Source organism: Streptomyces sp. NPDC045695, assembly GCF_056432025.1.
Window position 1 is genome coordinate 1 of sequence record NZ_JBWKJU010000014.1, and the last position, 55,621, is coordinate 55,621.

Below are 55,621 nucleotides of genomic sequence, written 5' to 3' on the forward strand. Positions count from 1 at the left end.
TTGGTGTTGTTGTGCTGTGAGGGGACGCTCGCGGGGTTTCTCCACCCCTTCTTCGGGGGGGGGGGGGGGGGGGTGGGGGGGGGGGGGAGGGGGGAGGGGGGGGGGGGGGGGGGGGGGGGGGGGGGGGCCCCCCCCCCCCCCCCGCCGCGCTACCCGGTGCTCAGACCGTGAGCAGCAGCTTGCCCACGTGGGCGCTCGACTCCAGGAGCCGGTGGGCCTCGGCCGCCTCGGCCATGGGGAACCTCCCGTGCACCACCGGGCGGACGCGGCCCGCGGCGATCAGGGGCCACACGTGCTCCCGTACGGCCGCGACGATGGCCGCCTTCTCCTCCAGGGGGCGGCCCCGCAGGGAGGTGGCCGTGATCGCCGCACGCTTGGCCAGCAGCGCGCCCAGGTTCAGTTCGGCCTTCACCCCGCCCTGGAGGCCGATCACCGCGAGCCGGCCGTTGACGGCCAGCGCCGCCACGTTCCGGGCCAGGTACTTCGCGCCGATGATGTCCAGGATCACGTCCGCCCCGGCGCCGCCCGTCGCCTCGCGCAGCTCCGCCACGAAGTCCTGCTCGCGGTAGTCGATCAGGATGTCGGCGCCCAGTTCCCTGCAGCGCTCCAGCTTCTCCGGGCCGCCGGCCGTCACCGCGACCCGCGCGCCGACCGCCTTCCCCAGCTGGATCGCCATCGTCCCGACGCCGCTGGACCCGCCGTGCACCAGCAGGGTTTCGCCCGGCCGCAGCCCCGCCACCATGAACACGTTGGACCACACCGTCGCGACGGCCTCGGGCAGCGCCGCCGCCGTCACCAGGTCCAGGCCCGCCGGGACCGGGAGCAGCTGGCCCGCCGGGACGGCCACCCGCTGCGCGTAGCCGCCGCCGGCCAGCAGCGCGCACACCTCGTCGCCCACCGACCAGCCGGACACCCCCGGCCCGATCGCGGCGATCCGCCCCGAGCACTCCAGCCCCGGATGGCGCGAGGCGCCGGGCGGCGGATCGTAGAACCCCTGCCGCTGGAGTACGTCGGCGCGGTTCACGGCGCTCGCCGCTACCTCGACGAGGACCTCGCCCTCGCCCGCCACCGGGTCGGGTACGTCGGTCCAGACGAGGGCCTCGGGGCCGCCGGGCTGCTCGATGGTGATCGCATGCATGGGCCGGAGGCTACGCCAACCCGCCCTTACTCGGCAGGACCCAGTGTCACCAGCGGCGCATGGGGCGGCGCCGCCCGCACGATGGTGATGAGACGGTCCGTCAACTGGATCGGGCTCGCGTGCGGGTCGTCGTACGCGAGCAGCCGGTGGCCGCGCAGCACGCTCACCACCAGGTCGCCGGTGTCCCGCACGCTCTTGCCGACCTCGGACTTGAGGGCGGGCCGTTCGATGATGTCGAGGCCGCTGCCCTGCTGGATCAGGTCCTCCATCACGGTGCCCGCGCTCGGGCTCAGCACGGAGAGGCCCAGCAGCCGGCCGGCCGCGCTCGCGCTCGTGATGACCGCGTCGGCGCCGGACTGGCGCAACAGCGGCGCGTTCTCCTCCTCGCGCACCGCCGCGACGATCTTCGCGCCGCGGTTGAGCTGCCGGGCCGTCAGCGTGACCAGGACCGCCGTGTCGTCCCGCTGGGTGGCGATGATGATCTGACGGGCCTTCTGCAGCTCCGCGCGGAGCAGGACGTCGGAGCGGGTGGCATCGCCGACCACGCCCGTGAACCCCTCCGCGTTGGCGGTGTCGATCACCTTGGCACTGGGGTCGACGATGACGACCTGCTCCTTGGAGAGGCCGGTGGCCAGCAGCGTCTGCAGCGCCGAGCGGCCCTTGGTGCCGAAGCCGACGACGACCGTGTGCTCACGCAAGTTCTTCCTCCAGCGGCTCAGCCGCCACTCTTCCCGGGTGCGCTCCGTCAGGACTTCCAGGGTGGTGCCGACCAGGATGATCAGGAACAGCACGCGCAACGGGGTGATCAGCAGGACGTTGACCAGACGCGCGCTGTCGCTGTGCGGGACGACGTCGCCGTAGCCGGTCGTCGACAGCGTCACGGTCGCGTAGTAGACGCAGTCGAGGAAATCGACCTTGCCGTTGGCGTTGTCGTGGTAGCCCGCGCGGTCCACCCAGACGATCAGCACCGTCAGGCTGAGGACGAACAGGGCCATCAGCAGACGCCGGGTGACCTGCCTCAGCGGCTGCTCGACGACGCGCGTGGGCAGCTTGATGCGCCGCGAGACGAGTTTCTCGTCGGCCTCGCGGGCCATGGAGTCCTGACCGTGAAGTTTCACGTGAAACATCCTCCCGAGGTCCACGGCAGATCGAGGATCTCCAGGTCCTGCCCGGACCGCGCGCCCTTGGGCGGTACGACGGCCAGCGCGTCGGCGGCCGCCACGCCGCGCAGCATCGCGGGGCCGTGGTAGCGCAGCGGCACCGCGTGCTCGCCGCTCAGCACCACCGGCACCAGCCGGGTGTCGTACGGGTGGCCCGGTACGTCGCTGTGGACCGGAGCCGTGTACCGGGGGCGCATGCGGCGGCCCGCGAGGGCGCGCAGCAGGGGCTCGGCGAGGGTCAGCAGCCCGGAGACGGCGGCCAGGGGGTTCCCGGGCAGCCCGACCAGGTGCCGTCCGTCGGCGCGGTCACCGATGCGGGCCAGCAGCATCGGGTGGCCGGGGCGCACCGCCACCCCGTCGACCAGCAGCTCGGCGCCGGCCTGGCGCAGCACGGGATGGACGTGGTCGACGGGGCCGGAGGCGGTGCCGCCTGTGGTGATCAGGACATCGGCGGTGGAGGTGGTGACGGCTTCCAGCAGGGCCGCGGCCCCCGCCGGGTCGTCGCCGAGCCTGCGCGTGGCGACGACCTCGGCGCCGAGGCGGGCGAGCCAGGGGCCGAGCATGGGGCTGAGGGCGTCGCGGATCAGCCCGTCGTGCGGGCGGCCCTCCGTGAGCAGCTCGTCGCCGAGCACCAGGACCTCCACGCGGGGGCGGGATCTGGTGGTCAGCTCGTCGTACCCGGCGGCCGCGGCGAGCCCCAGGGCGGCCGGGGTGACCAGGGATCCGGCGGGCAGCAGCAGGTCACCGGAGCGGCACTCCTGGCCGCGGGGGCGGATGTCCTGGCCGGTGGGCACGGGCCGGTCGGCGAAGAGCTGGGCGCCGGCCTCCCGGCAGTGCTCGCTGCGGATGACGGCGGTGGCGTCGGCGGGGATCCGGGCGCCGGTGGCGATCCGTACGGCCTCGCCGTCCGCGAGGGGCCCGGGCAGCCCGGAGCCGGCCAGGACCTCGCCGCCGGGGCGGACGGTCCACGGGCCCGGGCCGGCGACGGCCCAGCCGTCCATGGCGGAGGTGTCGAAGGACGGCAGGTCGGTCAGCGCGTCCAGGGGCTCGGCCAGCACCTCGCCCAGGGCCTGGGCGAGGGGGACGCGGTGCGTACGGGCCCGCACGCCCGCCCCGGCGTGGAAGGCGGTCTCCCGGGCCCTCGGCCAGGGCGCGGCGCGGTGGCCGCCGCCGCCCGTACCGGGGCCGGGGTCACGGCTGACCAGGGCCAGCGCCTGCTCCAGGGCCTGTTCGGCGTCGGTGGGGGTCATCCGGAGCCGTTCCGTTCGGCGTTCTCGTCGGCGGCCTTGCCGGTCGTCTCGCCGGCGTCCTCCTCGGCCGCCCAGCGCAGCGCCAGGTCAGCGGCCTTGCGGGAGGCTTCGGCGACGGCCCGGGCGGGGTCGGCGCCGGTGGCGGCGGCCTGGGCGGCCGCGTAGCCGACGAGGAAGGTGGTCAGGGGGGCGGCGGGCCGGGCGACGCCGTGGGCGGCGTCACGGGCGAGGTCGAGCAGGGTGGCGGTGTCGACGGCGACGTCGACGCCCAGCTCGGTCTTGACGGCGGTGATCCATTGGTCCAGCACGGTTCCATGCTCCCTGATGCGGGCTCGGGCGGCGGCGAGATCGTCCCAGGTGTCGCAGTCGAAGGAAGCGAGCGGCCGGGCCGTGACGGGGGTGAGGTCGAGTTCGGCGGTGAGCGCGCGCAGCGGGAGGCCGGTGAGGCTGCCGTGTTCGGTGGCGAGCAGGGCGATCTCCCGGCGCAGCGGTTCGGCGCGGTACACGGCGACCAGTGGCTGGTCACGGCCGTCGGCGTCGCGCAGCATCGCCCCGTCCGGCCCGGCCGCGAGCAGCAGGGCCCGTACGGTGTCGCGGTCCAGGAAGGGCAGGTCCGCGGAGAGTACGAGGACCAGCCCGGCGGTGGTCCGGCGCAGTCCGGCGTCCAGCGCGGCCACGGGACCGCCGCCGGGCGGATCCTCCAGGGTCCAGCGGACCGGGCGCGCGGTGGGGCGGCGGCCGCCGACCACGACGGTGGTCAGGGCGTCCGGGCAGGCGTCGAGCACGCGGTCGAGGAGGGCGCGGCCGCCGACGCTCAGCGCGGGCTTGTCCGCCCCGCCGAGTCGCCGCGCGGCGCCGCCGGCCAGCACGATCGCGTCGTAGCTCATGCCTCAGAGTATGCGGGGCCGGTTGTCCGGCCCCGCATGGCCCGGCATCCCTACAGGTAGGGGCCCGAGCGGATCGCGCCGTGGCCGCCGTCCTCGTCGTCGTGGGGAGCACCCGGCGGCAGGGCGCGGCGCATCTGTTCCAGCTGGGCCCGCGCGGCCATCTGCTGCGCGAACAGGGCGGTCTGGATGCCGTGGAAGAGGCCCTCCAGCCAGCCCACCAACTGAGCCTGCGCGATGCGCAGTTCCGCCTCGGAGGGAATGGCCTCCTCCGTGAACGGGAGGGACAGGCGCTCCAGTTCCTCCACGAGCTCAGGGGCCAGACCGTCCTCCAGCTCCTTCACCGAGGCGGCGTGGATGTCCTTGAGCCGGACCCGGCTCGCCTCGTCGAGAGGCGCGGCGCGTACCTCTTCCAGGAGTTGCTTGATCATGCTGCCGATGCGCATGACCTTGGCGGGCTGTTCGACCATCTCCGTCACGGGGACCTCGCGCGACTCGTCATCGGCGTCGCCGACCGTCATCCCGTCCTGTCCGACGATCAGGACGTGCGGGGGACTGTCCTGCGACCGTTCACTCCTCGGCATCTCCATGCCGTCATTCTCTCGCACACCTCCCGTCCTCCCACGGTGTGCCCCCGTACAGTCGTGATCCACCCTGTACGGGGGCACCGGATCAGTGCTTTCTCACCCGGCCGCCCGGCGGGCCAGCGCGCCGGTGGAACGAGTGACCAGGGCGGCCAGCAGGGCCGCGCCCAGCGGGACCACGACGAGCAGCCCGCCGAGGGTCTCCCACGGCACGGAGATCGGCACGTACGGCAGGGGGTCCACGGACGAGGTGTAGCCGTGGTCCAGGCCGTACGTGTAGAGGCGTTCCAGCTCCCGCCGCTGGGTCAGGCGCAGCCCGACCGCGGGCAGGATTCCGGCCGCCGAGCCCAGGGCGACGCCCATCAGGGCGACCACCCCGCACTGGAAGCCGCTCAGCGTCCGCCGCACCCGCGGCGGTGCGCCCACCGCGGCGAGGGTCTTCAGGTCGGCCTCGGCGTCGGCCTGGGCGAGCCCGGTGGCGATGCCGGCCGCGCCGATGGTGACCAGCCCCGCGAAGACCGTGAGGGCGAGCAGGCCCAGGCTGTCCTTGCCCTGGTAACCCTCCTCGATGCGCAAGGAGGCGTCCACGCCCATCCGGTCGATGTCCCCGGCCAGCTTTTGCCGTTGCTCGGTGCGCAGGCCTCCGTCGAGGGTGAAGTACGAGCCGTACGGCACCGTCGCCAGGCCCGCCGCCTTCGCCGCCGCGGGCGGCAGGATCAGCTCGACGCCCCAGCTGTCGGCGGTGTCGGGGGCCTGGTGGACGGTCAGGACCTTGTCCTCGCCGGGCAGTTCCCCGTCGTGTTCGCGCGAGGACTCGGCCGCGTGCGGGTCGGTCACCAGCCGCAGGGTGAGCTTGCCGTCCTTGACGTTGCGCTTGTCGAAGGAGACGGCCCGGCCCTCCTTCAGGGCGGAGACGGAGCCGGGGTCGGTGACCGCCAGCGCGGTCAGCAGCTTCTCGTCCGCGACGACGACGGGGTGCTGGGTGCCGTGCCTCATGCTCCGGCAGCGCCAGTCCTGGCGCAGCTCCTTCATCTGCTCCTCGGTGAAGGAGGCCCGGGCGCCGGCGTCGCCGTCGAGCGGGCAGCGCTGGTCCTTGGGCGTGATGATCTCCGCCCGGCCGCAGCCCGGTTCCTTGGAGTAGGTGTCACAGCTCGGATCGCCGACGGCCAGCCGCTCCACGTCCACCCGCAGCGACACCGGGAGGTGCTTGGTGAGGGCCTCGCGCAGGGCGGGCACGTCCTTGTACGCGTCGCTCTCCTGGGCCTCCAGCACCCCCGTGCCGTACGGCAGGTCGGCGACGTACTCGTGCCGGCTCTGGATGTCCCTGCTGTGCTCGTAGGTGGCCACCGCGACCGTGCCGGCGACGGCGGCCAGTACGGCGGCCACGGCGGGCGCCGTACGCCCCCGGTTGCGCACGGCGTCGCGCAGGGCGAGCCGCGGCGACAGCGGCAGCCACCGTCCGAGCCGCCCGAACAGGCCGACCAGGACGGGGGTCAGGGCCACGACGCCCAGCTCGGCCAGGGCGCTGCCGCCCGCCACGACGGTGGCGCCCATGCCGGAGGCGGTGCCGTACAGGGCGATCGCGGCGCCGCCGGCGACGGCGAGCAGTCCGATGACCGGCAGCACCCGGTTGGCGCGGCGCACCCCGCGGCGGCCGGTCAGGGAGGCCAGCACGGTCTGGCGGGACGCGGTGACCGCCGGGACGATCGCGGACAGCAGCCCGGTCACGACGGCGAGCAGGGCGATGGCGCCCAGTTCCAGCGGGCGGAAGTCGAAGCCCCCGAAGCGGTTGCCGATCTGTTCCTCCAGCACGGGGCGGAGCCCGACGGTGAGGGCCACGCCCACCACGGTGCCGGTGACGGCGGCGACGGCGCCGATCACGAGGCCGCCGGAGAGCACGATGGAGCGGATGTGGCGCCGGTCGCCGCCATTGGCGCCGACCAGGCCGAGCTGGCGGCGCGAGCGGCGGGCGCCGACCGCGAAGGCCGGCCCGGCGAGCAGGCAGATCTCCAGCATGGCCAGGCCCACGACGGTGGCCAGGATCGCCGCCTCCGTGGTGCTGGTCTCGCCGTGCTGGAAGGTCTCCTTGGGCTGCTGCCGGTAGAGGGGCACCTCGGAGTCGGCGGGCGGGTCGAGGATGACGGCGCGCGAGACGACGATCAGGCCCTTGGTGTTGGCCGCCTGGACCATGTTCCACGTGAAACCATCGCCGCCCACCTTGACCAGGTAGGCGACCCGGCCCCGGAGCTCGCGCGCGCCGGAGGCCTTCAGATCCCGTCCGAGCGGCTCGAGCAGGGTCCCGGGCGGGGCGATGATCTCGTCCCGGCCGAGCGCGGACGGCACCTCGTACGCGCCGACGATCACGTACGGGGAGGTGGCGCCGCGCGGGGTGACCGAGGAGCCGACGTGGTGACCGGAGCTCTTCAGGAAGGCCTTCGTGGCGATGACCTCGCCCGCGCGCTCGGGCAGCCGGCCGCGGTCGAGCGTGATCAGACCGGTCACCAGCGGGCTGTGCGTGTCCAGTTCGCGCAGTTCGGTGTCGAGCAGCCCGTGGGTCGTACGGACCTTGGCGTAGCTGCTGGAGTCCTTGAGGACCTGGGCGCCGGCCGGGAGCGCGGACGCGACCGAGGGCGGCTCCCCGCTGGGCCGCGACGAGCCGTTGTAGTCCTTGTAGCCGCCCACGGGGGCGTAGTTCGTGCCGTCGGGCGACTGGTAGACCGCCGTGTCCATGAACGAGGACGTCACGCGGGCGTCCGCGCCCCCCACCACGCGGGCGACGGACTGCTCGGGGGAGAGCTCGGCGCTGCGCAGGGTGAGGTCGGCGGCGCTCACCCCGACGATGGGCAGGGCGATCATGGCGAGGACGAGGGAGCTGCGGCCCTTGGCGCGCCAGGCGTCGCGGCGGGCTATGCGCAGGGCCGCGACCCAGGAGTGGTACCAGCCTCGGAGCGAGAAGGTCACAGGCCGGCCGCCTGCCCGGAGAGCAGGGAGTCGGCCCGGCTGCGCACGGTCTCGTCGACCACGCTGCCGTCGCGCAGGAAGACCACGCGGTCGGCCCAGGCCGCGAAGCGCGGCTCGTGCGTGACGAGGATCCCGGCCGCGCCCGCGTCGCAGCGCGAGCGCAGCAGGGCGAGGACGCTCTCGCCGGTCTCGGAGTCCAGGGCGCCGGTGGGTTCGTCGGCGAGGACCAGGCGGCGGTCGCCCACGAGGGCGCGGGCGATGGCCACGCGCTGCTGCTGGCCGCCGGACATCTCGTCGGGGAAGCGGTCGGCGAGCTGGCTCAGGCCGATCTCCTCCAGCGCCGCGAGGGCGCTGACCCTGGCTCTGCGGGCAGAGGTCCCGTCGAGCTCCAGGGGCAGGGCCACGTTCTCGGCGGCGGTGAGGGCGGGGATCAGGTTGTAGTCCTGGAAGACGTACCCGATGCTGCGGCGGCGCAGCGCGGCCAGCCGCTTGCGGCTCGCGGTGGTGATGTCGGTGCCCTCGACGAGCACATGGCCGCTGGTCGGGGTGTCGAGTCCGCCCGCGAGGGTGAGCAGCGTGGACTTGCCGGAGCCGGAGGGCCCCATGACGGCGACGAGTTCGCCGGGGAAGACGGACAGGTCGATGCCGCGCAGGGCGTGCACCTCGGTGGCGCCGCTGCCGTGGGTGCGTACGAGCCGGTCCAGTTGCAGGACGGGTCGTTCGGGCTGGTGCGGATGCTGGTCAGGCATGAAGGGTCCCCCCTGGAACGGTGGTTCAGCCACGCCGCGTGCGGGCGGTGCGGGGCCGGGTGGTCGGGGCCGGGGCTTGGGCTTGCGCTTGGGCCGGGGCTTGGGTGCCGGTGTCGGATCCGGCTGGGGCGGCCTGAGGCGGTTCGGGCGTGGTGGCTCTCCGGTCGGCCGGCAGGGAGAGCCGGACGAGCCGGGCTTCGCAGTGGTCGAGCCAGCGGGCCTCGGCCTCGGTCTGGAAGATCAGTTGCTCCAGGACGAGCAGCCAGGCCACGTCGTCGCGTTCGCGGGACCGGCCGCCCTCGATCGCGGCGAGCGCGGTGGCCTTGAGCCGGGTGTAGTCCTGCATCGCCTTGATCGTGGCGTGCCGTTGGGCCTGGATGACGGCGCGGATGTCCACGCCGGGGGCGCCCACGGCCATGGCGAGCTTGATGGACAGCTCGTCGCGCGGCGGGTGGGCGCGGTCCACGGGGCGTTCGTACCACTCGTGCAGTTCGGCGCGTCCGGTGTCGGTGATGGCGTAGAGGGTGTGGCCGGCGGCGTCTTCGCCGCCGGGGGCGACGAGGCCGTCGCGTTCGAGGCGGGCGAGCGTGGTGTACACCTGCCCGACGTTGAGCGGCCAGGTGGAGCCGGTGCGGGATTCGAACTCGGTGCGCAGCTGGGAGCCGTACCGAGGACCCCGTTCCAGCAGGGCGAGAAGGCCGTGACGGATCGACATACTGAGTATGTATACCGAGTATGTCCACGCAGGGCAACCATCTCGGGTCGTACGCCGTAGGGAGGAGGGCGGGGAAGTCAGCGGAGGGGGGATGGGTTCAAAGGCCCCGTCGCAGCCGCATGCCGAGGTAGCCCAAGCCCAGCCCCATCAGGGCGAATCCGGTCCCCAGGGGCAGTATGTGCGCGGCCAGGTCGGCGGCTCGGTCGTTCGGTTCGGTGCCGAGCGCGCGGGTCGCCTCATGCGGCGTCGGGCTCGGGGGCGGGGCGACGGGCGGCGGGCTCGCGCGCTCGGGGCGCGGGCGCACCGGCAGCGGGCGGGCGGCGACCATCATCTCGGGGTTCGGGGGCTCGCCCGCAGGTCGTCCGGGCCGCTCCCGCCCGGCGCCGGCGGCGCTGCCGGCCAGTTCCCCGTGCGGTTCGTCGGTCGCGGCGGCGGGCGCGGCGGGCAGGAGCGCGAGGGCGACCAGTGCGGCGCAGGCGAGCCAGCGCGGCGGGCGGAAGCCTTGGATCACGGGGAGCCCCTCCCGTCCCTGGGGTCCCCCCGGGCGAAGTCTGGGGGAGACCGAGTGTCCCGCCAGATTTGCATAATGGGGCAAAAGCGGCATCCCGGGTGCCCCATCGGGGTGCCCGGGATGCCGGTGTGTCGTGCTGCCGCCGCTCAGGCGGGCGCCGGTCCGCTACTCCGGATTGCCCGTGGACACGGTCAGCGTGTACTCCGTGCCCTCCTTGGCGATCTTCTCGCCGGCGGCCGGCGACTGGATCAGCACGGTGTCCTTGCCGTACACGGCCTCGTCCTTGTCGATGATCTTGTATTTGCCGCCCGAGGCCTGGATGCACTCCTTCACGGACAGCAGGTTCTTGTACGTGAAGTCCGGCGCCGAGTACTTGCCGGCCTCGCTGTAGTGCTTCACCGGCTCCGTGCACTTCTTCGGGTCGATCGTGCGCGTGACGTCGGGCCCCTTGAACCCGGCCTTGGCGGACGCGGACGCGGAAGTGGAGCTTCCCGGGCGCGCGGTGTCCTTCTTGTCCTTGTCGTCGCCGCCCATCGAGATCGCCGCGATCAGACCGCCGACGGCCAGCAGGGCCACCGCGACCGCGCCCACCACCAGCGGCGTGTTCCGCTTCCCGGACCCGCCCCCGGCGGACGGGGACGCCGTGGACGCCGGGGAGATCGTGTACGGCGGCGGGGTGTGCGGCGCGTACTGCTGCGGCGCGGGCGTGTGGGGGTAGGCGTAGCCGCCCTGCGCGTGCGACTGCGGGGCGGGCGTCGGCGCGTACGGGGCCGGCGTGGGGGTGTGCGGCGCCTGGTACGGCTGCTGCACCGACTGCGGCGGCGCCTGGAAACCGGAGTCCACCGGCGGGAACACGGCCGAGGCCACCCCCGCACCGCTGCTCAGGGGTCCGTGGCCCTGGACGATGACCGGCGCCCCGGTGTGCCCGGAGGACAACACCCGCGCGACCTCGTCCCCCATGGCCGCGGCCGTGGGGAAACGCTCGTTCGGGTTCTTCTTCAGGGCCCGCGCCACCAGCGCGTCCATCGCCGGGGTCAGCGTCCGGTTGATGCTGGACGGAGCGACCGGCTCCTCCTGGACGTGGGCGTACGCGATGGCCAGCGGCGAGTCCGCGTCGAACGGGATCCGCCCCGTCAACAGCTGGAAGAGCATGATGCCGACGGAGTACAGGTCGGAACGGGCGTCGACCCCGCGCCCCAGCGCCTGCTCGGGCGAGAGGTACTGCGGCGTGCCGACGACCATGCCGGTCTGCGTCATCGAGGTGACCCCCGACTGCATGGCGCGGGCGATGCCGAAGTCCATGACCTTGACCACGCCGCGCTTGTTCACCATGACGTTGCCGGGCTTGATGTCGCGGTGGACGAGCCCCATCTCGTGGCTGGTCTCCAGGGCGGCCAGCACGTCGGCCGTCACCTTCAGCGCCTTGTCCGCCGGCATGGCGCCGTACTGGCGGATGTCCGCCTCCAGCACCGAGCCGAGCGGCTGGCCCTCCACGTACTCCATGACGATGTACGGCATCACCGCGCCGTCGCCCGCCCCGGAGCCGCCGAACGTCACTTCGCCCTCACCGGTATCGAACACCGAGACGATGTTCGTGTGCGACAGTTTGGCTACAGCCTGCGCTTCGCGGCGGAACCGCTCGCGGAAGGACTGCTCCCGGCCCAGGTCGCTGTGCAGGGTCTTGATGGCGACCTGCCGGTCGAGGGCGGTGTCGTAGGCCAGGTACACGGAGGCCATGCCGCCCGCCCCCAGCAAGTCCCTTAGCTGGTAACGGCCACCGGCCAGAGAGCCGCCCGCGTACTGGCCCTGAGTGCCGTCCTGGCTCATGACTGTTGCTTCCCCTCGGGATGTGTCCCCACGCCGCTGGCTGGGCGCATGTGGCGCCCAGTCTGCCGGAGGGCAAGCACACGTCAAGCCAGGTGCCCGTTCCGTGACCACACGCGTACAGGGTGGCCTTCTCCGAACGGTGACCGGTTGCGAGGCTGTAGCGTTCGTCGGAGTACCGAGAAGAGGACTACCGCTGAGCGGCGGCCGAGACATACGACGGCGAGGACTGATGGCACCCGAACCCGAGGGAAACGGCGCCGGGATGACCGATGGTCCTGAGCACTGGGGCGCCGGCGGCCTGGTGGGAGACGGCCGTTACCGGCTGACGCACCGGCTGGGCCGCGGCGGCATGGCCGAGGTCTTCGCCGCCGAGGACGTGCGCCTGGGCCGCACCGTCGCCGTGAAGCTGCTGCGCGCCGACCTGGCCGAGGACCCGGTGTCCAAGGCCCGCTTCACCCGTGAGGCACAGTCGGTCGCCGGGCTCAACCACCACGCCGTCGTCGCCGTGTACGACTCGGGCGAGGACCGGATCGGCCCGACCACCGTCCCGTACATCGTGATGGAGCTCGTCGAGGGCCGCACCATCCGTGAACTGCTGCTCAGCGCCGAGGCCCCCGGCCCCGAGCAGGCGCTCATCATCACCTCGGGCGTGCTCGAAGCGCTCGCGTACTCGCACCAGCACGGCATCGTGCACCGCGACATCAAGCCCGCGAACGTCATCATCACCGAGACGGGCGCGGTGAAGGTGATGGACTTCGGCATCGCCCGCGCCCTGCACGGCGCGCAGTCCACGATGACGCAGACCGGCATGGTCATGGGCACCCCGCAGTACCTGTCGCCCGAGCAGGCCCTCGGCAAGGCCGTCGACCACCGCTCCGACCTGTACGCGACCGGCTGCCTGCTCTACGAACTCCTCGCCCTGCGGCCCCCCTTCACCGGCGAGACCCCGCTGTCGGTGGTCTACCAGCACGTCCAGGACGCGCCCGTGCCGCCCTCGCAGCTGCCGGAGGGCCACCACATCCCGCAGGAGCTCGACGGCCTGGTGATGCGCGCCCTGGCGAAGGACCCGGACGACCGGTTCCAGAGCGCCGAGGAGATGCGCGGGCTGGTCCAGTACGCGCTGCAGATGCTGCACGACCAGGGGCCGAACACCGGTACCTGGAACACCGGCCCGGTCGCCATGGCCCTGCCGCACGGCCGGGGCGGCGGCGCGACCACGGCCATGCCCGTGAGCGGGACCGGCGGTCAGCAGCCGTACCCCTCGAACGCCATGACCTCGCAGTTCCAGCAGCCCATGGTGCCCGCGCTGAACCCGGACGACGGCACGGCCTTCCCCGGCGGCCACGGCGGGCCGGGCGGCCACGGCGGCGGCTACGACGGCTACGACGACCGCGGCGGCAGCGGCAGCCGGTGGAAGATGTGGCTGTTCGCGGTGCTCGCGATCATCGCGATCGCCGGCGGCGTCGCCTACGCGGTCAGCACCGTGGGCAAGGACCACAAGAAGACGCCGGAGACCACGCAGACCACTCCGGGCGGGCAGCAGAGCACGTCCGCCTCCCCGGACGCCTCGCCGTCGCAGCACTCCCAGGACAACTCGCCCAGCTACAGCGACAACACGGCCACGGCGACCCGCAGCAGGACGGCGAGCAGCAGCGCGTCGGCGTCCGCGTCCGCTTCGCAGTCCGCGACCGCGTCCGCCTCCGCCTCGGCCTCGTCCGCGACGAAGTCCCCGACGGCCACGGCGACGAAGCCGCCGACGCCTCCGACGACCAAGCCGGTGGAGACGGGCGGCGGCGCCCAGGCCGAGGACTGAGGCACGCTCACAGACGCGTACAGGTGTACGGGAACGGGCCCGGCGGAATCAATTTCTGCCGGGCCCGTTCCCGTACAGCCGTTCCCGTTTCCAGCCGCCCAAACACCGTTTCGGTGACCGTGACCGACAGAGCCGGAAATCACCGGAAAGGGGAGCTCGGCTATCGCCGCTCCGCCTGCAGGCGGGCCACGTAGGCCGCGGCCTGGGAGCGCCGCTCCATGCCCAGCTTGGAAAGCAGGCTGGAGACGTAGTTCTTGATCGTCTTTTCGGCGAGGTGGAGCCGCTCGCCGATGACGCGGTTGGTCAGTCCCTCGCCGATCAGGTCGAGGATCTTGCGCTCCTGCTCGGTGAGGTGCGAGAGGCGGTCGTCCCCCCTGCCGTTCGTGCCGTCGCGCAGCCGCTCCAGGACCCGGGCGGTCGCGACGGGGTCGAGCAGCGACCTGCCCGCCGCGACGTCGCGTACGGCGCTCAGCAGCTCATTGCCGCGGATCGCCTTCAGCACGTACCCCGAGGCGCCCGCCATGATCGCGTCGAACAGCGCCTCGTCGTCGGCGAACGAGGTCAGCATGAGGCACTTGATGTCCTCGTTCTGGGAGCGCACCTCGCGGCAGACCTCCACGCCGCTGCCGTCCGGCAGGCGGACATCGAGGACGGCCACGTCAGGACGGGTGGCGGGAATCCGGACCAAGGCGTCCGTCGCGGTACCGGCCTCGCCGACGATCTCGATGTCCTCTTCGACCGACAAGAGCTCGTGAACACCGCGACGTACCACTTCGTGGTCGTCCAGGAGGAATACCTTGATTTTTCCGTCTTCGCGCACGAAGTCAGTTTCACACACTCACCCCTTCCCTGCCGGAGTTACCCGGGATAACGTGCCGTTGTTCCCGGCCCCTGCAAGGCTGTGACCAGTGGTTGTTCCCGCTTCAGTCGATTTACTTGGAAATCCAAGCAAAATCGCAGGTCAAACGGGGTTTCGCAGTTATGCGGCGCACTGGGTAACGTGCATTGCGCAGGGCACTCGCCGGGGCACCTGTCACGCCTGAATCCCTACGCGACGCACCCACCCCGTGCGCGCGTCCGGGATCCAGGTGAGCCGCACTGGACCCCGGAGAACCCGGGTGCCGGACCGACGGAGGAGCACACGTGACCGTGGAGAGCACTGCCGCGCGCAAGCCGCGACGCAGCAGCGGCACCAAGCGGGCGGCAGGCGCGGCCAACGCCGCCAAGCCCACCGCTGCCACCGCGCAGACGCAGAACGCCGAACCTCAGCTCGTACAGCTGCTGACGCCCGAAGGGGAACGGGTCGACAACGCGGAAAACGCGGAGTTCGCCCCCTTCGTCGCCGACATCACCACCGAGGACCTGCGCGGGCTCTACCGCGACATGGTCCTGACCCGCCGTTTCGACGGCGAGGCGACCGCCCTGCAGCGCCAGGGGGAGCTGGGCCTGTGGGCCTCGCTCCTGGGCCAGGAGGCCGCGCAGATCGGCTCCGGCCGCGCGCTGAACGACGACGACTACGTCTTCCCGACCTACCGTGAGCACGGTGTGGCCTGGTGCCGTGGCGTCGACCCGACCAACCTGCTCGGCATGTTCCGCGGCGTGAACCACGGCGGCTGGGACCCGAACACCAACAACTTCCACCTCTACACGATCGTCATCGGCTCGCAGACGCTCCACGCGACCGGTTACGCGATGGGTGTGGCCAAGGACGGCGCGGACTCCGCGGTCATCGCCTACTTCGGCGACGGCGCGTCCAGCCAGGGCGACGTCGCCGAGGCGTTCACGTTCTCGGCCGTCTACAACTCCCCCGTGGTGTTCTTCTGCCAGAACAACCAGTGGGCGATCTCCGAGCCGACCGAGCGCCAGATGCGCGTGCCGCTCTACCAGCGCGCCCAGGGCTTCGGCTTCCCGGGCGTCCGCGTCGACGGCAACGACGTCCTGGCCTGCCTGGCCGTGACCCGCTGGGCCCTGGACCGGGCGCGCCGCGGCGAGGGCCCGACCCTGGTCGAGGCGTTCACGTACCGGATGGGTGCGCACACCACCTCCGACGACCCGACGAAGTACCGGCGGGACGAGGAGACGGCGGCCTGGGAGGCGAAGGACCCGATCCTGCGCCTGAAGGCCCACCTGCTGGCCGGCGGCGGCGCCGACGAGGCGTTCTTCGCGGAGCTGGAGGCGGAGAGCGAGACCCTGGGCAAGCGCGTGCGCGAGGCCGTGCGCGCCATGCCCGACCCCGACACCATGGCGATCTTCGAGAACGTCTACGCGGACGGGCACGCGCTCGTCGACGAGGAGCGCGCCCAGTTCGCCGCCTACCTCGCGTCCTTCGAGGAGGGTCACTGATGGCTGTCGAGAAGATGTCGATCGCGAAGGCGCTCAACGAGTCGCTGCGCAAGGCCCTGGACACGGACCCCAAGGTCCTGATCATGGGCGAGGACGTCGGCAAGCTGGGCGGTGTCTTCCGGATCACCGACGGCCTGCAGAAGGACTTCGGCGAGGAGCGGGTCATCGACACCCCGCTCGCCGAGTCGGGCATCGTCGGCACCGCCATCGGCCTGGCCCTGCGCGGGTACCGGCCGGTCGTGGAGATCCAGTTCGACGGTTTCGTGTTCCCGGCGTACGACCAGATCGTCACGCAGCTCGCGAAGATGCACGCCCGTGCGCTGGGCAAGATCAAGCTGCCGGTGGTCGTGCGCATCCCGTACGCGGGCGGCATCGGCGCGGTCGAGCACCACAGCGAGTCCCCCGAGGCGCTGTTCGCCCACGTGCCGGGTCTCAAGGTGGTCTCCCCGTCGAACGCGAGCGACGCGTACTGGATGCTCCAGCAGGCGATCCTCAGCGACGACCCGGTGATCTTCTTCGAGCCGAAGCGGCGTTACTGGGACAAGGGCGAGGTCGACGTCGACGCGATCCCCTACCCGCTGCACACGGCGCGCGTGACCCGCGAGGGCTCCGACGTCACCCTGGCCGCCTACGGCCCGATGGTGAAGGTCTGCCTGGAGGCGGCGGCCGCGGCGGCCGAGGAGGGCAAGTCGGTCGAGGTCGTCGACCTGCGCTCGATGTCCCCGGTCGACTTCGACGGGATCCAGGCGTCGGTGGAGAAGACCCGCCGGCTCGTGGTCGTCCACGAGGCCCCGGTGTTCCTCGGCGTGGGCGCGGAGATCGCCGCCCGCATCACGGAGCGGTGCTTCTACCACCTGGAGGCGCCGGTCCTGCGCGTGGGCGGTTTCCACGCCCCGTACCCGCCGGCCCGCCTGGAGGACGAGTACCTGCCGGGCCTGGACAGGGTGCTCGACGCCGTCGACCGCTCGCTGGCGTACTGAGGAGCACGTTCATGACCATCCGCGAATTCAAGATGCCCGACGTGGGCGAGGGCCTCACCGAGGCCGAGATCCTCAAGTGGTACGTCCAGCCCGGTGACACGGTCACCGACGGCCAGGTCGTCTGCGAGGTCGAGACGGCCAAGGCCGCCGTGGAACTGCCGATCCCGTTCGACGGTGTCGTGCACGCGCTCCTCTTCGAGGAGGGCACCACGGTCGACGTCGGCCAGGTCATCATCTCCGTGCAGACGGAGGGCGGCGCCGCCGAGGCTCCGGCCCAGGAGGCGGCGTCCCCGGTCGCCGCGGCCGAACCGGCCCCGGCGGCCCGCCAGCCGGTCCTCGTGGGCTACGGCGTCTCCGAGGCCTCCACCAAGCGCCGGCCGCGCAAGGCGGGCCCGGCGGCCGCGGTGGCCGCGCAGAACGGCACGGCCACCGCCGCCCCGGAGGCTCCGGCCGCTGCGGCCGCGCCCGTGCTCCCCGGCGTCCCGGCCCAGCCGGCCGGCGAGCGTCCGCTCGCCAAGCCTCCGGTCCGCAAGCTCGCCAAGGACCTCGGTATCGACCTGGCCGCGGTGGTCCCCACCGGCGACGGCGGGGTCGTGACCCGGGAGGACGTCCACGCGGCGGCCGCCGCGGCGATCACCCCGCAGGCCGCGCCCGCCCCGGCCGCCGCTCCGGCCCCGGTGTCGGCCGCGGCCCCCCAGGCCGCGCCGGCCGAGCCGTCCGCGCGGGAGACCCGTATCCCGGTCAAGGGCGTCCGCAAGGTCACCGCCCAGGCCATGGTCGGCTCGGCCTTCACCGCGCCGCACGTCACCGAGTTCATCACGCTCGACGTGACGCGCACGATGAAGCTGGTCCAGGAGCTCAAGGACGACCCGGACCTCGCCGGTCTGCGGATCAACCCGCTGCTGCTGATCGCCAAGGCCGTCCTGGTGGCCATCCGCCGCAACCCGGACGTCAACGCGTCCTGGGACGAGGCGGCCCAGGAGATCGTGCTCAAGCACTACGTCAACCTGGGCATCGCGGCGGCCACCCCGCGCGGCCTGATCGTCCCGAACATCAAGGACGCCCACGCCAAGACGCTCGGCGAGCTGTCGACGGCCCTGTCCGAGCTGGTCGCCACGGCCCGCGACGGCAAGACCTCCCCGGCCGACATGCAGAACGGCACCATCACCATCACCAACGTCGGCGTCTTCGGCGTCGACACCGGTACGCCCATCCTGAACCCCGGCGAGTCCGCGATCCTCGCGGTCGGTGCGATCAAGCTCCAGCCGTGGGTCCACAAGGGCAAGGTGAAGCCGCGTCAGGTCACCACCCTGGCCCTGTCGTTCGACCACCGTCTCATCGACGGCGAGCTCGGCTCCCGCTTCCTGGCCGACATCGCGGCGGTCCTGGAACACCCCCGCCGCCTGATCACCTGGTCGTAGCGGCACCACGCGTACGAAGCGCCGATGGCCGGTCTCCCCCGTGGAGGCCGGCCATCGGCTTTGGTGGAACCATCCGAAGCCCTCCGCGCCTCTGAGTAACGTATGCGAATCGGGGGCTGCCGATGGTCCTCGGGAACGGGGGCACGCGGTGGGACTGGTCGAGGAAATCTCCGCCATGCGCGGGGGAACGGGGCATCCGGGTCGTTTGCTCGGTGAATTCCGCCGCACCGCGCTGCTCGTACCGCTGTCCACGGATGACGAGGGCGGTTTGATGTCGGGGTGGCAGGGCGGCGTTCGCTGGATCTACGCCTTCACGGACGAGGAGGCGCTGGCCCGTTTCGCGGACGCGCGCGGTGCCGGTGCCAAAAGTCGTGAGTGGGAGTACCTGTCCATCCTGGGTGCCCGTCTCCTCGATGCGGTGATCCCCGCGGTCGACGGTCCGACGGGGGTGGCGGTCGACGTCGCGGACGAGGACGGTTCGATGCTGTTCCCGCCGGTCGTGGGCATCGTCCCGGACGCCTGCGCCGTAGACGCAGAGCCCGACGTCGCGGAAGCCGTCTGATGGCCGGCGACGGGGACCTCGAGGTCTCGCCGGCAGCGGTCAAGAACATCCAAGACGGTCTGCGTAAGGCGATTGCCGAGCTGCGCGAGTCCGGGGACGCGGCCGGTGCCTCGATGGGTGCGGGGTTCAGCGATCTGTCGATGACGGGGATGGAGGCCGGGCACATGGGTCTGGCCACCGACTTCGAGGACTTCTGCGAGCGCTGGGAGTGGGGCGTGCGCAGCCTCGTGCAGAACGCCAGCCGCCTCGCCGGCAACCTCGGCATCGCGGCGGGCACGGTGTGGGAGGAGGACCAGTACATGCAGGGCTCCTTCAAGGTCATCGCGAACGCCGCCTACGGCAATCCGCACGCGAGCGAGGACGAGATCGAGCAGAAGAGCTGGGACGACATCTGGCGGGCGGACGTCTACAAGCCGGACTACAGCGCGGAGTCCTTCGACAAGAGCCAAGAGGACATCAAGAAGACCTGGTCGGACACGGGCGACAAGCTGACTTCCAGCGGGAAGATCGGCTCGCTGAAGGATCTGCTGGACCAGGCCGGCGGGGGTGATCACTGATGGGCTGGAGGGACTTCGTACCCGACGTCGTCGAGGACGTCGTCGAGGACGGCGCCGAGAAGGTCGGCGACGCGATCGAGTGGACCGGCGACAAGGTCGCCGACGTGGCGGAGGAAGTCGGCCTCGACGACGCGGGCGACTGGATCCGCGACAAGAGCCGCTCCGCGGCCAACCAGCTCGGCGCGGACGTCGCCGAGATGGAGCTGGGGCAGACCGAGGACCCGAAGAAGCTGGTCTACGGCAGCGTGTCGAAGATCCGTGCGCAGGTCTCGCACCTGAACGACTTCAAGTCCTCCTTCACGATGGTCGGCAACGGCCTGAAGGGGCTGGAGGGCGACGGGCTGAAGGGCGCGTCGGCGAACGCGTTCCGGGAAGCGGTGGCGAAGGAGCCGCCGCGCTGGTTCAAGGCCGCCGAGGCCTTCGGCAAGGCCGCCGACGCGATGGGCCGCTTCGCGGAGACCGTCGAGTGGGCACAGGGCCAGGCCAAGGAGGCCCTGGAGGAGTACAACAAGGCCAAGAAGGTCTCGCAGGACGCGCGCACCGCCTACAACAAGTCGATCACCGACTACAAAGCCGCGGTCGAGGCGAAGAAGGACACGCTGCCGCCGCGCCCTTCGGACGACTTCACCGACCCCGGCGGCCCGCTGATCGAGGCCGCTCAGGACAAGCTCGACCGGGCCCGCATCCAGCGCAACGAGGTCGCGGAGACGACCCGTACGGCCGTGCGCGCGGCCCGCGACGCGGCCCCGCCCAAGCCCTCGTACGCCGAGCAGCTCAAAGACGGCATGGACTACCTGGACCTCGCGCAGACCCACCTGGCGGGCGGCGTCATCAAGGGAACGGCGGGTCTCGTCAACTTCGTCCGCTCGGTCAACCCGACGGACCCCTACAACCTGACCCACCCCGCCGAGTACCTGACCAGCCTGAATTCGACGGTCGCGGGCCTGACCGTGGCGGCCAACGACCCCATGGGCGCGGGCAAGCAGATGCTCGACGAGTTCATGAAGGACCCCTCCGAGGGCATCGGCAAGCTGCTGCCCGAACTGGTCGGCACCAAGGGTCTGGGCGCGCTGAAAAAAGGCGCCACGATCGCGAAGCACGCCGACGACCTCAAGGGGCCCGGTCGCACCCACCTGGACAAGGACGGCCCCGACGGCCCCTCGCGCACCGCCCACGACAAGACGTGCGTCGACGACCCGGTCGACGTCGCGACCGGGCGGATGGTTCTGCCCCAGACGGACCTCGTCCTGCCGGGCTCGCTGCCGCTGCTCTTCACCCGCACCTTCGAGTCCTCCTACCGGGCGGGCCGCTGGTTCGGCCCGAGCTGGGCGAGCACCATCGACCAGCGCCTGGAGATCGACGCTGCCGGTGTCGTCCTGCTGGGCGAGGACGGCAGCGTCCTCGCCTATCCGCACCCCGCGCCGGGGCTGCCGGTGCTGCCCACACACGGCCGACGGTGGCCCCTGTCCGCCACACCGGACGGCGGGTTCACGGTGTGCGACCCGGAATCGGGCCGCGTCTGGCACTTCACCGCCGAGGGCACGCTCGTCCAGCTGGACGACCGCAACGGGGGCTGGATCGCCTACGAGTACGACGCCGACGGAGCCCCGACGGGCATCAGCCACAGCGGCGGCTACCGGGTGCGACTCACCACCGCCGACGGCCGGATCACCTCGCTCTCCCTCGCGGACGGAGCCAAGGTCCTCGACTACGGCTACACCGAAGGGAACCTGACCGAGGTCGTCAACTCCTCGGGGAAGCCCCTGCGGTTCGGCTATGACGAGCGCGCCCGGATCGTCTCGTGGACCGACACCAACGGCCGCCACTTCGACTACGCGTACGACGACCGCGACCGCTGCGTCGCCCAGTCCGGCACGAACGGACACGTGGACTCGCGCTTCACGTACGAGGACGGCCTCACCACGGTCACCGGCGCCCTCGGGCACCAGCGCCGCTACGCCATCGACGAGAAGGCCCGAGTCGTCGCCGAGACCGACGCGAACGGCTCCACGACCCACTTCGCGTGGGATCCCTTCAACCGGCTGCTGAACCGCACCGATCCGCTGGGACTGACGACGCGGATCGCCTACGACGACAACGGGTTCGTCACCTCCGTCGAACGCACCGACGGCCGCCGCACGGCCATCGAGTACAACGCCCTCGGCCTTCCCGAACGGGTCACCCGCCCGGACGGCACCTCTGTGCGCCGGACCTACGACGAACGCGGCAACCCCCTCTCCGTACGGGACACCTCCGGTGCGAAGTCCCAGTTCACGTACGACGAACGGGGCCACCTCTCCTCGGTGACGAACGCGCGGGGCGAGACCACCTCGTTCCGGTGCAACGCGGCGGGCCTCGTCGTCGAATCGACCGACCCGCTGGGCGCGGTCACCCGGTACACGTACGACGCCTTCGGCCGCGCGGCCACGGTCACCGACCCACTCGGCGGGGTCACCCGCCTGACCTGGAGCGTGGAGGGCCGGCTGCTGCGCCGGGTGGAGCCCGACGGCAGCGAGCAGTCGTGGCTGTACGACGGCGAGGGGAACTGCCTCAGCCACACCGACGCGGCGGGCGGCCGGTCGGTCTACGAGTACGGCGACTTCGACTCCCTGGTCGCGCGCACCGGTCCCGACGGAGCACGCTACTCGTTCGCGCACGACCTGGAACTGCGGCTGACGGAGGTCACCGGCCCCCAGGGGCTGACCTGGACGTACGACTACGACCCGGCGGGCCGGCTGACCGCCGAGACGGACTTCGACGGCCGGACGCTGAGCTACGCGTACGACGCGGCGGGCCGGCTGACCGCCCGGACCAACGCGCTCGGGGAGACGGTCCGGTACGAGTACAACGACCTCGGCCAGACCGTTCGCAAGAACGCGGCCGGTGCGGTCACCGCGTACGAGTACGACTACGCGGACCAGCTCGCACAGGCCGTCGGCCCCGACGTGACCCTGAGCCGGATCCGCAACCGCGAGGGCCTGCTGCACTCCGAGACGGTCAACGGCCGTACGCTCAGCTACGCGTACGACGAGCTGGGGCGCACGACGCGGCGCACCACGCCGACCGGTGCGGTCAGCGAGTGGTCGTACGACGCCGCCGGTCGCCGCGCGAGTCTGACGACCTCCGGCCGGACCCTGGCCTTCGAGCACGACGCGACGGGCCGCGAGACGGTCCGCCGGCTCGGCGGGGGCGTCACGCTGACGCACGGCTTCGACGAGGTCGGCCGCCTCACCGAGCAGCACCTCACGGGCCGCGACGGCCGCACCCTCCAGCGCCGCGGTTACACCTACCGGGCCGACGGACATCTGACCGCGGTGGACGACGCGCTGGGCGGCCCCCGCTCCTTCACCCTGGACGCCGCCGCCCGCGTCACCGCGGTGGAGGCGGGGTCGTGGTCCGAGCGCTACGCCTACGACGAGGCCGGCAACCAGACTTCCGCGTCCTGGCCCGCCACCCATCCGGACGCCGATGTGGCGACCGGGCCGCGCGACTACAGGGGCAACCGCATCACGGGCGCGGGAGGTGTGCGCTACGCGTACGACGCGCAAGGGCGTGTCGTGCTACGCCGCAAGACCCGTCTCTCGCGCAAGCCGGACACCTGGCACTACGCGTGGGACGCGGAGGACCGCCTGGTGGGGGTCACGACCCCGGACGGCACGGTCTGGCGCTACCTGTACGACCCGCTGGGCCGGCGAGCCGCCAAGCAGCGGCTGTCGGCGGCCGGTGAGGTCGTGGAGGAGATCCTCTTCACCTGGGAGGGCGCGACCCTCTGCGAGCAGGTCACGCGGTCCCCCGAGCTTCCCCACCCGGTCGCCCTGACCTGGGAGCACCGCGGACTCCACCCGCTGACGCAGACGGAACGTATCCTCGTGGCGTCCCGGGAGGAGATCGACAGCCGTTTCTTCTCGATCGTCACGGACCTGGTGGGCACGCCCACGGAACTCGTGGACGAGCAGGGCGAGATCGCCTGGCACACCCGGTCCGCCCTGTGGGGAGCGACGACCTGGAACCGCGGCGCGTCCACGTACACGCCACTGCGTTTCCCGGGGCAGTACTTCGACCCCGAATCGGGTCTGCACTACAACGTCTTCCGCACGTACGACCCGGAGACGGCGCGCTACCTCAGCCCGGACCCCCTGGGACTCGCCCCGGCGTCCAACCCGTCGACGTACGTCCCCAACCCCCACACCTGGTCGGATCACCTCGGGCTGGCTCCGGACGAGTGCACGGTCACCGTCTACCGCAAGCAGACCGACCATCCGCTCAGCAAACGGGTGCACATCGACGAGAACGGCAACGTCACGATCGACGGCAACAATCACCTGTACGTGAACATGAGCGGCGATTTGCGGCACACCGTGGAATTCCGGGGGGACGGCGGCCAGATCGTCGCTTTCGACGTGCCGAAGAGTTTTGTGGACGACATCCGCACGCACGCGGTTCCGCAGGAGCAGCCGGACGGCCTCGGCTTCACCAAACAAGAATGGAAACAGGTGAAGCAGATTTACCCGGAAATCTCCGACCCCACCAGGGGGACGGACCTTTACGGACTGCCGGGTGAGGTGATCGAGAAGATGAGAAAAGTCATCATCCCGGGCTCTGGTAGGATCGTCCAAGACCATTAGCGAGGATTGTAAAATGCTGCACGAGATCGAAGACCTCGAAATCGAGAGGACCCGGGTATCCGGCCGGCCGGAAACTGATTCCGCGCCCCCGGTCCTGGCCTATTTCGAACTGGCGGTGGACGGCGACCCGGCGCAGTACGCGAGCAGGCTGCGCGGCGTCATGGACGCCGTGCTGCAGATCGCCGCTTCCGAGTCCTTCGACGACGACGATCTGCCCGTCGGCACCATTCCCGCCTGGTTCCGCGGTGTCTGCCGGGACGGCGCCTCCCCGGAACCCTTCGCGGCCGCGGGACGGGACCGCTACAGCGAGCGGACCGGCAGCGAGCCCTGGAACCTGCAGAACTGGCTCTCGCGCTTCGATCCGGACCTGGAGGTCCGGGGCTGGGCCTGGTGGGACCTGACGCGGGCGCCCGCCGGGGAAGACCGACTGCGACTCTGGGCGGACACCTGGGGTGAGCCGTTCTTCGCCTGGGAGGACCTGCGCTGGCTCCTCTACGCCTGTGGCGCGCTCACGGTGGCGGATCCGGTGCTCACGAAGCCGCAGGTCTGGGCCGGCGAGGTTTCCGTATGACCGGTCCGGCGGCACGGGAAGTCCGGGCGCGGTTCGACGCCGAGACCATCACCGTCTATCAGGCGTACCCGGTGCGCATTGCCGGACCGGCCCTGGAAGCCGGCACTTTCGTGGATCCGTTCAAGCGCGGCAGAATGACCTGGATCAAGCCGTCGTTCCTGTGGATGATGTACCGCTGTGGATGGGCCACGAAGCCCGATCAGGAACGCGTCCTCGCGATCGACATCACGCGGGAGGGATTCGAAGAGGCCCTGTCCCAATCCTGCCTCAGTCACTTCGACAGGACACGATTCGAGACCGCAGAGGAATGGCGCGGCGCCGTTCGTTCCAGCCCGGTCCGCGTCCAATGGGATCCCGAGCGGGATCTGAACCTGAATCCGCTGCCGCACCGCGCGATCCAGATCGGCCTCTCGGGCCCCGCGGTCGGGCAGTACGTGGAGAACTGGATCAGCGGCATTCGGGACGTCACCCCCTTGGCACACGAGATCCACGCCGCGGTGACGGCCGGGCGCCTGGACACGGCCGCGTCCCTCCTGCCCGAAGAGCGCGTGTACCCCCTGCCCGCGGCCCTCGCGGAACGGATCGCCTGACGCCCCCGGAGTGTTCCCGGGCCGCCGATCACCCACGCGGTCCGACGGTGCGCAGGAGCATTACTCCTATGACCTGGACTGATTTCGTCCCCAACCGGGATGTTCTCGCGCTCCATGACGGCGAGGTCCCCGAGCTGTCGGGGGTCCGGCTGCGGTCGGTGCACCTCGATGCCTGGGGCTCGGTGGTCACGCTGCGCCTGGACCTTCCGCGGTTTCCGGACCGCTGGGACCGGGGACCGGGCGACACCGTGCAGTGCCACCTCGCGTTCTCGCACGTGGAGGACTTCGAGATGACGGGGTGGCGGCCGCCGGTGACGGCCGACGTCGTGCTGATGCCACTGCCGCGGCACCGGCTGGACGTACGGGTGACGGCGCCGGGGCTCGCCCTGTCGTACACCTCCAACGCGGATGTCCTGGCGGGGCGGCTGAGCGTCTTCACCCTGGGTCCGGGCGGCGAGGACGCCGGCCCGCACCACTTCACGAGCATCCTGGAACGCAAGCTCTTCCCCACCGTCCCCGAGACCCATGTGAAGACCTTCTATGAGCACCTCTGAGACCGACCTTCCCCTGTGGCCCGAGCTGGCGGCGCTCTACGAGACCCCGCCGGACCTCTCGTCCTGCCCGCTGTACTACGTGCACGTGGACGAGCGGGACACCTCGGTCACCCTCGGCTTCGAGACCCGGCGGCTACCGGACCACCCCAGGGTGGAGTGGGCGGGGAAGCGGTACAACGCGCTGCGCTTCTTCGTCGTGTTCACCGACGTGGACGAGCTGCGCATGACGGGCATCGCGGCGGAGCACCCGGACGGCCGCGACCGCACGGTCAGTGTCACCGTGACCGACACCGGCCGGCAGCGGGTCTCGGTGACCAGCGAGAAGCGCTCCGTCGGCTTCTCGGCGGCCGCCTCCGCGGTGGTCCACCGTCGCGTCGAGCTCCAGGGCTCGCTCTGACCGGCGGTGAAATCGCTGGGTGCGGAGCGGTGTTCGTGTGAGGATCCCCGGATGATCTTTCGCGCTGCCACCGCAGACCCCGCAGACGTCGACCGCGCCCTCGCCTACCCGGCCGACGGCCCCGTCGCCGCCCTCACCGCCGAGAAGGTCCGTGAGGAGCTCGCCGGGAACCAGTTCCGCCCCGAGTGGACGTGGTTCGCCGAGGACGCGGACGGGGAGGTCCTCGCGCGGGCCCTGTGGTGGGGGCGCGCCGACAGCGAGCGGCCCATCGCGCTGGACTGCCTCCAGGTGCGTTCCTCGGTGGCCGATCCGGCCGCCGTCGCCGCCAGGCTGCTCGCGGCCGGGCACGCCGCCTTCGGGAACCTGCCGGTCTACAACATCTCGCTGCCGTGCGGCTGGCGGGACGAGCCGGAGCTGGCCGCGGCGGTCGCGTGGCGGCAGGAGGCGGCGTACGGGGCGGGCCTGACGCGCGAGATCGAGCGGCTGCGCTACGAGTGGACGCCGGCGGCCGGGACCACCGAACCCACCGGCCGGCTCGTCTTCCGGGACGGCACGGACGAGGAGTTCCTCGACGCCTTCGTCCGGCTGTCCGCCGGCAGCCTGGACCTGCACACACAGACCGAGCTCCAGTCGATGGACGCGGAACAACTGGCCCGCGAGGACGTGGAGTTCTACCTGGACTGCCCCGGCGAGCGTTCCTGGTGGCGCCTGGCCCACCTCCCGGACGGCACCCTGGCGGGCATGGCGATCCCCTCGGCGACCCCGTACCACCGCAACGTCGGCTACCTGGGCGTCGTACCGGAGCAGCGCGGCCAGGGTCTCATCGACGAGATCCTGGGCGAGATCACCCGCTTCCACGCGTCCGAGGGCGCGGAGCGCGTCACCGCCACCACCGACAGCGTCAACGCCCCGATGGCCGCCGCCTTCGACCGCGCCGGCTACCAGGTCACGGAGATCCGCCTGGTCCTGGAGGCCCCGTCGACGCGGTAACGGCCCGCCCGCAGAACTGCTCAGGTGAAGGGGATGTTGAGCCAGGGGCTGGACGGGTCGGTGGTGAGGGTGAGGTGGCAGGCCAGGGCGCTCGTGTACCAGGTGCCGAACTCCTCCTCGTCGAAGTGCAGGCAGCGCCCGAGGACGTATCCGGCGGAGAACTCCGCCCATGAGCGGTACGTCCGCTGGGCCGCCTCCCCCGCGCGCAGGACGGCCTTCTCCGCCTCGTGGAGCGTGCCGTAGCGGCAGCCGACGCCCCACCGGGCCATCTGGGAGGCCCGGCCGATGTCCCAGCCCTCCACCGAGCGGACCCAGCCGTCCTCGGGGAGCAGCCCGTCGGCGCGGAAGCGCTGCTCGTAGCGGGCTATCCGGCCGATGAGGCGCTTGACGCCCGCGATCTCGCCCTCCACCTCGGCGGTGGGCCGGGGCTCGGCGACGGTGACCCCGTCGGGGGTGAGCTGCGGCTCGGCGGAGCGTTCGGCGTTGCGGCGCAGGCTGGCCTCGGCGGCGTGCCGCCAGTGCTCGACGTCCACGGGCCCGGCGAAGTCGGAGGCGAGGACGCGGCGCACGCGCAGCGCGTACTCCCAGACGGGGCTGACCATGCCCGCGCCGAGGAGCTGTTCCAGCGTGGAGAGCCAGTCGGCCCGGTCGGTGATGCCCCACCACTGCGTGAGGCGGCGGCGCTCGCGGTGGTAGCCGTTGCCGTGGTAGGCCAGGCAGTTCCAGAACTCGCCGTTCGACACGGCGAGATGGCCGCCGACGGCGAGCCCGTGGGCGATCGGCCCGTGCAGCGGTCCACCGGTGAAGAGGGCGTGGACCTTCCCCTCGGGCAGGCCGTAGCGGGGGGCGGCGTCCGCGTGCGCGCGCCAGCGGGCCAGGTCGGCGGGTGTGGTGGTGAGGTAGGCCTCGGCGGGGGAGCCCGGGTTCACGGCGAGGAAGGCGGGGTCGGTGGGGGCCCAGACCTTGGCGTACCAGCCCAGGCTCCGGGACTCGTAGACCGTCTCGGGTGTGGGCGCGGGCAGCATGCCGGCGGTGTGGACGACGAGCATGCGGTCCGGGGTGGCGTGGAAGAAGAGCGACTCGGGATGCGCGTCGGCCTGGATGCGGGGCTGGGCGAGGTAGAGCTGCGCGCGGGCGAGGACGTCGAAGTACGCTGCCCAGTCGCCGGCGGTCTTGGCCTCGTACAGCCCTCTCTCGATGACACTCGGCGCGATCCAGATCCCCATACGGGGACTTTATACGGGTGTTCTCAGGGCCAGTTCGGCCCGTACCGCCTTCACGCGCCCGGGCACGCCCCCCGTGCCACCGCGCGACCGTGCGGACCCCCTTGACGGGTCCCGGTGACGGGGAGACGCTCGCGGGTCTCGATCCGAGCGGTTGCACACGGGGGGCCGGTATGCCGCAGGAGTCCGTCCAGACCGCGGGGGAGCTGCGGGCGCGGCTCCTCGCACAGGCGGCGCGGTGGTCCGTCAGCGAGCACCTCGCCGACCAGGAGCCCGTGCCACGGCCCTCGCTCGGTCTGGAGCCCGGGACGAACCTGACGCCCGCCGCGGCCGTGGCGCCCCTGGACCTGCGCGCGCTCATCGGGCACGAGAGCGGCAATCCGCACCTCACCCGGCGCCGGGCCGCCCACGGGCTCCTGCCGGGCCCCCCGGCGGCCCGGGCGGGCCGGCCCGCCGCCGTCGACTGGCGCAGCCGCTGGGGGTGGCCGTGGATCACCAAGGTGAAGGACCAGAACCCGTGCGGCTCCAGCTGGGCCTTCGCCGCCGCCGGCCTGGTGGAGTCCATGGCCCGCATCGAGCACCACGTGTGGGCGCGGCGCTCCGAGGGCGACGTGCACGACGGCCTCGGATCCGCCTGCGGCCAGGGGTCCGATCCGCAGACCGCGCTCGACTGGATCAAGGACAACGGCGGCCTCGCCGACCCGGACTGCCGGCCGTACGGCACCCCGCCCGAGGGGCTCCCCGCGGCCCGCCGCGAGGCGTGGCGCACCGCGTACACGCCCAGCTGGGACCGCTGCGGGCGGACCGTGCGGATCACCGACTACGTCCGGCTCGGCGACACGGAGCAGCAGAAGGTCTGGCTGGACACGGTCGGCCCGCTGACGGCCTGTTTCGACGTGTACGACGACTTCTTCGGCCTGGGCGCCGGGGTGTACCACCGCACCAGCGACCGGCTCGCGGGCGGCCACTGCGTGCTGATCGTCGGCTACGACGACGCGGCCGGCTGCTGGCTGTTCAAGAACTCCTGGGGGACGGCCCACCACGTGGGCGGCTACGGCCGGATCGGCTACGGCGAGGCCGCCGTCGACCACTGGGCCAAGTGCGGCCTGCGCGGCACCAACGTCGACCCGTGGACCAAGCGCCGCCTGCACACCGGCAACGTCTACGAGAGCGGCAACGGCCGCGCCCACCGCAACTTCGAGCTCCTCGCCACCACCACCGGCGGCCGTCTCCAGCACTGGTGGCGCGAGGGCGACGCGCCCTTCGCGTGGGCCCGCGGCGCCGCCTTCGCTCACGACGCCTCCGGCTGGCCGGCCTTCACCGGCACCACCTACAACCGGAACATGGAGTCCCTGCACGTGACCACCGGCGGCCGGCTGCGGCACTGGTACTACGAGCAGTCCGTGCGGGTCTGGCGCGACGGCGGCGCCTTCGGTCCGGGCGACGCGGCGATCGGGTCCACCCCGGCCTTCATCCAGAGCGACTACGGCAAGCCGGGCAACTTCGAGGTGGTCGTCCGGACCGCCGACGGCCGCCTGAACCACTGGTGGCGCATCAACGGCGCCCCCTGGACCTGGAACGACGGCGGCCGCTTCGCCTCGGGCATCGCCCATTACGGGCCCGCGCTCGTCCAGACCCGCTCCCGCCACCTGGACCTGGTCGCCGCGCGCACCGACGGCCGCATGCAGCTGTGGTGGCGCGACGACGCGAACGGCTTCGTGTGGCGCGCCGGGGAGGTCTTCGGCAGCGGCACGCCCGCGGTGTCGGCGCCCTGCCTGATCGAGGGGCAGCACGGTGCCGCGGACGAGGACACCCCCGGGAACTACGAGCTGTGCGTGGCCGTCGAGGGCGGGCGGGTGGAGCACTGGTGGCGCGGCAACGCGGGCGGCTGCGGCTGGCGCCGCGGCGCGGTCTTCGGTCACGACGTCACCGCGGTCACCGGGATGCTCCAGGGCAGCTTCGGTTTCAACCTGGAAGTGATCGTCCTGCGCACCGACGGCCGCCTCCAGCACTACTGGCGCGACGACGCGGGCTGGCACGAGGGGCCGGTCATCGGCCCGGCCTGAGAGGGCGGTCTTGGATGCTGAGACACGCCAAGGCTGTACCCGCCATGTATCTATCCTGTGCACATGCCGCCCTCCATATCCGCACCCGCACCGGCGCCCGCACCGGCAGCCGCCCGCGCCCCCGCCGCCGACCGCGTCTACCGGCACATCAAGCAGGGCGTCCTCGACCGCCGGTACGAGGGCGGCACGCTCCTCACCGAGGGCGAGATCGCGCAGGCCGTGGGCGTCTCCCGAACGCCGGTGCGCGAGGCGCTGCTGCGCCTGGAGACGGAGGGGCTGATCCGGCTCTACCCGAAGAAGGGCGCGCTGGTCCTGCCCGTGTCGGCGCAGGAGATCGCGGATGTGGTCGAAACCAGGCTGTTGGTCGAGGAGTTCACCGTACGGCGGGCCGTCCCGGCCCCGGCCGCGCTCCTCGCGCGGCTGGAGGAGCTGCTGCGGGCGCAGGAGCGGCACGCGGACAGCGGCGACCTGGTGGCGTTCGCGGCCGAGGACCGCTGCTTCCACGCCGAGATCGTCCGGCACGCCGGCAACCAGATCCTGTCCCGCCTCTACGACCAACTGCGTGACCGGCAGCTGAGGATGGGCGTCGCGGTGATGCACGCCCACCCGGACCGGGTCGCGCAGAACCTCGCCGAACACCGCGAGGTCCTGTCGGCGCTGCGCGCGGGCGACGCAGACCGGGCGGCGGCCTGCGTACGGGCTCACCTGGGCCGGGCCGCGACCCTGATGCGCGGGGACGCCCGGTGAGCGCCCTCGATCCTCCCGGCGGACGCAGGGCCGTCGCCGTCTGGAGCATCGGCGTCGCCGTCTACTTCGTGGCGGTGATCTTCCGCACCAGTCTGGGCGTGGCCGGCCTCGACGCCGCCGACCGCTTCCACGTCAACGCCTCCGCGCTGGCGACCTTCTCCCTCCTCCAACTGCTCCTCTACGCCGGCATGCAGATACCGGTGGGCCTGATGGTCGACCGGCTCGGCACGAAGAAGGTGCTGACGCTGGGCGCGGTGCTCTTCACCGCGGGACAGCTCGGCTTCGCGCTCTCGCCCTCCTACGGGATGGCCCTCGCCGCCCGTGCGCTGCTGGGCTGCGGCGACGCGATGACCTTCATCTCCGTACTGCGGCTCGGCACCCGCTGGTTCCCGGCCCGGCGCGGGCCGCTGGTGGCGCAGCTGGCGGGGCTGGTCGGCATGGCGGGCAACCTCGTCTCCACCCTCGTCCTGGCGCCGGTCCTGCACGGGGTCGGCTGGGTGCCGGCCTTCGCGGGCAGCGCGGTGGCGGGGCTGGTGGTCCTGGTCCCGCTCGTGCTGTTCCTGCGCGACACCCCGCAGGGGTACGAGCCGCAGCCCGCGCCGCGGGGCGGTGGCGCGGCGTTCGTACGGCGCCAGATCCGGGAGTCCTGGAACGAACCCGGCACCCGCCTCGGCCTGTGGGTGCACTTCACCACGCAGTTCCCGGCGATGGTGTTCCTGCTGCTGTGGGGCATGCCGTTCCTGGTGGAGGCGCAGGGCCTGACGCGCAGCGCCGCGGGCGGGCTGCTGACGCTGGTCGTCGCCTCGAACATGGCGCTCGGACTGGTCTACGGCCAGATCGTCGGCCGTCGCCAGGCCGCGCGGGTCCCGCTCGCCCTGGGTACGGTCGGCCTCACCGCGCTGCTCTGGGCGGCGGTGCTCGTCCACCCGGGCGACCGGGCGCCGATGTGGCTGCTGGTCACCCTGTGCGTGGTCCTCGGCTCCTGCGGCCCGGCATCGATGATCGGCTTCGACTTCGCCCGCCCGGCCAACCCGGCCGAGCGTCAGGGCACCGCCTCCGGGATCACCAACATGGGCGGTTTCGTCGCCTCGATGACGACGCTGCTGACGGTGGGCGTCCTGCTGGACGCCACCGGCGACGACTACCGGATCGCCTTCTCGACGGTGTTCGTCCTGCAGGCCCTCGGCATCACGCAGATCCTGCGCCTGCGCGGCCGCGCCCTGGCCCGCGAACACGAACGGGACAGGGAACGCGAACGCGAAACCGCCCGCGCGGCCGTCCCGGCCCAGGGCCCGGCCCCCGCCGCCTCCGCGGCCGTCCCGGCGCGACCGGGCCGGTCACCGGCCTGACCCGGCCGGGTCAGGCCGGTCCGGCCGGTCCGCCTACGGGGTCACGGCGAACTGCGTCAGGATGGCCTGCGCCAGCTCCGCGTCGCCCTCCACCTTCACCCGGTCGGCCACGTGGTGCGCCCGCACCCGCCCCGCCGCCAGCCGGACGTACGTCTCCCAGTCCAGCGTCAGCGTCACCGCCGGGCCGAGCGAGGGCGACTTGTCCACGGTCCCGCGGCCCTCGGCGTCCACCCGTACCGTCCGCATGAACTCCAGCTGCCCGTGCACGTCGATGACGACCGCCGAGTTCACCGGCGCCCCCGCCCGCTTGGCCACCACCTTCGGCAGCCCGGCCAGCAGCAGGTCCCGCGTCACGTACGCGCCGGGCGAGTCCCAGTTCCCCGGCACGCCCAGCGCCGTCCGCAGGTCCTGCTCGTGGATCCACACGTCGAACGCCCGCAGCCGCAGGGCGTGCTCCAGCGTCACCTGGTCGCCCAGCGGCCCGCGCACGATCGTGTCCGGAGCCCGCTTCTCGTTCCGCAGCTGCCGCGCCCGCCGGATGACGGTGTACTCCAGCTCCGAGGTCATCTCCGGCGCGGTGTGGTGGCGCCGTACGTCGACCTGGACCTCCATGTACCGGCTGAACTCGTCCACCACGTGCCGCAGGTCCCGCGCGACCGTGTGGATCGGCCGCGGGTCCCCGAGCTGTTCGCATTCGATGCCGATGATGTGCGACACGACATCGCGGACCGACCATCCCGGGCACGGGGTCGCCCGGTTCCACTCGCCCTCCGTCAGAGGAAGGACCAGCTCGGTTATCGCCTCGATGGAGTGCGTCCACGCGTCGGCATAGGGCTGGAGGCTGGGATGCGGATGGACGGTCAACGGGACCCCTCGCGGTGCTGTTCAGTGACGCGTTTCGGAAGCTGTGGACTCAGTTTCCAAAACTACGCTGCCGGTGAGCACCCCGGCAGTGCTTTCGTGTGACGATCGTAGGCCCGAGTTGACGGCTTGAATGCCAGGACGGTGGTAGTGTGCGCGCCTCGCTGATCCAAATCGCGGTGAATGAGGGCGAGTCGGTGTCTTCCCGGCGTGCCCGGGTGGCCGGTCTCGTACGGGAGCAATCGGACTCCGACCTCGTCGTCCTGCCCGAATTGTGGACCGTAGGAGCCTTCTCCTACGAGGAGTTCGAAACCGAGGCCGAACCGCTGGACGGCCCGACCTACGCGGCCATGTCCAAGGCCGCGCGCGACGCCGGCGTGTGGTTGCACGCCGGCTCGGTCGTGGAGCGCGCGGGCGACGGTTCGCTCTACAACACGGCCCTCGTGCTCTCCCCGGCGGGCGAGCTGGCCGCCAGCTACCGCAAGATCCACCGGTTCGGCTTCGACCAGGGCGAGGCGGTGCTCATGTCGGCCGGTGACTCGCTGACCACGGTGGAGCTGCCGGAGCAGACCCTCGGCATCGCCACCTGCTACGACCTGCGCTTCCCGGAACTGTTCCGCGGCCTGGTCGACGCCGGGGCCACCACGATGGTCGTCGCGGCGGGCTGGCCCGCGCGCCGCCGGGCGCACTGGACGCTGCTCAGCCGGGCGCGCGCCGTCGAGGACCAGTCGTACGTCCTGGCGTGCGGGCTGGCCGGGACGCACGCGGGCGTCGAGCAGGCGGGGCACAGCCTGGTGGTGGACCCGTGGGGCGAGGTCCTGGCGGAGGCGGGCCCGGGGGAGGAGGTCCTCACCGTGGACCTCGACCCGGCCAAGGTCGCCGACACCCGCGCGCAGTTCCCGGCCCTGAAGGACCGCCGCCTGGGCCGCTGACGGCTCGCTCAGCCGGTCTGGAACCACGTCCAGACCGCCAGCCCGGTGGGAACGGGGCACGCCAGGGCCCCCAGGAGGAGCATGCGGCCGGACACGCTCAGGCGGCGGACTCCGGGGGCGAAGGCCAGAGCGGTGAGCGCCGCGGCGCCGCCCACCGGGACCAGGGCCGCCCACAGGACCATGCTCCCGACCGGCGCCCCGGCCGCCGCCCCCCACACGACGGCGATGGCGAAGAGGCTGGCGAGCCAGATGAACGACATGGAGGTGGCCGCCCACAGCAGACCCGCGAGCGCGGCCACGACGGGCCGCTCGCTCCGCGCGGGCGCCGCCGGCCGCCCTGGACCGTACAAGGCCGCGTACGTGTCGGGGTTCACCATCGGTTCCTTCCCTGGGGGACGTGCCCGATCCTCGCCGCGGGAGCCCGGCCCGGCATGAGCACGGGTGCTCACCTCCTCCTGGGGTCGTACTCACGCGGGGCAGCGCGGACGCGCCCCGTCAGACGTCCTGCCGACCGCGCTACGAGGCGTCCTCCCGCTCCTTCTCCGCCATCCGGATCACGCACACGGCGACGGCGACCAGCAGCGCCGCGTCCGCGTCCTCGCGGACCACGTCCACCGCGTAGGTCTCGCGGATCCGGTACCACTGCCGCGAGATCAGCGCGAGGAGCTCCCCTTCGTACTCGACCTTGAACTCCCGGTCCAGGATCCGGCCGCTGACGTCCAGCTCGGTGCCCTCGGCCAGCGTCACGAGGTAGTGGTTGCGCAGCAGCGAGAACCGCTTCTTGCGGATCACCGCGAGCCGCCGGTCGTCCCGTTCCAGGGTCATGGCGTCGCGGAGGCTGAGCATCTTCTCCCGCAGGGTGATCAGGATCCGCCCGTCCGGGGCCTTCAGCTCCAGGGTGTCCCGGAAGCGCAGCGCCTTCCCGTCGACGAGGAAGGCGTGGCGCCCCTCCTCGTCCTCGATCCAGTAGTCGTCGCCGATGGCCAGCACTTTGTCCCGTACGAGGTATTTCATGCGCTGATCAGTGCCCGCGATAGGTTTCAGCCATGCCACTCCTCTACGTGACCGACCTGGCGTACCCGGCGCGCGGCCGCCGGTACGGCGACGAGGACATCTTCCTCACCTCCCGGCTGCGGGCCGCCGGCTTCGAACTGGCCCTGTGCCACCCGGCCGACGCGCAGGCCCTCACCACCATGGGATTCGACGCGGTGATCGTCCGCAACAGCGGCCCCGTCCTGCACTACGCCGAGGCCTACGAGGCCTTCCGCGCGGCCGCCCTCGCCGCCGGCACCCCGGTCTACAACCCGCTCACCGGCCGGGCCGACATGGCGGGCAAGCAGTACCTCCTCGACCTCACCGCCGCCGGGTACCCGGTCATCCCGACCGTCGACGACCCCGCCCGGCTGGCCGAGCTGCCACAGGCCCCGGTGTACGCCGTCAAGCCCAAGCAGGGCGCGGACTCCATCGGCCTCACCTTCACCGCGCACCCGACGGGCCCGGCCGGGGAGGTCCTCATCCAGCCGCGCGTCGACTTCGCGTACGAGGTGTCCTTCTACTTCGTCGACGACGCCTTCCAGTACGCCCTGTACGCCCCGGATCTCGCGCGCCGCTGGGAGCTGCGGCCCTACGACCCGACCGAGGCGGACCTGGCCTTCGCCCGCACCTTCATCGCGTGGAACACCCTCAGCCACGGCATCCAGCGCGTCGACGCCTGCCGGGCCCCCTCGGGGGAGCTGCTGCTCGTCGAACTGGAGGACCTGAACCCGTACCTGTCGCTGGACCTCGTCCCGGAGCGGGTGCAGGACGCCTTCGTCGCAGCGCTCACCCGCTCCCTGCGCTCCTTCCTGTCCGGCCACTCCGGCACCGCCTGAGCGCTCCTCAGAGGCTGCGGGCGGTGATGTCGCCGTAGGCGGTGGTCGCGTGGATGCTCAGGCCGGCGTCGGCGCCGCCGGTGTTCATGAGGCCGTTGTGGATCCGCCCGTAGCCGGTGCCGGCGTCCAGGGAGGCGCTGACGCCGCGGGCGGCGCCGACGGACACGTCACCCGCTTCGGTGCGCAGGGTGATCGTGCCGTGCACGGCCTCGGCGATCCGGATGTCGCCCTTCTGGGTGCTGATCCGGGCGGGGCCGCCCAGGCGGCCGACCGAGACGTCGCCGGCGAGCAGGGTGACGTGGGCGCCCGCGGTCTCGTCGAGCTTGACCGAGCCCTGCGCGCCCTCAAGGGTGACGTCGCCGAGCCGCCCGACGCCCCGGAACTCGGCGTCGGCCGCCTTCGCCTCGACGCGGGAACCGGCGGGCAGCTGGACGGTGACCTCGACGGATCCGGAGCTGCCCAGGATCCGGTTCTTGGCCGGTGCGGCCGTGATCCGCAGGACGCCGTCGCCGTATTCGACGGTGGTCTGCTCAGCCGCCTTCACGTCGCGGCCGTCGGAGGCGTCCGCGGGCAGGATCTCGACGGTGGTGTCGCCGCGGTCGGCGGCGATGAAGCGGATGCGTCCCGCGGGGATGTCGAGGAGGGCGGCGATCGGGGCGGCGGTGGTGAACTTCTGCATGGTCTTTTCCTTCGGTTCGTTGTTTCCGATGAGGGAAAAGCTACGTTGCGTTCAGAGTTCCTTCAATGGATTCTTTGCGCAGTAAAGCCATCTATGCAGGTCAGATCCGCAGAATCATTGCAACGGGGCTAGCGGTTAACGCAACGCCGCCACTCATCCATTGCAATGGCCTATAAGTGAACGCTATGCTGGCGGCATCAAGGACAGCGAAGGAGACCGCGATGCCGGGAGGCAGGCTCACCCAGGCGGAACGCCAGCAGATCGCTCTGGGAGTGGCCGGCGGCCTCCCCTACGCGGAGATCGCCCGGCGTCTCGACCGCCCGACCTCGACGATCACGCGCGAGGTGATGCGCAACGGCGGCCCCACCGCCTACCGCGCCGACCTGGCCCACCGCGCGACCGAACAACGCGCCCGCCGACGCACCCGGACCGCGCCCCCGGAGCCGCAGGCACCCCCGCAGCCCCACGGACGGGACGCCGAGGCGGTGCGGGAGTACGAGGAACGGTTCACCACCGTCCTCATCGCCTCGGGCACGCCCAAGATGATGGCCCGGGTCCTGACCTGCCTCTACACCACCGACGCCGGCAGCCTCACCGCGGCGGAACTCGTCCAGCGGCTCCAGGTCAGCCCGGCGTCCGTCTCCAAGGCGATCGCGTTCCTCGAAAGCCAGGGCCTCGTCCGCCGGGAACGCGACGAGCGCCGCCGCGAGCGCTACGTGGTCGACGACGACGTCTGGTACCAGTCCGTGATGGCCAGCGCCCGCGGCACCGCCCAGCTCGTCGAGACCGCACGCCAGGGCGTCGCCGTCCTCGGCGCCCACACCCCGGCCGCCACCCGGCTCGAAAACATCGCCCGCTTCGTCGACTTCGTCTCCGAGAGCATCACGCGCGCCGCGGAGCAGGCCCGAGAGGTCCTCCACACGAAACCGGCGGATGGCAAGCTTGAAGGATGAACGATGCTGCCGCGGCGCCCACCCCTGCGCCCACCTCCGCGCCCGCACCCCGTAAGCGTGCCCGAGTCCGTGCCCCCGAGCTGATCGGCAAGGGCGGCTGGCTGAACACCGGGGGCAAGGAGCTCACCCTCGCCGACCTGCGAGGTAAGTGCGTTGTCTTGGATTTTTGGACGTTCTGCTGCGTCAACTGCCTGCACGTCCTCGACGAGCTGCGCGAGTTGGAGGAGAAGCACCGCGACACCCTCGTGATCGTCGGCGTGCACTCGCCGAAGTTCGTCCACGAGGCCGAGCACGCCGCCGTCGTCGACGCCGTCGAGCGCTACGAGGTGCACCACCCGGTGCTGGACGATCCCGAGCTCGCGACTTGGAAGCAGTACGCCGTACGGGCCTGGCCCACGCTCGTCGTGATCGACCCCGAGGGGTACATCGTCGCCCAGCACGCCGGCGAGGGGCACGCGCACGCCCTCGCGCGGCTCGTCGAGGAGCTGGAGGCCGAGCACGAGGCCAAGGGCACCCTGCGGCGCGGCGACGGGCCGTACGTGGCGCCCGAGCCCGTCGCGAGCGACCTGCGCTTCCCCGGGAAGGCGCTGCTGCTGCCCTCCGGGAACTTCCTCGTCTCCGACTCGACGCGGCACCAGCTCGTCGAGCTGGCCGCCGACGGGGAGAGCGTCGTACGGCGGATCGGGAGCGGCTCGCGCGGTTTCACCGCGGAGAGCTTCAACGAGCCGCAGGGGCTCGCCCTGCTCCCCGATGGCAGGGTGGTCGTCGCGGACACGGTCAATCACGCGCTGCGCGTCCTCGACCTGGAGAGCGGGGCCGTGGAGACCGTCGCCGGGACCGGGCGCCAGTGGTGGCAGGGCTCGCCGACCTCCGGGCCGGCCCTCGAAGTCGACCTGTCCTCGCCGTGGGACGTGGCCTGGTGGCAGGGCAAGGTGTGGATCGCCATGGCCGGTGTGCACCAGCTGTGGACGTGGGATCCGGCGGAGGGGACGGTCGAGGTCGCGGCCGGCACCACCAACGAGGGGCTGCACGACGGGCCGGCCGCCGAGGCCTGGTTCGCCCAGCCGTCGGGGCTCGCGGCCGCCGGGGACCGGCTGTGGATCGCCGACTCCGAGACCAGCGCCCTGCGGTACGTGACGCCGGCCCCCGACCCCTCCGACGGCTACGTCATCACCTCCGCCGTCGGGACCGGCCTGTTCGACTTCGGGCACCGCGACGGCGAAGCGGGCCAGGCCCTGCTCCAGCACCCGCTCGGGGTGACCGCCCTGCCCGACGGTTCGGTCGCGGTGTGCGACACGTACAACCACGCGCTGCGCAGGTACGACCCCGCCACCGGCGAGGTGTCCACGCTCGCCACCGACCTGCGCGAGCCCAGCGACGCCGTGCTGGTCGGCGGGGACATCGTGGTCGTCGAGTCCGCCCGGCACCGCCTGACGCGGCTGCGCCTCCCGGAGGAGGCCGTACGGGTGGACGCGGTCGCCCACCGTACGCAGCGGGCCGCCACCGAGGTGGCCCCCGGCACGCTCCGCCTCGACGTGGTCTTCCAGGCCCCGGCCGGGCAGAAGCTCGACACCCGCTACGGGCCGTCCACCCGCCTGCTGGTCTCCTCGACCCCGCCCGAGCTGCTGGCGGGCGGCGAGGGCGCCGGGACCGACCTGTTCCGGGAACTCACGCTGAACCCGGAGCTGACCGAGGGCGTCCTGCACGTCTCCGCGATGGCGGCGTCCTGCGACGACGCCCCGGACAACGAGTACCCCGCCTGCCACGTCCACCAGCAGGACTGGGGCGTTCCGCTGCGGATCACCCCGGGAGCCGCGACCCGCCTCCCGCTCGTCCTCGCCGGGATGGACGACGCCTGACGCCCAAGGCCCCGGCCGGTCGGCGCGTCAGCCGCCTTCGGCCGGGGCCTTGGACCGGGGCCTGGGGGCTCAGCCCTCCAGGAAGGCCACCAGAGCGTTCGCCAGCATGAACGGGTCGTCGGCGCCGCACAGTTCGCGGGCGCTGTGCATCGAGAGGATCGCGACGCCGATGTCCACGGTCTGGATGCCGTGGCGGGCGGCCGTGATCGGGCCGATCGTCGTGCCGCACGGCATCGAGTTGTTGGAGACGAAGGTCTGCCACGGCACGCCGGCCCGCTCGCACGCGCTGGCGAACACCGCGCGCCCGCTGCCGTCCGTCGCGTACCGCTGGTTGACGTTGACCTTGAGGATCGGGCCGCCGTTGGCGCGCGGGTGGTGCGTGGGGTCGTGGCGCTCGCCGTAGTTGGGGTGCACGGCGTGCCCGGTGTCCGAGGACAGGCAGATGGTGCCGGCGAAGGCCCGCGCGCGGTCCTCGTAGGTACCTCCGCGCGCGAAGACTGAACGTTCCAGCACGTTCCCCAGCAGCGGTCCGTCCGCGCCCGTGTCCGACTGCGAGCCGTTCTCCTCGTGGTCGAAGGCGGCCAGGACGGGGATGTGGTCCAGCTTCTCGGCGCCGGACACCGCGGCCAGCGCCGCGACGCCCGCGTGCACCGACAGCAGGTTGTCCATGCGGGGGCCGGCGACCAGCTCGCGGTCGCGGCCGAGGTACGCGGGCGGCTCGATGGAGTGGACCATCAGGTCCCAGCCCGCCACCGAGCCCTGCTCCAGGCCCTCTTCCTCCTCCAGGAAGGAGATCAGGTCGCCCTCCTGGACCTCGCCCAGCCCCCAGATCGGCTGCATGTGCCGCTGCTTGTCGAGCTTGAGGCCGTCGGTGTTCACCGACCGGTCCAGGTGCACGGCGAGTTGGGGGACGCGCAGCAGCGCGCGGTCCACGTTCACCAGGCGCTCGGTGCCGTCGCGCAGGGTCAACCGCCCGGCCAGGCCCAGGTCCCGGTCCAGCCAGGTGTTGAGGAGGGTGCCGCCGTAGATCTCCACGGCGATCTGCCGCCAGCCCTGCGAGCCCGTGTCCGGCAGCGGCTTGACCCGCAGGTTGGGCGAGTCGGTGTGGGCGCCGACGATCCTGAACGGGGTGTGCGCGGCCGCGTCTTCGGGGACGTACCAGGCGATGAGCGCACCGCCGCGGAGCACGAACTTGCCCCCGGTGCCCGCATCCCAGGCGTCCGTTTCCGACAGCTGCCTGAAACCGGCCTTCTCCAACCGCTCGGCCGCGTTGGCCACGGCGTGGTACGGCGACGGACTGGCCGTCAGGAAGGTCATCAGGTCGTCGGTGTGGCCGCGGTCGAAGCGGGCGGGAGAGCTCATCCCAATCTCCTTGCGTGGATATCGCCGGCTTTCGCCGGGGGAGGAAACGCATCCATGGCTCGGAGCCGCGCGGCGGCGGTGTGCCGTCGCGTGATGCTGTGACCTGTGCTTGTGTTCGTATCTCGGCTGCCCCTACCGTCCGGGGCGTGGGGACTTATTCCGTGAAGCGGGCCTTCAAGTACCGCTTCTATCCGACCGATGCGCAGGCGGCTGAGCTGTCGCGGACGTTCGGGTGCGTGCGGAAGGTCTACAACCTGGCCCTCGCCGCCCGCGGCGAGGCCTGGTCGACGGGTCAGGAACGGGTGGGCTACGGGCAGACGTCGGCGCTGCTCACCGGCTGGAAGAAGACGGAGGAGTTGGCTTATCTGGCCGAGGTGTCCTCGGTTCCGCTCCAGCAGGCGCTCAGGCACTTGCAGAGCGCTTTCGTGGGGTTCTGGGCGAAGCGGTCGAAGTACCCCCGCTTCAAATCGAAGCGCAAGTCCCGGGCGAGCGCCGAGTACACCCGCAGTGCGTTCCGCTACGCAGACGGCCGCCTGACGCTGGCGAAGCTGGCGGAGCCGTTGGACATCGTGTGGTCCCGCCCCTTGCCTGAGGGTGTGATGCCGACGATGGTCACGGTCTCCAGGGACAGTGCGGGGCGCTGGTTCGTGTCCCTGTTGTGCGAGGACACCCCGGCCCCGATGCCCGCCACGAGAGCGGCGGTCGGTATCGACGCCGGGCTGACGGCCCTGGTCACCCTCTCCACCGGGGAGAAAGTCGAGAACCCGAAGCACGAGCGCAAGGATCGGGAGCGTCTGGCGCGCGCGCAGCGGGCGTTGTCCCGCAAGGAGAAGGGATCGGCGAACCGGGCGAAGGCCCGCACCCGGGTGGCCAGGATCCATGCGCGTATCGCCGACCGGCGCCGAGATCACCTGCACAAACTGACGACTCGACTCGTGCGCGAAAACCAAACGCTTGTGATCGAGGACCTCACCGTCCGCAACATGCTCCAGAACCACAAGCTCGCCCGCGCCATCAGCGACGCGGCATGGCGTGAGCTGCGGTCCATGCTTGAGTACAAGGCAACCTGGCACGGGCGTGAGCTGATCACAGTAGACCGGTGGTTCCCCAGCACGCACCTGTGCTCGAAGTGCGGGGCGCCGGCCGACAGGATGTCCCTGAACGTCCGCGAGTGGACGTGCGACACCTGCGGGACGACCCACGACCGGGACGAGAACGCAGCGATCAATCTTCTGGCCGCCGGGCTGGCGGTTTCTGCCTGTGGAACGGGTGTCAGACCTCAACGGGAGTCCTCCTCTCGGCCGGGGCGGTCCGTGGTGAAGCAGGAAAAACCACCCGCGAGGGTGGGAACCCCCTCCCGGTAGGGAGAGGAGGAAGCCAAGTGGTTCACCTTAACGGGAGTGTTCACCGTCTCCGGACTACGGCTGACAGCCGAGAGGTCGGGGGCCGCAGGGGGTGTGATCTGCGGTCCGTTCGATTCTCAGCCCGGCGGGCGCTCGAATCGGCGTTGCAGCTGTCTGCGCTCGCCCCGGCGGATGCGGGGCAGCATCTCCGGGGTCTGCGGGGAGCGCTGCGCGCGTCTCTTGCGTCCGGCGCAGAAGATACAGGCCTCGCCGGGCGGCGCGTCGGGGTCGATGGGGGCTCCGGGGTGTTCGGAGCAGCCCGAGGCGTTGCGCGGCCGGGACAGTTCGCGGGCGACGATGAAGGCGCGGTGGAGGTCGTCGGCGATGCGGACGAAGTCCTCGGGGGGCGAGGACAGGCTCAGGTGGAAGCGCTGGTCCTCGACGGTACGCAGGCACTGGCGCAGCGCCGCGAGCGTGTACGGGCCCTCCGGTACGGGATAGCCGAGGCGGCGCTGCTCGCCGGCGGGCCCGGCGGTCCGGGCGCCCTGCAGCCGCCGTCCGAGGCGGCGCCGGGCGTTGCAGATGAGGCAGCGGCCCCAGCCTTCGGGCGCCTCGGGGTCGAGCGCGCCGTTGGGGTGCTCGGGGCAGCCGGTGTAGCTCTTGGCGGGGGCCAGTGCCGCGGCGGTCTGGAAGGCCACGTAGAGCGCGTCGGCGATGCCGTCGTACTCGGCGGGGTGGGAGCCGTCGTACAGCTCGCGGAGGTGGTCGCCGAGGCTGCCCAGGGTCGCCTGCAGCTCCTTGAGGGCATACGGCCGCCCGGTGGGGACGGAATACCCCCTGCTGCCGTGCTGATCCTGTGGACTCATGCCTACGAGCGTCCCATGAACGACTGACAACGCGGGAAAACCGCAGGACAGGGCCCTGCGGCCGGGGCGGGGACGGCAGCCGGTACAGCGGCCGGAACAGCAGCGGCCGGGCCTCCGTGCGGAGACCCGGCCGGTGAGGACGGCGTGGCGGCGCAGCCTAGAAGGCGGCCTCGTCGAGCTCCATGAGGGAGTTGTCGACGACCTCGGCCAGCTGGCGCTGGACCGAGACGCCCGGGAGGACCTGGGCCGCGAAGAACTTCGCGGCGGCGATCTTGCCCGTGTAGAAGGGGACGTCCTTCGCGGAGGCGCCCGCCAGCTTCTCGGCGGCCACGGCGGCGCCCTTGAGCAGCAGGTATCCGACGACCACGTCGCCGGAGGCCATCAGCAGGCGGGTGGTGTTCTGGCCGACCTTGTAGATGTTCTTGACGTCCTCGCCGGTGGCGGTGAGGTCGACGATCATCTGGCCGACGATGGCCTCCAGGTCCACGGCGGCCTTGGCGAGCGCGTCGCGGGCGTCGGCCAGCTCCTCGCCGCCGACGGCCTCGGCCAGGAACTTCTTGATCGTCTCGGAGAGGACGTTCAGCGCGGCACCCTGGTCGCGGACGATCTTCCGGAAGAAGAAGTCCTGCCCCTGGATGGCGGTGGTGCCCTCGTAGAGGGTGTCGATCTTGGCGTCGCGGATGTACTGCTCGATCGGGTATTCCTGGAGGTAACCGGAACCGCCGAAGGTCTGCAGCGACTGCGCGAGCAGCTCGTAGGACTTCTCCGAGCCGTAGCCCTTGACGATCGGCAGGAGCAGGTCGTTCAGGCCGACGAGGGACGCGGTGTCCTCACCGGCGGCCTGCTTGACCTGGATCTCGTCCTGGACGGTGGCCGTGTACAGGACCAGGGCGCGCATGCCCTCGGCGTACGCCTTCTGCGTCATGAGCGAGCGGCGGACGTCGGGGTGGTGCGTGATGGTGACCTTGGGCGCGGTCTTGTCCATGAAGTTCGCCAGGTCCGGGCCCTGCACGCGCTCCTTGGCGTACTCCAGCGCGTTGAGGTAGCCGGTGGAGAGGGTGGCGATGGCCTTCGTGCCGACCATCATCCGGGCGAACTCGATGATCATGAACATCTGGCGGATGCCGTCGTGCTTGTCACCGATCAGCCAGCCCTTGGCGGGGTGCTGGTCGCCGAAGGTCATCTCGCACGTGTTGGAGGCCTTGAGGCCCATCTTGTGCTCGACGTTCGTGGCGTAGACGCCGTTGCGCTCGCCCAGCTCGCCGGTCTCCCAGTCGAAGTGGAACTTCGGGACGAGGAAGAGGGACAGGCCCTTGGTGCCCGGGCCGTGGCCCTCGGGGCGCGCGAGGACGTAGTGGAGGATGTTCTCCTCCATGTCGTGCTCACCCGAGGTGATGAAGCGCTTCACGCCCTCGATGTGCCAGGAGCCGTCGGCCTGCTGGATCGCCTTGGTGCGGCCCGCGCCCACGTCCGAGCCGGCGTCCGGCTCGGTGAGGACCATGGTGGAGCCCCAGCGCTTCTCGACGGCGATCTGGGCGATCTTCTTCTGCGCCTCGTTGCCCTCTTCGAAGAGGACGCCGGCGAACGCCGGGCCGGAGGAGTACATCCACACGGCCGGGTTCGAGCCGAGCAGCAGCTCCGCGTAGGCCCAGATGAGGGAGCGGGGCGAGGTGGTGCCGCCGATCTCCTCGGGCAGGCCCAGGCGCCAGTACTCCGAGTCCATGAAGGCTTCGTAGCTCTTCTTGAAGGAGGCCGGGACCGGCGCGGTGTTGGTGGCCGGGTCGAAGACCGGCGGGTTGCGGTCGGCGTCCGCGAAGGACTCGGCCAGCTCGTTCTCGGCGAGGCGCGCGAGCTCGGCGAGGATGCTCTTGGCGGTCTCGGTGTCCATCTCCTCGAACGGACCGGTGCCGTACTGCTTGTCGCGTCCGAGCACCTCGAAGAGGTTGAACTCGATGTCGCGGAGATTCGACTTGTAGTGCCCCATGGCGACGGCTCCGTTAAGGCTCGGGGAGACAGGTTCCTCGTACATACCAATCGGTAACGTAATAATGCTACCCGCGAGTAATAAGGTGCAACCCCTACTGTCTCGACTGTGACGACTCTCTCGGCAGCTCGCACCAGACCGTCTTGCCGTCCGGGGCCCTGCGCACCCCCCACCGCAGCGCTACGGCGGCCAGCAGCGCCAGCCCCCGCCCGGACTCGTCGCAGTCGGCCGCCGCGCTGCGCTGTACGGGCCAGGCGTGCGGGGCGGGGTCGGTGAGCTCGACCCGCGTACGGGCTGCCCTTCCGCTTCCGCTGATCCGCAGGGTGACGGGGGTGCCTTCGCCGACGTGGGTGATGACGTTGGTGAGCAGCTCGCTGACGCACAGCTCGGCGTCGGGGCTGGCGTCGGCCCCGAGGTGCTCGCGCACGGCGTGACGGAGGAGGGGGACGGCCATCGGGACGGCGAGCAGGTGGACGGTGAGGGCGTTCACCGCCCGCTGGCCAGGGCGTCGGCCAGTCGCCGGGCGGTGGCCAGGTTGCAGTTGCCGAGGCTGATCAGGGGTGGGGTGGCGTAGCTCCCGGCGTACGAGAGGAGGTGCAGTTCGAGGGAGGGGAGGGTGATCCCATGCCCTGCGAGGGCTGCGCGGAGCCGGTCGAGGCATTCGGTGGCCTCGCGGTCGTGGGTGTGGCTGTCCATGGCAGTGCCTTCCTGTGGGGACTGAATGTGACGAACTGCTCACAGGCTGACGCGGGTCGGCGTAGCGTGGGAAGGGTTTCGGCTCCACAGTGCGAAGTGTGGAAAGTGGGCGATGGTGGCCGCGAGCAAGGACATTGACGGCTCGGCGAGCGTCCCGGCCCTCTACGGCAAGGAGCTGCGCTGGAAGCGGGAGGCGGCGGGGCTCACCCTTCAGCAGACGGTGGAGGGAAGTTTCTACGGCGTCAGCTACCTGAGCGAGATCGAGCGCGGCCAACGGCGCATGCCGATGGATTTGGCGCGGCATGTGGACCAGGTGCTCGGGACGGACGGCTTCTTCGAGCGGCGCTGCGAGGACGTCCGGAAGGCCCGGAGCATCGGCCAAGCCAAGTACGCCGAGAAGGTACTGGAGGCGGAAAGACTCGCGGAGACCATCGAGGAGTGGAGTCCAACGGTGTTTCCGGGCGTGTTGCAGACGGAAGCGTATGCCCGGGCGCACGCCCGGGCAGAACGCCCGCTGGAGCGTGCGGAGGAGACGGACCTGAAGCTCAGTGCCCGGTGGGCTCGGGCGGACCTCTTCGAGGGCGACCAGGCGCCCGAGTACTGGCTGATCCTGCACGAATCGCTGCTGAGGCTGCCGGTCGTCCCGCCGGAGCAGATGGCGGAGCAGCTCGACCGCGTCACGGCTTTGGTGCTGCGCAAGCGGGTCATTCCACAGATCGTTCCGTGGAACGCCGGAGCGCACCCGCTTCATGTCGGCTGGTACCACCATGATCATGACCTTTGCCGAGGCGCCGCCGCTGGTCTACGTGGAGTCGTTGCACAGCGGTGTCACCATCGACGATCCAGCCCTCGTGAAGCGCTACCGAAGGTCGTACGATCTGCTCAGGGCCGCCGCGCTACCGCCGGAGGCGTCCCTCGCCATGATGGAGGCGGCCGCAGAGGACTACCGAAATGGCAAGCATCGCAATTGACTTGAACGCCGCGCGCTGGCGGAAGAGCAGCTACAGCAACACCGACGGAGGGGTCTGCGTCGAGGTGGCCGACGGCCTCCCAGGGCTCGTCCCCGTACGGGACTCAAAGCGCCCCGACGGGCCCGTCCTCGTGGTGTCGGCCACGGCATGGGCCCCCTTCGTGGCGGAGCTCAAGGCAAGCTGACCGGTAACCGCGCGCCCGGCCCGCCGAGGCCTCGGTAGGCTTCGCCCCATGTACGGCTACGACCAGAACCCGGGTGCCCAGCAGCAGTACGCCCCGCCGCAGCAGCAGATGCCCGGCGCGGGGTACGAGCAGCCGCTGTACCCGGAGCCGTCCCCGCCCTCCCTCGCGGACGCGGTACGGGCCTTCACCACCGGGCAGCTCGCCGCCGAGGACTTCCAGCAGATCTTCGCCACCTCGAAGGTGTACTGCCCCCGCGGCGACACCCCCGGGTTCCTCGCGCTGCACAACACGCAGCAGCCCGTGATCCCCATGTTCACCACGCTCAAGGAGCTGCGCCGGTACGCCGGCAAGGAGTCCAAGTACTTCGTGATCACCGGCGCCGAGGTGATCGACCTGCTGCCGACCGGGTACGGCTTCGTCCTCGACATGGAGGGCGACCACCGGATGGTCTTCGACGCGAAGGCCGTCGAGCAGATGGTCGACTTCGCGATGCGCCGCATGTACGGCTAGACGCCGTATGTGAGCGACGTTGGGGGGCGTGCGGTGCTGAGGGTGCGGTTCACGACCGAGGACCTGCTCAACGTCACCTTTGCGAGCGAGCCGCTCCCGATGGTGGAGACGGCGATGGCGCTCGTCGCCTGGCAGCGCCGCGACGAGCAGTCGGTTTTCGGCCGCTGGCGCAGCCGCGTCAGCCAGGAGATGCCGGGGCGGGTGCGGCCGCTCCTGGACCTGCTGCGGCCCGACGGCGACAATCCGCAGTTCGTTGAGCCGTACTCGCGCACGGTGGACGAGGGGCTGGCGGCCGTACGGGACGCCGGCCCGCTGCTCACCGCCGACGAGCTGGACCGCACCGCCGCCCGGGCCCCCGGCCCGGCCTCGTGGCTGCGGGCGCTCTGGGGGCGGGACCGCGAGGCCTGGGAGCAGCTCGACGGGGCGATCAGGTCCGCGTACGAGGTGCTGATCGCCCCGCAGTGGCCGCGCATCCGGCAGTCCTTCCAGGCGGACGTGGCCTGGCGCACCCGGCTGCTGGCCGCCCACGGGATCAAGGCGTGCCTGGCCAGTACACATCCGCTGGCCGGCTGGACGGGCTCGGTCTTCGAGGTCGGGATGCCGCCGCACTACGCGACCGGCCTCGGCGGGCGCGGCCTGCAGCTGATGCCCTCGCCGTTCTGGACGGGCCGGCCGCTGCTCGCCGAGGGCCCGGACGGGCCGGACGGCAGGCGAGTGCTGATGTACCCGGCGCTGACGCCCCTGCCCCTGATCGGGCCGGGCCCGGCGGAGGGCGCGCTGGACGCGCTGCTGGGGCGGACCCGGGCGGCGGTGCTCCAGCTGCTGATCCAGCAGCGCACGACGAGCGAACTGGCCCGTGACCTGCACATCAGCCTGCCCTCGGTCTCCGAGCACACCCGCACGCTGCGCGCCGCCGGCCTGATCACCACCCGGCGCGACGGCAAGGCGGTCCTGCACTCGGCCACCGGCCTCGGCGTGGACCTGCTGCGCAGCGGCGGCTGACGCTTCGGCCACCGCCGAAAGGATCGCGCCCGCGCCCGCGGCTCCCGAATATCGGTGGAGCGGGGGAAACCCGCTCCACCGATCAGGGGAGTCTGCGATGACACGTACGTCGTTTCGCACGAAGCTCGCGGCCACGGCGGCGACGGCGGTGATGGCGCTGGGTACGGGGGTCCTGGCGGCGTCGCCCGCGCACGCCGTCGACGGCTCGTGGCACGGGTGTCCGCGCGAGGCCGTCTGCATCTACCCGCGTGACGCCGGCTGGAACAACGACCACCCGTCCGACGTGTACTGGGACGGCGTCTACCGGCTCTACGGGCAGGAGGGGATGCACTTCGTGGTCAACAACCAGACCTACAACTGGGTTGACCGCCTCTGCTACGACTCCTACGGGCAGAACTGCGACTCCTACGTCCAGCCGGCCGGCACCACCTGGTGGGTGGACCTGTCGCCGATGAACTCGATCAAGCTCAGCCCGCACTAGAGCTTGTCCGGTCGATCATGTGCGGAGCCAGATGACGAGGCTAACGACCCCAGCGGGCAGTAGTCACATGATCGTCCCGGAACCTCATGGGCCATCGGCGGGTGGGAGGCCTTGCCTCCCACCCGCCGCGCTGGCTCAAGGCCGACGTATTCGTACACGCCCCCGTGAGGGTGCCGCAGCACGGCTCGGTGGCCGTTGGGGGTGGGTTGCGCCGGCATCACCACGGTGGCACCGGCTGCGACGGCTTCTTCGACGGCGGTGGCCAGATCGGAGACCGCCAGGGTGGCACTCACTTGGGCGACCCTGTGCACTGCCTCGTCCGGACCGCTGAACAGCAGGAAGGGCCCAACGCTCGCCAGGCGTACACCGGCGAAGTCGAAGCGGTCGGCCGTCCGGCCGGTCAACCGCTCGTAGAAGGGGATGGCCGCCTCCAGGTCGTCGACGCGTTGTCGCGTGACCACCGAGTCGATCGTCCGGCATGCTGGAGCACCTCGTCCGTCAGAGTCAGGCGCGCTGGCGCAGCGAGATCCGGGTGCCGTCTGGGTCCACGGCCTCGACGCGGACCCCGTACCCGTAGTCCTCCGGTTCGGGCTGATCGAACGTCACACCGCGGTCGCGGAGCACCTTGAAGTCTGCGCGCAGGTCGTCCGATTCGAGGAAGACCGGACCGGGTGTGGTGCCCGGCCGCAGCTCGGCGGCCTGCCCCGCAGCCGCGGCGTGCGGCCACAGGATGATCTCGAGCGGGCTGCCGGGGACGCCCACCGTGAGGAAGCGCCCCTCAGGACCCGGGTAGTCGACGCGTTTCTCCAGACCGAGCCTTTCCGTGTAGAAGCTCAGCGCGCGCTCCTGATCGGTGACATAGAGCGTCACGTACATGATGTTCGTCAGCATGGTGCTCCTTCCGCGGTTACCCGGGCCTCTCCGGGCTCGTCATCACTCATGACGGAGCGGATTCGGGGAAGGTAACGACATGTTCGAAACCGGAACGACGGACCCGGTGGCCCAGGCGTTCGAGTCCCAGCGGGACCGGCTGCGTGCGGTCGCCCACCGCGTGCTCGGGTCGCACGCCGACGCCGAGGACGTGGTCCAGGAGGCCTGGCTGCGGCTCGCCCGCCAGGACGCGACCACCATCGAGAACCTGGCCGGCTGGCTCACCACCGTGGTCGGCCGGATCAGCCTCGATGTCCTGCGCTCGCGCCAGACCCGCCCCGAGGCGTCCCTGGACGACCGTCTGCCCGAACTCGTGGTCACGTTCGACGACGCCCCTGCCCCGGATGACGACGCGGTGCTCGCGGACTCGGTCGAACTCGCGCTCCTCGTCGTCCTGGATTCCCTCCGGCCCAGCGAGCGGCTGGCGTTCGTGCTGCACGACCTGTTCGCGGTGCCCTTCGACGAGATCGGCCGCATCCTCGGCAAGTCCACCGACGCCACCAAGATGCTCGCCAGCCGCGCCCGCAGAAAGGTCCAGGCGACCGAGCGGCCAGCCAGAGCACACCGGGAACGGCGCCAGGTGGTCTCCGCCTTCCTGGCAGCAGCCCGCGACGGCGACTTCGAGGGTCTGCTGCGCGTGCTCGACCCGGAGGTGCGGTTCACCGTCGACATCCCCGGCGGCGCGGTCGTCACCCTCGGCGCCACCAAGGTCGCCGCCGGCGCGCAGCTGGCCGCCAGCGCGGCCACTCTGAGCCGGGCAGCCCTCGTTGGCGGCCGTCCCGGAGTCATCTCCTGGCGCGAGGACGGAACCCCTTTCTCCGTCCTCGCGTTCACCGTCACGGACGGCCGGATCACCGCTATCACAGCCGTGGTCGACCCGGCGAAGCTTGCGCGGATGAACCTGCCGGACCCGGCATGAGCAGCTGCGTCACGCCGCCCCGCGACGCTCGACCAGGGCATCGCATCCGGCTTCGCGCATGATCGGCCGGACAGCTCCAGCCGGCCCGAGGGCCCCGGGGAATTCCCCCGGGGCCCTCTCTGTTCTGTCGGGTGTGGCAGAAAGTTCGAGTTTCAACTAAACTCGACGCAGAAGGAGGTCCTGACCATGCCCGCAGTGACTGTTGAGAACCCGTTGACCCTTCCGCGAGTGGCTGAGCCGCAGGCCGCCCCCGCACGCAAGGTGCTGGCCGTCGTCTCCGCTCCCGGTGGGTTCGAGGGCGAGGGATTCCCGGTGCGCCGCGCGTTCGCCGGGATCAACTACCAGTACCTCGACCCGTTCATCATGATGGACCAGATGGGCGAGGTGGAGTACGCGCCGGGCGAGCCCAAGGGCACCCCCTGGCACCCGCACCGCGGCTTCGAGACCGTCACGTACCTGATCGACGGAACCTTCGTCCACCAGGACAGCAACGGCGGCGGCGGAGTCATCAACGGCGGCGACACGCAGTGGATGACCGCCGGTTCGGGCCTCCTGCACATCGAGGCCCCGCCGGAGTCCCTCGTCGTGTCCGGCGGGCTCTTCCACGGCCTCCAGCTGTGGGTGAACCTCCCGGCCACGGACAAGATGATGCCCCCGCGCTACCAGGACATCGGCGGCGGCCAGGTCCAGCTGCTGACCACCCCGGACGGCGGCTCCCTGCTCCGCGTGATCGCCGGTGAGCTCGACGGCCACGAGGGCCCGGGCATCACCCACACCCCGATCACGATGATCCACGCGACCGTCAGCCCGGGCGCGCAGGTCACCCTGCCGTGGCGCGCGGACTTCAACGCCCTCGCGTACGTCATGGCCGGACGCGGTTCGGTCGGCGAGGACCGCCGGCCCGTCCGCACCGGGCAGACGGCCGTGTTCGGCGAGGGCGGCTCGCTCACGGTGCGCGCGGACGAGTCCCAGGACTCCAACGCGCCGGACCTGGAGGTCGTCCTCCTCGGGGGGCTTCCGATCCGGGAGCCGATGGCGCACTACGGGCCGTTCGTCATGAACAGCAAGCAGGAGCTCCAGCAGGCCTTCGACGACTTCCAGGCGGGCCGGCTCGGACGCATCCCCACGACCGCGCGCACCGGCCTCGGCCACCGCGGCACCGGTCAGGTGGACGAAGAGACGGCCTGAGGGAAAGCTAGGGGAGGTCCACGGGCCCGGGCGGCGCATCCGCGGCGTACCGGGTCCGCAGTTCCGAGATCACCCCGAAGGCGGCCGCGGTCAGCGGGACCGCGAGCAGCATCCCCAGGATCCCGGCCACACTGGCACCCGCCGTGATCGCCAGCATGACCACGGCGGGGTGCATCTGCACCGTCCGGCTCTGCACCACCGGCTGGAGCACGTTGCCCTCGATCACCTGGACCGCCAGCACCACGCCCAGGGTCCACGCCGCGACCACCCAGCCCCGGTCGGCGAAGGCGACCAGGACCGCCACCGCGCCGGACAGGAAGGCGCCGAGGTAGGGGATGTAGGCCGTCACGAAGACCAGGGCGCCCAGTCCCACGGCGCCCGGCACCTTCAGGACCAGAAGCCCGATGGTGATCAGTACGGCGTCGATCAGCGCGACGAAGGTGGTGCCGCGCATGAAGCCCTCGACGGCCTCGAAGGCGCGCCGCCCCATGGCCTCGATCATGTCGCCCGAACGGCTGGGCACCAGGGACCGCAGGCCCGCCGCGGCCCGGTCGGAGTCCCGCAGGAAGAAGAAGATCAGCAGGAGCGCCAGCAGGGCGGTGCCCAGCATCTGCCCGACCACGCTGATGCCCGTGAGCACGCCCGAGGCGGCGGTGCCGCCGAACTTCGAGAGCAGGTCCTTCGAGTTCTTGGCGAGGTCCTCCAGCGAGGTGCCGGCCGCCCCGAAGTGCTCGGCGAGGTCCTTGCCCGCCTTGCGCAGCGAGTCGATGATCTGGTCGCCGGTCTCGATCAGCGCCAGCACCACGACGTAGCCCGCCCCGCCGACCACCGCGACCACGGCCAGGCAGGTGAGCGCGGCGGCGAGGGAACGATTCATCCGCATCCGCACCAGCCGCCGGTGCATCGGACCGAGCAGGGCGGCGCCGAGCAGGGCGAGCAGCGCCGGGGTGACCGCCGCCTTGAAGGTGATGCACAGCCAGATCAGGACCGCGGCGACGCCGGTGACCAGGAGGAAGACGGCACACCAGGCGGCGAGCCGCCGCACGGGTTCGGGCAGCAGAGAGTTGGGCACGCGCTCATCCAACCACGTCAGTCAGAGGCGGCCTTGGACTGCTCGTGCAGCTCGAACCAGATCGACTTGCCCGCGCCGCGCGGGTCCACGCCCCAGGAGTCGGCCAGCATCTCCATCAGCAGTACCCCGCGGCCGCTGGAGGACATCTCGCCCGGCTGCCGCTTGTGCGGCAGCTCGTCGCTGGAGTCGGCCACCTCGACGCGCAGCCGGCGCCCGCCCAGTTCGCCCAGCGCCTCGGCCACCAGCAGGGCGTCGCCGTCGGTGTGCGTCAGTACGTTCGTCACCATCTCGGAGACCATCAGCACCGCCGAGTCCACCTGGTCGGCGTCGGCCCAGTCGTGCAGCAGTTCCCGGATCTGCCGGCGCGCGCCCGCGATCCGTTCCGGTTCGGCCTGGGCCACGGTCAGGGCCGTGCGGCGCGCGGGGCGGGCCGGGTGCGGCAGGAGCGCACCGCAGCCGCAGCTCTCGCCCTGGCGGCACAGCAGCACGACGGCTATGTCGTCCTCGCGGCGGTCGGCCAGCGGGCCGGTGGTGTGGTGCGAGGAGGGTCCGTGCACGGCCTGGACCAGCAGGTCCGCGAGCTTTTCGAGGTGGCCGTCCAGGTGCCCGCCGTCGACGCCGTCGGGGGCGCCTTCCGACCCCCCGTGCTCGTGCGCGTCGGATTCCAGGACCGCGCGCAGCCGCGCCCAGCCGGTGTCCAGGTCGTGGCCGCCGGTCTCGATGAGCCCGTCGGTGCAGAGCATCATCGTCTCGCCCGGTTCCAGCGTGAACCGGGTGGTCGGGTAGTCGGTGTCGGGGACGATCCCGAGGGGCAGTCCGCCCGCGGTGGGGCGCATCAGCACGGTGCCGTCCGCCATCCGGATCGCCGGATCGGGGTGACCGGCGCGGGCCACCTCCAGCACGCCGGTCTTCGGGTCGCACTCGACGTAGAGGCAGGTCGCGAAGCGCGGGCTGAGGAAGTCGGCGTCGTCGTACGGCTCTGCCTGCTCATCGGCGCCCGCGTGCAGCCCGGCCAGGAAGCGCGAGGCGCGCGAGAGCACCGCGTCCGGGCGGTGGCCCTCCGACGCGTAGGCCCGTACGGCGATCCGCAGCTGGCCCATCAGCCCGGCCGCGCGCACGTCGTGGCCCTGCACGTCGCCGATGACCAGCGCGAACCTGCCCGAGGGCAGCGGGATCATGTCGTACCAGTCGCCGCCGACCTGGAGGCCGCCGCCCGTGGGCACGTACCGGGCGGCGATCTGCATGCCGGGGATCTCGGGGCCGAGCTGGGGCATCATCGACCGTTGCAGGCCGGTGGTCAGTTCCCGCTCGGATTCGGCCACCCCGGCGCGCTGGAGCGCCTGCGCCAGCATCCGGGCCACCGTGGTCAGGACGGACCGCTCGTCGGGAGAGAAGGACGCCGGGTGCTTGAAGGCGGCCATCCAGGCGCCCATGGTCCGCCCGGCCACGATCAGCGGCAGGAACGCCCAGGACACCCGTCCGAAGCGCTGGGCGAGCGGCCAGGCGGCCGGGAAGCGCCGTTTGTAGTCCTCGGGGGTGGGCAGGTAGACCGCCCGCCCGGTACGGACGACCTCCGCGGCCGGGTAGTCCGTGTCCAGCGGCATGTCCGTGAAGGGCCCCTCCTCCCCGGGGTCGTGCCCGTGGTGCCCGATGAACGACAGCCGGTCCCCGGCCAGGCCGAAGACGGCCAGCCCGTCGGGGCTGAAGCCGGGCATGGACAGCGAGGCCGCGACGCGCAGCACCTCGGCGGTGGACCGTGCCTCCGCGAGGGCCCGGCCCGCGTCCAGCAGGAAGGCCTCGCGGGAGCGCCGCCAGTCGCCGGTGATGGTGGTGTGCGCGGCCGTGGTGCCGGGCTGGGGCTCGGCGATCTCCTGGATGGTGCCGATCAGCTCGTAGTCCAGGGTCCCGCCGGGCTCCCTCTCCGGGGACTCCCCGGCCGGCCGGCTCTCCACCGGCTTCGAGCGGCTGCGTACGGTCCGCAGGACCCGCCCGTCCACGTCCATGATCCGGAGCCGGGCCTCGGCGAGGGTGCCCTCGGCGACGGCCAGGTTCACGATCCCGTTGATCTCGTTCCAGTCCACCGGGTGGAAACGGGACCGTACGGCGACCTCGGGAAGCACCACGGGCTCCGCGGGCAGCCCGAGGAGCCGGGCGGCCTCGCCGTCGAGCGTGACCGTCCCGGAGGCGTTGTCCCACCGCCACAGGCCCGTCGCGATGGCGGCCAGGACGTCCTCGGTACGCACCCGGTCATCTTTACAGGTCATACCCGTGCCGTGCCTGTTCGCGGGCCCGCCGGGCGCGTTTCGGGGGGCGGGAGGACTGTGCCCGACCGGGTGCGCTCCCGGGCGGTAACCTTGGGACGGTTGAATCCACCTTAGGTATCGCGAAGAA

51 protein-coding genes and 1 pseudogene are annotated in these 55,621 nt (G+C 71.7%); 27 read left to right on the forward strand and 25 right to left on the reverse strand.

Annotation, left to right across the window (positions count from 1 at the left end; translation table 11 throughout):
• Positions 1-160 precede the first annotated feature (160 nt).
• From AC07DU_RS22855 to AC07DU_RS22900, 10 genes are all read right to left on the reverse strand, one after another.
• Positions 161-1,138 (reverse strand): NAD(P)H-quinone oxidoreductase, encoded by a 978-nt coding sequence (locus AC07DU_RS22855; RefSeq protein ID WP_479113220.1) that lies wholly within the window; start codon positions 1,136-1,138, stop codon positions 161-163.
• 26 nt (positions 1,139-1,164) lie between these two features.
• Positions 1,165-2,265, reverse strand: coding sequence for a potassium channel family protein (locus AC07DU_RS22860; protein ID WP_479029420.1), 1,101 nt, complete (start codon positions 2,263-2,265; stop codon positions 1,165-1,167).
• Complete coding sequence (locus AC07DU_RS22865; protein WP_479113222.1) at positions 2,253-3,548, reverse strand: molybdopterin molybdotransferase MoeA; 1,296 nt, start codon at positions 3,546-3,548, stop codon at positions 2,253-2,255. Before AC07DU_RS22865 ends, AC07DU_RS22860 begins: the two co-directional genes overlap by 13 nt.
• Entirely contained in the window at positions 3,545-4,435 is an 891-nt protein-coding gene (locus AC07DU_RS22870) for an NTP transferase domain-containing protein (protein WP_479029423.1), read from the reverse strand. The genes AC07DU_RS22865 and AC07DU_RS22870 overlap by 4 nt, the downstream gene beginning before the upstream one ends.
• A 50-nt stretch (positions 4,436-4,485) precedes the next feature.
• Positions 4,486-5,022: a bacterial proteasome activator family protein gene (locus AC07DU_RS22875; protein ID WP_360897242.1), complete on the reverse strand. Its 537-nt coding sequence runs from the start codon at positions 5,020-5,022 to the stop codon at positions 4,486-4,488.
• Positions 5,023-5,115: 93 nt separating this feature from the next.
• A complete protein-coding gene (locus tag AC07DU_RS22880; protein ID WP_479113429.1) occupies positions 5,116-7,872 on the reverse strand; it encodes an ABC transporter permease in 2,757 nt (918 codons plus the stop codon).
• 101 nt (positions 7,873-7,973) lie between these two features.
• The gene (locus tag AC07DU_RS22885; protein WP_360897244.1) at positions 7,974-8,726 is read right to left on the reverse strand and encodes an ABC transporter ATP-binding protein; all 753 of its coding nucleotides are present in this window, start codon (positions 8,724-8,726) and stop codon (positions 7,974-7,976) included.
• 25 nt (positions 8,727-8,751) lie between these two features.
• Entirely contained in the window at positions 8,752-9,441 is a 690-nt protein-coding gene (locus AC07DU_RS22890) for a PadR family transcriptional regulator (protein WP_479029426.1), read from the reverse strand.
• A 97-nt stretch (positions 9,442-9,538) separates the two neighbouring features.
• The gene (locus AC07DU_RS22895) at positions 9,539-9,952 is read right to left on the reverse strand and encodes a hypothetical protein (RefSeq protein ID WP_479029428.1); all 414 of its coding nucleotides are present in this window, start codon (positions 9,950-9,952) and stop codon (positions 9,539-9,541) included.
• A 165-nt stretch (positions 9,953-10,117) separates the two neighbouring features.
• The gene (locus tag AC07DU_RS22900; RefSeq protein ID WP_479113224.1) at positions 10,118-11,779 is read right to left on the reverse strand and encodes a protein kinase domain-containing protein; all 1,662 of its coding nucleotides are present in this window, start codon (positions 11,777-11,779) and stop codon (positions 10,118-10,120) included.
• A 229-nt stretch (positions 11,780-12,008) separates the two neighbouring features.
• Between AC07DU_RS22900 and AC07DU_RS22905 the strand changes: the two genes are divergently transcribed.
• On the forward strand, positions 12,009-13,592 hold the full coding sequence (locus AC07DU_RS22905) for a protein kinase domain-containing protein (RefSeq protein ID WP_479113226.1): 1,584 nt from the start codon (positions 12,009-12,011) through the stop codon (positions 13,590-13,592).
• Positions 13,593-13,752: 160 nt separating this feature from the next.
• Here AC07DU_RS22905 and AC07DU_RS22910 read toward each other — a convergent pair whose 3' ends face one another.
• A complete protein-coding gene (locus AC07DU_RS22910) occupies positions 13,753-14,412 on the reverse strand; it encodes a response regulator transcription factor (RefSeq protein ID WP_360897254.1) in 660 nt (219 codons plus the stop codon).
• A 323-nt stretch (positions 14,413-14,735) separates the two neighbouring features.
• On the opposite strand from AC07DU_RS22910, the gene pdhA reads away from it, so the two are divergent.
• The 11 genes from pdhA to AC07DU_RS22965 all read left to right on the forward strand — a co-directional run bounded on the left by pdhA (position 14,736) and on the right by AC07DU_RS22965 (position 27,182).
• Complete coding sequence (gene pdhA, locus AC07DU_RS22915) at positions 14,736-15,935, forward strand: pyruvate dehydrogenase (acetyl-transferring) E1 component subunit alpha (RefSeq protein ID WP_361947642.1); 1,200 nt, start codon at positions 14,736-14,738, stop codon at positions 15,933-15,935.
• Positions 15,935-16,915 carry an alpha-ketoacid dehydrogenase subunit beta gene (locus tag AC07DU_RS22920; protein ID WP_360897258.1) on the forward strand — a complete coding sequence of 327 codons (981 nt, stop codon included), beginning with the start codon at positions 15,935-15,937 and terminating at the stop codon, positions 16,913-16,915. The genes pdhA and AC07DU_RS22920 overlap by 1 nt, the downstream gene beginning before the upstream one ends.
• Before the next feature lie 11 nt (positions 16,916-16,926).
• Positions 16,927-18,336: a dihydrolipoamide acetyltransferase family protein gene (locus AC07DU_RS22925; RefSeq protein WP_360897260.1), complete on the forward strand. Its 1,410-nt coding sequence runs from the start codon at positions 16,927-16,929 to the stop codon at positions 18,334-18,336.
• 148 nt (positions 18,337-18,484) lie between these two features.
• Entirely contained in the window at positions 18,485-18,898 is a 414-nt protein-coding gene (locus AC07DU_RS22930; protein WP_479113228.1) for a hypothetical protein, read from the forward strand.
• Complete coding sequence (locus tag AC07DU_RS22935; protein WP_479029436.1) at positions 18,898-19,455, forward strand: hypothetical protein; 558 nt, start codon at positions 18,898-18,900, stop codon at positions 19,453-19,455. Before AC07DU_RS22930 ends, AC07DU_RS22935 begins: the two co-directional genes overlap by 1 nt.
• Positions 19,455-24,080 carry a putative T7SS-secreted protein gene (locus AC07DU_RS22940; protein ID WP_479113230.1) on the forward strand — a complete coding sequence of 1,542 codons (4,626 nt, stop codon included), beginning with the start codon at positions 19,455-19,457 and terminating at the stop codon, positions 24,078-24,080. The genes AC07DU_RS22935 and AC07DU_RS22940 overlap by 1 nt, the downstream gene beginning before the upstream one ends.
• Before the next feature lie 13 nt (positions 24,081-24,093).
• Positions 24,094-24,651, forward strand: coding sequence for a hypothetical protein (locus tag AC07DU_RS22945; protein WP_479113232.1), 558 nt, complete (start codon positions 24,094-24,096; stop codon positions 24,649-24,651).
• Entirely contained in the window at positions 24,648-25,241 is a 594-nt protein-coding gene (locus AC07DU_RS22950; RefSeq protein WP_479113234.1) for a DUF4291 domain-containing protein, read from the forward strand. The genes AC07DU_RS22945 and AC07DU_RS22950 overlap by 4 nt, the downstream gene beginning before the upstream one ends.
• A gap of 68 nt (positions 25,242-25,309) precedes the next feature.
• Positions 25,310-25,795, forward strand: coding sequence for an Imm50 family immunity protein (locus AC07DU_RS22955; RefSeq protein WP_479113236.1), 486 nt, complete (start codon positions 25,310-25,312; stop codon positions 25,793-25,795).
• Complete coding sequence (locus AC07DU_RS22960; protein ID WP_479113238.1) at positions 25,782-26,192, forward strand: Imm50 family immunity protein; 411 nt, start codon at positions 25,782-25,784, stop codon at positions 26,190-26,192. The genes AC07DU_RS22955 and AC07DU_RS22960 overlap by 14 nt, the downstream gene beginning before the upstream one ends.
• Before the next feature lie 51 nt (positions 26,193-26,243).
• Positions 26,244-27,182, forward strand: a complete 939-nt coding sequence (locus AC07DU_RS22965) for a GNAT family N-acetyltransferase (protein WP_479113240.1) — start codon at positions 26,244-26,246, stop codon at positions 27,180-27,182.
• A 20-nt stretch (positions 27,183-27,202) separates the two neighbouring features.
• On the opposite strand, the gene AC07DU_RS22970 is transcribed toward AC07DU_RS22965, so the two are convergent.
• Positions 27,203-28,408: a DUF1266 domain-containing protein gene (locus tag AC07DU_RS22970; protein ID WP_479113242.1), complete on the reverse strand. Its 1,206-nt coding sequence runs from the start codon at positions 28,406-28,408 to the stop codon at positions 27,203-27,205.
• A 170-nt stretch (positions 28,409-28,578) separates the two neighbouring features.
• On the opposite strand from AC07DU_RS22970, the gene AC07DU_RS22975 reads away from it, so the two are divergent.
• The 3 genes from AC07DU_RS22975 (at position 28,579) to AC07DU_RS22985 (ending at position 32,567) form a co-directional block, all read left to right on the forward strand.
• Entirely contained in the window at positions 28,579-30,471 is a 1,893-nt protein-coding gene (locus AC07DU_RS22975; protein WP_479113244.1) for a C1 family peptidase, read from the forward strand.
• Positions 30,472-30,534: 63 nt separating this feature from the next.
• Positions 30,535-31,218: a GntR family transcriptional regulator gene (locus AC07DU_RS22980; RefSeq protein WP_479113246.1), complete on the forward strand. Its 684-nt coding sequence runs from the start codon at positions 30,535-30,537 to the stop codon at positions 31,216-31,218.
• Positions 31,215-32,567: an MFS transporter gene (locus AC07DU_RS22985; protein ID WP_479113248.1), complete on the forward strand. Its 1,353-nt coding sequence runs from the start codon at positions 31,215-31,217 to the stop codon at positions 32,565-32,567. The genes AC07DU_RS22980 and AC07DU_RS22985 overlap by 4 nt, the downstream gene beginning before the upstream one ends.
• Before the next feature lie 33 nt (positions 32,568-32,600).
• Here AC07DU_RS22985 and AC07DU_RS22990 read toward each other — a convergent pair whose 3' ends face one another.
• Positions 32,601-33,431, reverse strand: coding sequence for a maleylpyruvate isomerase family mycothiol-dependent enzyme (locus tag AC07DU_RS22990; protein ID WP_360896398.1), 831 nt, complete (start codon positions 33,429-33,431; stop codon positions 32,601-32,603).
• Positions 33,432-33,580: 149 nt separating this feature from the next.
• On the opposite strand from AC07DU_RS22990, the gene AC07DU_RS22995 reads away from it, so the two are divergent.
• Entirely contained in the window at positions 33,581-34,360 is a 780-nt protein-coding gene (locus tag AC07DU_RS22995) for a carbon-nitrogen family hydrolase (RefSeq protein ID WP_360896401.1), read from the forward strand.
• 8 nt (positions 34,361-34,368) lie between these two features.
• On the opposite strand, the gene AC07DU_RS23000 is transcribed toward AC07DU_RS22995, so the two are convergent.
• Positions 34,369-34,737 (reverse strand): hypothetical protein, encoded by a 369-nt coding sequence (locus AC07DU_RS23000; RefSeq protein ID WP_479029459.1) that lies wholly within the window; start codon positions 34,735-34,737, stop codon positions 34,369-34,371.
• A gap of 139 nt (positions 34,738-34,876) precedes the next feature.
• Positions 34,877-35,374, reverse strand: coding sequence for an LURP-one-related/scramblase family protein (locus AC07DU_RS23005; RefSeq protein WP_360896404.1), 498 nt, complete (start codon positions 35,372-35,374; stop codon positions 34,877-34,879).
• Between the two features lie 32 nt (positions 35,375-35,406).
• Between AC07DU_RS23005 and AC07DU_RS23010 the strand changes: the two genes are divergently transcribed.
• Positions 35,407-36,231: an ATP-grasp domain-containing protein gene (locus tag AC07DU_RS23010; RefSeq protein ID WP_479113250.1), complete on the forward strand. Its 825-nt coding sequence runs from the start codon at positions 35,407-35,409 to the stop codon at positions 36,229-36,231.
• Between the two features lie 7 nt (positions 36,232-36,238).
• Here AC07DU_RS23010 and AC07DU_RS23015 read toward each other — a convergent pair whose 3' ends face one another.
• Positions 36,239-36,910, reverse strand: coding sequence for a DUF4097 family beta strand repeat-containing protein (locus tag AC07DU_RS23015; protein WP_479113252.1), 672 nt, complete (start codon positions 36,908-36,910; stop codon positions 36,239-36,241).
• Between the two features lie 221 nt (positions 36,911-37,131).
• Here AC07DU_RS23015 and AC07DU_RS23020 point away from each other — a divergent pair, with 221 nt between their 5' ends.
• Positions 37,132-37,863 (forward strand): GbsR/MarR family transcriptional regulator, encoded by a 732-nt coding sequence (locus AC07DU_RS23020; protein ID WP_479113254.1) that lies wholly within the window; start codon positions 37,132-37,134, stop codon positions 37,861-37,863.
• Complete coding sequence (locus AC07DU_RS23025) at positions 37,860-39,722, forward strand: NHL domain-containing thioredoxin family protein (protein ID WP_479113256.1); 1,863 nt, start codon at positions 37,860-37,862, stop codon at positions 39,720-39,722. The genes AC07DU_RS23020 and AC07DU_RS23025 overlap by 4 nt, the downstream gene beginning before the upstream one ends.
• Positions 39,723-39,791: 69 nt before the next feature.
• Here the strand turns inward: AC07DU_RS23025 and AC07DU_RS23030 are convergent, their stop codons facing one another.
• The gene (locus tag AC07DU_RS23030) at positions 39,792-41,084 is read right to left on the reverse strand and encodes a M18 family aminopeptidase (RefSeq protein WP_360896417.1); all 1,293 of its coding nucleotides are present in this window, start codon (positions 41,082-41,084) and stop codon (positions 39,792-39,794) included.
• A 146-nt stretch (positions 41,085-41,230) separates the two neighbouring features.
• Between AC07DU_RS23030 and AC07DU_RS23035 the strand changes: the two genes are divergently transcribed.
• Positions 41,231-42,448, forward strand: a complete 1,218-nt coding sequence (locus AC07DU_RS23035; protein WP_479113258.1) for an RNA-guided endonuclease InsQ/TnpB family protein — start codon at positions 41,231-41,233, stop codon at positions 42,446-42,448.
• 116 nt (positions 42,449-42,564) lie between these two features.
• Here the strand turns inward: AC07DU_RS23035 and AC07DU_RS23040 are convergent, their stop codons facing one another.
• The 4 genes from AC07DU_RS23040 to AC07DU_RS23055 all read right to left on the reverse strand — a co-directional run bounded on the left by AC07DU_RS23040 (position 42,565) and on the right by AC07DU_RS23055 (position 45,973).
• On the reverse strand, positions 42,565-43,293 hold the full coding sequence (locus AC07DU_RS23040; RefSeq protein ID WP_360896420.1) for a hypothetical protein: 729 nt from the start codon (positions 43,291-43,293) through the stop codon (positions 42,565-42,567).
• 157 nt (positions 43,294-43,450) lie between these two features.
• On the reverse strand, positions 43,451-45,277 hold the full coding sequence (locus AC07DU_RS23045) for an acyl-CoA dehydrogenase (RefSeq protein ID WP_360896727.1): 1,827 nt from the start codon (positions 45,275-45,277) through the stop codon (positions 43,451-43,453).
• A gap of 94 nt (positions 45,278-45,371) precedes the next feature.
• Entirely contained in the window at positions 45,372-45,767 is a 396-nt protein-coding gene (locus AC07DU_RS23050) for an ATP-binding protein (RefSeq protein WP_479029470.1), read from the reverse strand.
• Complete coding sequence (locus AC07DU_RS23055) at positions 45,764-45,973, reverse strand: hypothetical protein (RefSeq protein ID WP_479113260.1); 210 nt, start codon at positions 45,971-45,973, stop codon at positions 45,764-45,766. The genes AC07DU_RS23050 and AC07DU_RS23055 overlap by 4 nt, the downstream gene beginning before the upstream one ends.
• Positions 45,974-46,088: 115 nt before the next feature.
• On the opposite strand from AC07DU_RS23055, the pseudogene AC07DU_RS23060 reads away from it, so the two are divergent.
• The 5 genes and pseudogenes from AC07DU_RS23060 (at position 46,089) to AC07DU_RS23080 (ending at position 49,121) form a co-directional block, all read left to right on the forward strand.
• Positions 46,089-46,944: pseudogene (locus tag AC07DU_RS23060) on the forward strand (helix-turn-helix domain-containing protein).
• The gene (locus AC07DU_RS23065; RefSeq protein WP_479113262.1) at positions 46,925-47,128 is read left to right on the forward strand and encodes a DUF397 domain-containing protein; all 204 of its coding nucleotides are present in this window, start codon (positions 46,925-46,927) and stop codon (positions 47,126-47,128) included. Before AC07DU_RS23060 ends, AC07DU_RS23065 begins: the two are co-directional and overlap by 20 nt.
• Before the next feature lie 48 nt (positions 47,129-47,176).
• Positions 47,177-47,638, forward strand: a complete 462-nt coding sequence (locus AC07DU_RS23070; RefSeq protein WP_360896431.1) for an SseB family protein — start codon at positions 47,177-47,179, stop codon at positions 47,636-47,638.
• 9 nt (positions 47,639-47,647) lie between these two features.
• The gene (locus tag AC07DU_RS23075) at positions 47,648-48,640 is read left to right on the forward strand and encodes an ArsR/SmtB family transcription factor (RefSeq protein ID WP_479113264.1); all 993 of its coding nucleotides are present in this window, start codon (positions 47,648-47,650) and stop codon (positions 48,638-48,640) included.
• A 97-nt stretch (positions 48,641-48,737) separates the two neighbouring features.
• Complete coding sequence (locus AC07DU_RS23080) at positions 48,738-49,121, forward strand: hypothetical protein (RefSeq protein WP_479113266.1); 384 nt, start codon at positions 48,738-48,740, stop codon at positions 49,119-49,121.
• Here AC07DU_RS23080 and AC07DU_RS23085 read toward each other — a convergent pair.
• The gene (locus AC07DU_RS23085) at positions 49,118-49,582 is read right to left on the reverse strand and encodes a VOC family protein (protein WP_479113268.1); all 465 of its coding nucleotides are present in this window, start codon (positions 49,580-49,582) and stop codon (positions 49,118-49,120) included. The genes AC07DU_RS23080 and AC07DU_RS23085 overlap by 4 nt on opposite strands.
• 43 nt (positions 49,583-49,625) lie before the next feature.
• On the reverse strand, positions 49,626-50,012 hold the full coding sequence (locus AC07DU_RS23090; protein ID WP_479113270.1) for a VOC family protein: 387 nt from the start codon (positions 50,010-50,012) through the stop codon (positions 49,626-49,628).
• Positions 50,013-50,091: 79 nt separating this feature from the next.
• Between AC07DU_RS23090 and AC07DU_RS23095 the strand changes: the two genes are divergently transcribed.
• Positions 50,092-50,970, forward strand: a complete 879-nt coding sequence (locus tag AC07DU_RS23095; protein ID WP_479113272.1) for a sigma-70 family RNA polymerase sigma factor — start codon at positions 50,092-50,094, stop codon at positions 50,968-50,970.
• A 186-nt stretch (positions 50,971-51,156) separates the two neighbouring features.
• The gene (locus AC07DU_RS23100) at positions 51,157-52,158 is read left to right on the forward strand and encodes a pirin family protein (RefSeq protein ID WP_479113274.1); all 1,002 of its coding nucleotides are present in this window, start codon (positions 51,157-51,159) and stop codon (positions 52,156-52,158) included.
• Positions 52,159-52,165: 7 nt separating this feature from the next.
• Here AC07DU_RS23100 and AC07DU_RS23105 read toward each other — a convergent pair whose 3' ends face one another.
• Both AC07DU_RS23105 and AC07DU_RS23110 read right to left on the reverse strand, forming a co-directional pair.
• Positions 52,166-53,230 (reverse strand): AI-2E family transporter, encoded by a 1,065-nt coding sequence (locus tag AC07DU_RS23105; RefSeq protein ID WP_360896443.1) that lies wholly within the window; start codon positions 53,228-53,230, stop codon positions 52,166-52,168.
• A gap of 17 nt (positions 53,231-53,247) precedes the next feature.
• A complete protein-coding gene (locus AC07DU_RS23110) occupies positions 53,248-55,473 on the reverse strand; it encodes an ATP-binding SpoIIE family protein phosphatase (RefSeq protein WP_479113277.1) in 2,226 nt (741 codons plus the stop codon).
• Positions 55,474-55,621: the final 148 nt, after the last annotated feature.

What these genes read in the sequence shown, in the direction of transcription:
- AC07DU_RS23015 (WP_479113252.1), bottom strand. Translation starts at nt 36,910, where the DNA reads ATGCAGAAGTTCACCACCGCCGCCCCGATCGCCGCCCTCCTCGACATC.
- AC07DU_RS23055 (WP_479113260.1), bottom strand. Translation starts at nt 45,973, where the DNA reads ATGGACAGCCACACCCACGACCGCGAGGCCACCGAATGCCTCGACCGG.
- AC07DU_RS23025 (WP_479113256.1), top strand. Translation starts at nt 37,860, where the DNA reads ATGAACGATGCTGCCGCGGCGCCCACCCCTGCGCCCACCTCCGCGCCC.
- AC07DU_RS22940 (WP_479113230.1), top strand. Translation starts at nt 19,455, where the DNA reads ATGGGCTGGAGGGACTTCGTACCCGACGTCGTCGAGGACGTCGTCGAG.
- AC07DU_RS22975 (WP_479113244.1), top strand. Translation starts at nt 28,579, where the DNA reads ATGCCGCAGGAGTCCGTCCAGACCGCGGGGGAGCTGCGGGCGCGGCTC.
- AC07DU_RS22945 (WP_479113232.1), top strand. Translation starts at nt 24,094, where the DNA reads ATGCTGCACGAGATCGAAGACCTCGAAATCGAGAGGACCCGGGTATCC.
- AC07DU_RS23065 (WP_479113262.1), top strand. Translation starts at nt 46,925, where the DNA reads ATGGCAAGCATCGCAATTGACTTGAACGCCGCGCGCTGGCGGAAGAGC.
- AC07DU_RS22880 (WP_479113429.1), bottom strand. Translation starts at nt 7,872, where the DNA reads ATGATCGCCCTGCCCATCGTCGGGGTGAGCGCCGCCGACCTCACCCTG.
- AC07DU_RS22865 (WP_479113222.1), bottom strand. Translation starts at nt 3,548, where the DNA reads ATGACCCCCACCGACGCCGAACAGGCCCTGGAGCAGGCGCTGGCCCTG.
- AC07DU_RS22950 (WP_479113234.1), top strand. Translation starts at nt 24,648, where the DNA reads ATGACCGGTCCGGCGGCACGGGAAGTCCGGGCGCGGTTCGACGCCGAG.
- AC07DU_RS23090 (WP_479113270.1), bottom strand. Translation starts at nt 50,012, where the DNA reads ATGCTGACGAACATCATGTACGTGACGCTCTATGTCACCGATCAGGAG.
- AC07DU_RS22980 (WP_479113246.1), top strand. Translation starts at nt 30,535, where the DNA reads ATGCCGCCCTCCATATCCGCACCCGCACCGGCGCCCGCACCGGCAGCC.
- AC07DU_RS22925 (WP_360897260.1), top strand. Translation starts at nt 16,927, where the DNA reads ATGACCATCCGCGAATTCAAGATGCCCGACGTGGGCGAGGGCCTCACC.
- AC07DU_RS22885 (WP_360897244.1), bottom strand. Translation starts at nt 8,726, where the DNA reads ATGCCTGACCAGCATCCGCACCAGCCCGAACGACCCGTCCTGCAACTG.
- AC07DU_RS22920 (WP_360897258.1), top strand. Translation starts at nt 15,935, where the DNA reads ATGGCTGTCGAGAAGATGTCGATCGCGAAGGCGCTCAACGAGTCGCTG.
- AC07DU_RS23070 (WP_360896431.1), top strand. Translation starts at nt 47,177, where the DNA reads ATGTACGGCTACGACCAGAACCCGGGTGCCCAGCAGCAGTACGCCCCG.
- AC07DU_RS22955 (WP_479113236.1), top strand. Translation starts at nt 25,310, where the DNA reads ATGACCTGGACTGATTTCGTCCCCAACCGGGATGTTCTCGCGCTCCAT.
- AC07DU_RS22905 (WP_479113226.1), top strand. Translation starts at nt 12,009, where the DNA reads ATGGCACCCGAACCCGAGGGAAACGGCGCCGGGATGACCGATGGTCCT.
- AC07DU_RS22965 (WP_479113240.1), top strand. Translation starts at nt 26,244, where the DNA reads ATGATCTTTCGCGCTGCCACCGCAGACCCCGCAGACGTCGACCGCGCC.
- AC07DU_RS22855 (WP_479113220.1), bottom strand. Translation starts at nt 1,138, where the DNA reads ATGCATGCGATCACCATCGAGCAGCCCGGCGGCCCCGAGGCCCTCGTC.
- AC07DU_RS23010 (WP_479113250.1), top strand. Translation starts at nt 35,407, where the DNA reads ATGCCACTCCTCTACGTGACCGACCTGGCGTACCCGGCGCGCGGCCGC.
- AC07DU_RS22860 (WP_479029420.1), bottom strand. Translation starts at nt 2,265, where the DNA reads ATGTTTCACGTGAAACTTCACGGTCAGGACTCCATGGCCCGCGAGGCC.
- AC07DU_RS22900 (WP_479113224.1), bottom strand. Translation starts at nt 11,779, where the DNA reads ATGAGCCAGGACGGCACTCAGGGCCAGTACGCGGGCGGCTCTCTGGCC.
- AC07DU_RS23080 (WP_479113266.1), top strand. Translation starts at nt 48,738, where the DNA reads ATGACACGTACGTCGTTTCGCACGAAGCTCGCGGCCACGGCGGCGACG.
- AC07DU_RS23100 (WP_479113274.1), top strand. Translation starts at nt 51,157, where the DNA reads ATGCCCGCAGTGACTGTTGAGAACCCGTTGACCCTTCCGCGAGTGGCT.
- AC07DU_RS23045 (WP_360896727.1), bottom strand. Translation starts at nt 45,277, where the DNA reads ATGGGGCACTACAAGTCGAATCTCCGCGACATCGAGTTCAACCTCTTC.
- AC07DU_RS23000 (WP_479029459.1), bottom strand. Translation starts at nt 34,737, where the DNA reads ATGGTGAACCCCGACACGTACGCGGCCTTGTACGGTCCAGGGCGGCCG.
- AC07DU_RS23005 (WP_360896404.1), bottom strand. Translation starts at nt 35,374, where the DNA reads ATGAAATACCTCGTACGGGACAAAGTGCTGGCCATCGGCGACGACTAC.
- AC07DU_RS22960 (WP_479113238.1), top strand. Translation starts at nt 25,782, where the DNA reads ATGAGCACCTCTGAGACCGACCTTCCCCTGTGGCCCGAGCTGGCGGCG.
- AC07DU_RS22970 (WP_479113242.1), bottom strand. Translation starts at nt 28,408, where the DNA reads ATGGGGATCTGGATCGCGCCGAGTGTCATCGAGAGAGGGCTGTACGAG.
- AC07DU_RS23030 (WP_360896417.1), bottom strand. Translation starts at nt 41,084, where the DNA reads ATGAGCTCTCCCGCCCGCTTCGACCGCGGCCACACCGACGACCTGATG.
- AC07DU_RS23040 (WP_360896420.1), bottom strand. Translation starts at nt 43,293, where the DNA reads ATGAGTCCACAGGATCAGCACGGCAGCAGGGGGTATTCCGTCCCCACC.
- AC07DU_RS23095 (WP_479113272.1), top strand. Translation starts at nt 50,092, where the DNA reads ATGTTCGAAACCGGAACGACGGACCCGGTGGCCCAGGCGTTCGAGTCC.
- AC07DU_RS23020 (WP_479113254.1), top strand. Translation starts at nt 37,132, where the DNA reads ATGCCGGGAGGCAGGCTCACCCAGGCGGAACGCCAGCAGATCGCTCTG.
- AC07DU_RS22875 (WP_360897242.1), bottom strand. Translation starts at nt 5,022, where the DNA reads ATGGAGATGCCGAGGAGTGAACGGTCGCAGGACAGTCCCCCGCACGTC.
- AC07DU_RS22870 (WP_479029423.1), bottom strand. Translation starts at nt 4,435, where the DNA reads ATGAGCTACGACGCGATCGTGCTGGCCGGCGGCGCCGCGCGGCGACTC.
- AC07DU_RS22935 (WP_479029436.1), top strand. Translation starts at nt 18,898, where the DNA reads ATGGCCGGCGACGGGGACCTCGAGGTCTCGCCGGCAGCGGTCAAGAAC.
- AC07DU_RS22890 (WP_479029426.1), bottom strand. Translation starts at nt 9,441, where the DNA reads ATGTCGATCCGTCACGGCCTTCTCGCCCTGCTGGAACGGGGTCCTCGG.